The organism is Flavobacterium soyae (genome assembly GCF_021245985.1).
In the GTDB taxonomy this organism is placed as follows: domain Bacteria; phylum Bacteroidota; class Bacteroidia; order Flavobacteriales; family Flavobacteriaceae; genus Flavobacterium; species Flavobacterium soyae.
The window spans coordinates 57,672-115,342 of record NZ_JAJQXA010000013.1; the positions used below are offsets into that span (position 1 = coordinate 57,672).

Below are 57,671 nucleotides of genomic sequence, written 5' to 3' on the forward strand. Positions count from 1 at the left end.
TTAAAGTATCTCAAGTATTGGCCTTGGTTCCTGTTTAGTTTAATTTTATGTGTAGGCGCGGCGTTCATTTTTATCAAAATAGTTCCGCCAACTTACCAAACTTCGGCTTTGATCTTTATTGATAAAAAACAAGAAGATAAAACAAAAATTATAACTATCAGCACAGACCAAAAAAGTAATGAATATAATTTAGACGATGAAATCAGGCTTATTACGTCTAATGAGTTTTTGCTGGGTGTAGTTAAGAATTTGAATCTAAATGTGAGTTATTTTGAAAAAGTATATGCCATACAAAATAAATATATAAATGAAGTTCCCTTTATTTTAAAACTTACGGTTGCTAAAGATTCGCTGCCGCAGGTTTCGTATGAAATTAAAATAGATAAAGCAGGATTTATTATCACCAATCCAGATACAGAAAAAAGTTATAGAGTTAAAGGATATGAAGGAGACCAGGAAATAAAAGATCTTCCGTTTAAAATTAAATTAGCTTCAAAAGTAAAGAAAAACCCTTCCTATTATTTCGATAACGAATATAAAATAAGTCTTGAACCAACAGATATTGCATTAAAGAATTTAAAGTCATCTTTAATTGTTTTATCCGATGAAAAGTCAAAAGGAACAATAGAATTAAACCATATTGGTTCAAGTCCCGTACATTCAAGAAAAATATTAAATGAAATCATCGTTTTACTGGATAAAAGCATTGTAATCAACAAGCAAAAAACCTTTACCAATACGGTTGCTTATTTAAATCAAAGGATAAAAAGTTTCACTAAAGAAAAAGATTCCATAGAAAGTGTAAAAGAAAGATATCTGCAAAACAATGAAATAGGGGTAATGGACAATTATATTGCCGAAAAAACTGCCGACAGGAGCCAGAAAAATGAAAGTTCTTTACTCAACGAAAAACAAATTTCACTAGCCAATTATGCCATTAACGATATCAGGAAATCTGATGCTGCACAGGCTTTGGGAACAAATTATAATTTAGAATCAACGATAGTCAATCAAATGCTTTTAAATTATAATGCAAAACTTATGGATAGTGAACTGATCCTGCAGAGAGCACAAAAAAACAATCCGGCCTATATAACTTTAATGACCCAGTTAAAGGTTCAAAAACAAGAAATATTAAATAGTTTAGAAGGTTATTTAAACTTTTTAAACCAAACCAATATAGCCAACAAATCGCAGCAAAGCATCGCCGAATCAAAAGTTAAAAGCATTCCTACACAAGATAAAATATTGGGCAACATCAATAGTAATCTTAGTATGAAAGAAGAAACGTATGTGGCATTATTGCAAAAAAAGGAAGAAGCGGTTTTGAACGGAGCAATTTTAGAATCAAATTTAAAGACCTTAAATGCACCCGAAACAAATTATTCGGCAATTTTTCCTCAGCCCAAATCATTTATGATTGGAGCATTTTTATTTGGTTTACTGCTGCCTTTCGGAATAATATATGTTCGTTTATACCTTGATACCAAAATACATAACGAAGAAGATATTCAAAAAGTAATTAACAATATTCCTATTCTGGGACATATTCCTAAAATAAATACTAATGAAAAGTTAGAAAACACTGCTACTTCCCGCTCATTAATAGCAGAGGCAACACGTACCTTGGTTTCAAACATACGTTACCTGCTGCATAAAAAAAAGGAAGACAAAGGAAACATAATACTGTTTACCTCTTCTATTCAGGGAGAAGGAAAATCCTTTTGTGCTTTTCATAATGCTGTAACAATTAGTAACCTTAATAAAAAAGTATTATTAATTGGTGTTGATTTAAGAAATCCGCAATTGCATGAATATTTCAATATCAATAAAAACGTATCAGGTCTTACCAATTATCTGGCGAATAAAAATGATGACTGGAAAGAATTCCTGCAAAAAGATACTAATTATTCTAAAAACCTTGATATCCTGCTCGCAGGAGAAGTTCCTCCTAATCCCTCTCAATTAATAACCAATTCTAATTTTGAAGTATTGATTGAAGAAGCAAAGGATCTTTATGATTTTATAATATTAGATACTGCTCCGGTACAAATAGTATCAGACACACTCAATTTTAGCCATTTGGCTGATGTTACTGTATTTGTTGTAAAATATGATTATACAGATAAGAGTAATTTAGTTCATATAAATAATTTTATTAAAAAAGAACAATTAAAAAATGTTGGTATTCTTATCAATGCAGTGAATATGAAAACCGCATACGGATATGGTTACGGCCCCAACTATGGATATCACTATCAGGAAACAAAAATAAAGAGACCCTGGTACAAAAAAAGTCTTAGAATAAAAGAAGCTTAAGCTTATGTTTTTTCTTACTGCAAATTTACCTCAAACAATAAAAAGCACATTGCTGAAAACTAAATAATGTAAAATGCTGCAAAAAATAGTTCTGTTGATACTGCTTTTAGTTATTGGTATTGTTTTTTATTTTTCCTGGCTGCCTGATCCTGGTTTAAGAAGCGAAAGTTATTTGCCAAAATGGCTTTTGAATTGGAGTAATCATTATTACAACCTGCGTACCGCTGTTCCTTTTTTAGCCGTTGGTTTTCTGTTAGAAGCCTATGAGCAAAAAAGTTCAAATGAAATAAATCAAATCAAAAATTTAAATTTCATACAAAACATAGGTATAGCAGCAATAATTGTTTGTATAGCCGAAGGAGGGCAGTTTATAGTTCAAAAAAGAAATCCCGATTTAATGGATGTTTTTTACGGAATTATAGGAAGTTTAGCAGGAGGATTGTTTTACAATTTATTGAAAAAATTAAAAAATGCGAAACAGACATAAATTTACCTTCATAATTTGCTGTGCAATTGCAGATATGATCGCTATGATACTTGGTACTATAGTGTTTTTGAATTTTGCAGGCGAAGAGAAGATTGGCTGGAATGCCTTGTTTCTGGATAAAATGATCCCTATTACAATTTTAAGCTGGTTATTTTCTGTAACCTATTTTCAATTGTACAGAATAGATGTTCTTTTTAGCCTGGAATACTTTTTTCGTAACAGCTGGCGTGCTTTTTTTACACAAAGAATCCTATGGCACAGCTATATTTTTATTTTTCAGGATAACGTTCTTTACTTTTTTGGAAGCCGGGCCAATTTATTTCAATTGAGTTTTTTGCTGTTCTATTTTCTGCTGTCCAGAATCTTGTTTACACTGGTTATAGGAGAAATTAAAGGATGGGTTTTTAAACAATATACAGTTGCAATATGGGGATTTAATAAAACCAGTATCGAATTAGCGTCTCATTTAGAAAATAATTCCTTTTTTATTCAATTTGTGGGTATTATCAACGAAAATGCTACTGCAGATTATAAAAGCAATGAAGAATTTAGCGAAGCCCTGTCCGAAGCTATTCATAATGCATCAAAAGAGAATATTAATGAATTGTATATTGTATCTAAACCGGATTTTATTTCAGATTTGAATTATTTTTTTGAGCTTGGCGATAAATATTGTATGCGTTTAAAATTTGTTCCTGATTTTTCATCCATTTCAAAAAAGCATTTCAACTCCAGCCATTTAAATAATTTTCACGTTATTAAACCTCGTTTTGAGCCGTTACAAAATGCCTATAACCGATTAATTAAGAGAATATTCGATCTTGTTTTTAGTATAATGGTCATTGTTTTTATCATGTCGTGGCTCTATCCTTTGTTAGCCATTCTTATTAAAAGACAGAGCAAAGGGCCGGTTTTATTCAGGCAGCTGCGAACTGGTAAAAAAAATGAACCCTTTTGGTGTTATAAGTTTCGAAGTATGTATATAAATTCTGGCGACGAAAGCCAGCAGGCCAGAAAAGGAGATTCGCGGGTCACGCCAATTGGGAAATTTCTCCGAAGGACAAGTTTAGATGAAATGCCCCAGTTTTTTAATGTTTTGATGGGAAATATGAGTATAGTTGGGCCGCGCCCTCACATGATCAAGCACACAACAGATTACAATTGTCATATTAATAATTTTATGGTTCGTCATTTTGTCAAACCGGGAATTACAGGGCTGGCCCAGGTTTCAGGACTCAGGGGAGAAACTAAAAGAGTCGTCGACATGAAACGCCGCGTTACAACAGATATACATTATCTGCAGCGCTGGAGTTTAATTACTGATATTAAGATTTGCTTATTAACCGTTATTGTAACCTTGAAAGGGGATAAAAATGCTTTTTAAATTTAAAAAATAGAAATTATGGATATTACTAATTATTTTATTGGTGTACTCACCGGAGTTTCCGTGACAACCTTTTTTATTGGAAAAGAATGGTATAAATATTATACCAAATACACGATTCAGCAAAAACAACTAGATCGGGTTTTAAAATTGAATGATAAAATAAAAAAGTTAAAAAACTTAAGTACCGCAGAAACTCCAAAGCTTAACGCAGGTATTTAAGATTTTTTCTAATTTACAATTTAACTCAAACACTTACAGCTTAAAAAGAAACCAACAAGACTGCTGCCTTTTTATGAAATGAAACCGCAGCGTTGATTTTTTACTTCTTTACTAATATTTATGCCAAGAACCACCTACAAATAAACTGCACTCAAAAGTTTACACAATTTATAACCAAATTTGATAAAAAAATGAGCTCGATATTGTATTGGGCTCATTCCTTTTGGTTATCTCAATTCTTGTTGTCGTACTACCTTTAGACACTCTTTAATTTCTTGTTTTAAATATTTTAGGTCTTAAATTTCATGATATAAAATGGCTCTGATTTTATATTCCAAAAGAAATTTTCTATCACTGTATTATTAAATATAATTTATTTATAAGAAAAAATAAATGCTAATTCTTAAGAAATGATCAGAAAAAAAAGAGTTTTAGTTAGGGACAATAAAGGGATTTTTTTAAAGATGTTTAAAAGAAAATTTAAAAATGACTTCGAATTTTCTGAAGACTCTTTTTTATTGAAAAACGAGAATAAATCAAACCATTATGATTACTCCGTATTTGTCATCTACGAGTATTCGGAACTTGTAGAGTTTTTCAAATTAGAGAGCATAAAAGCAAATTTTATGGTTTGTTTATTTAGTAAACATCTTTACAATAGTATGTCGTTAATAGGCGAAATCAAAGGTTTATTTTTAATAGATGCCTCAAAAACCAAAATAGAAGTTTTACAGGATTTAAAGTTCAATTTTAAGAAATCTTCAAGCCTGATCCCAAAATTACCGGATAAGAAATTTGTAATATCCAATAGGATCGAAAAACAGCTTGAAATATTGCAAAGAGCACTATATTTTATGATGTAATTTATAAATCATTAAAAGTTAAAAACCATCCGCCGCCGCGGATGGTTTTTTTTTATGTCTATTTTATGTCTGGCATTGGAATAGTGATACATAAGTCCATTTATCTAAGAAGTCATTATATTTATACTAAATTTTGTGCGTTTATATTATTATCATCTTTTGAAAATTAAAGAATATGAAAAAATTGATAATCATTGCATTATTACTATTTGCCGGTAATTTACTGAATGCGCAAGTAGGTATAGGTACAATTACTCCAGGCAACACTTTAGAAATAAACAGCAGTACAACTGGAGAAAGCGGATTGAGGTTTACTCAATTAAATTCCAATTCAGCAGCTGTTTCAAATACGCCGGCAAAGGTGTTAGGGCTAAATACTGCAGGAGATGTTGTTTTTACCGCATTATACCCGCAGGTAGTGTCGGTAAATACAACTCTGGATGCCAACACTCCTGCGAATACAACGTTAACATTGGGGGAAATACAGTTTCGAACCGATAAAACGAGTCCTGGGATTACTGGGAATATACAGGTACGATCCAGTTCTGCCAGCACGCTTGCTGTTACAATTTTTGGACATGAGGAGTATAATACAGGTACAAATAATTACACCGCTGTAAGTGCAGTTCTCAATGATAATTTAGGAGCGTTCACTACTTTTTTTGCAGGTGGTTTGAATTTAAATGAGTTACTTGTTTATAGAATCGTAACTGTTGGTGGAGGAATCTACCGAATCACTTTGTTTAATAGAAATGATACCGACATATATTTAGTGGGAGAAAAATTAAAATAAATAACACCTGCAAAAAACTTATTGCAGGTGTCTATTAAATATTTTTGTCTAATAAATCTGTATTGATTATTTAGGACTAGTCATTATAAGCACAATTTCTAAGCATCCCCATTTGCTATTGCCGTAAGTGCTGAAATAGAAGGCAGAAGCAGATAAGCCGTTCCGCGGGTAACAACAAATTGAGGCAGAGGTCCATCAATAACGATGTTGTTTCCATCTTCCATAGGAATTGTAAAATTAGGATCAATATTGCCCGGTAAAGGCACAATACGATTAGCAACTAAAGGATCTTGCGGTGTATTTTCTGCAGGGTCAAAAACATCACTAAAATTATTCAGGTTAATCCAGTTGTAAAGTGTTTCAAACTGACTGCTTAAATCTCCACAAAGGAATAAACCAATCAATCCACGGTCGGCATCTGGGTCAATTGATAAAGGCGGGCCGTATGGCATTCCTCGTCTTATAATACGCGGTACAGTATCTGAACCAGCCACATCAACTCCTTCATCACGCGGATTTGATACTCTTGTATGTGCAGAAAACGGACATTTAAGCCCTTTCATATCATCTTTTAAATAGCCAAAATCGGTACTTTTAGAAGTACTATGTTCAGGTTTGTCTGGCGAAAGAACCAGCGGAGAACCATTTCTCCATCTTCCGCACATTTTTGCAGCAAGCCATTCTTCCGTATACTCTTTTGTGTTCATAATTTTCGGTGCGATTACTTCAGCCTGCTTCTCCAGAAAATTGTTAAATGCTTCAACATCCTGATAAAGAATCCTAAACGCATTATAACAGCCGTTTTTAGCAAACGCAGCTTCTGGGCCGGAAAGAGGACCCGGAATTGGATTTGGGAGCGTACTGTAACCTATCAAAAAGTTATTAAGATCCTGCTGGTCTTTCCCTGCAGGATTTTCATTCAAATCGGGTTCATCAATCGAATCCCGGTAGCTAAAATGAATATAATCTGACGGCACTAACAAATATTGCTCTAACCTCCCGCTTTCTGAATTTAATGGCTTTAGCTCCGTAACCATTCCATTACTTTTTAAAGCAGCATCATTTATAATGCCCACGATTTTTTCCTGCGCAGCTGGGTTCATTGCATAAGCATGCACAACACAATGTACATCATCATTATTGAACTTTTTATTCCACCATTCAGCAGGATCGCCTGCGCCATAATCTCCCAGTGACTGCTGTGCATTATTTACATCCCATGGGCCTTTTTTAAAAGTAGAAGGAAAGCTGGAGTTTGGAACATCAAGATCTGGTTTTACAATCCCAATTCCTATAGCACTAAGACCAATATTCAGCATGATTTCAGGCTTTAAGGCGCCCCAGTCTTCTGCACTTTGCAGATACGGAAGCAGATCCTTAAAAAATTCCCTGATATATTTCAAATTAGTACCCTCCTGATTGAATTTAAAAAGCATATGTACTGAACATGGATGCGTATATCCATTTATGATAAGCCCTTGTATATCATTTAATTCAGGTTTTGCAGGCTGAGGCGTTTGTGTATAATTCATAAGATTAAGTTTTTAATTAAAGAAAAAAACAGCCGGATCAAATGACACAGCTGTAATTGTTTATACTTTTTCTTATTTCTTATTTAGAAAATTTTGCTACAATTTGCTTTACTGATTGCGGGTAAGCATAATAAAGATCCTGAGACTGGCTAAGATTACGCTCATTAATAAAGTTCGAAAAGATAGTATACGTAATCTGGTCAGGATTAGTTGGAAAATCTGCGGGTTTATTAGCCCATAAACTAATAATTACAAGGAACGCAGCTTTAATTGTAGTCGAATTATTGAAAAATGCCTCTAAGTAAGAATTCATATTTCCGTCAAATTCTGTTATAACTAAAATTCCAGCTATACCTTTTCCGTTAGTATTGGGTACAAGAGCAATTCTGGCATAATGCACAATTGCCATTTTATCTAAAGCAGCCTTAGTAACGGCGCTATTAAAGCCTTGATAAGCGGCCTGAGCTGTTGCCTGAGCTTCATCAGTTTGATAAATAGGAACATACATAGTTAATGGATTCACAGTTTGCATAATAATTTTGTTTTTGGATTTTGCTTACTCTTTTATTCCGTTTTCAGCATCGCGGGGTATTAATTTAGGGTAATTGTTTAAAGCCGAAAGTACTGGAGATATAGACTGTATTGTTAAAAAATGACATAAAACGGTTATTATTAGTCATAAAGGAGATTTTATGCAGGATAAGATTTTTTATAAGAAAATAAAGTATTGGGTATTTAGGATGGGATGTTTTTTGAAGTTACAAACACAGGTATTTTTAAGTGTAATTGAAATGAATGTATTGTCTTATGTTTCAATGCTTTGTGTGCTGCACAGAAGTTTGGATTACCAGAAATACAAAAGTGTGCAGCATTTATGATTAAACCTGAAAATAGGAGGGTAAGTTGGTATAAAAAGATCATTTTTTATTAGCTGCAAAAAAAAATCAGGATTATTTCATTTAAAAGGAAATTCTACTTTAAGATTGATTTTAACTGCTATTTGTTAATATGTAATGTTTTGAAATAATGTATTTTAACTTTTTTTTATTAAATTTGATATTACAATTTCTAGCAATAGCGATTATGGAAAAATTAAAACGCCCGGTTTATCTTAAAGCCGGTACTGATGATTTTTTTAAAAAGTTACGCACAGAAGTGAACGAAACTGTTTTGCAAAATTCATCATTGTACCTTTTAAACGTTGTAAAGTCTTTAGGCCTTTTGTTTTTGTTTTTTTTATTTTATGGCTGTATTTTGTTTTTTGGAAACAGTACACCTTTTCTTTTCCTTTTTTATATTCTGTGTGGTTTTACCATGATTGTGCTTTTTATAAATGCTTTTCATGATGCAGCGCATGGGGCTTTGTTTAAAAAAGCAAAACACAACGAATGGTTCTTATATGTTTTAGAACTTTTTGGAAGCAATCACTGGCTCTGGATGCGCCGCCACATCAATCTGCATCATGCTTACCCAAACGTTCAGGATTGGGATATTGATATTAAACAAAGCGATATAATTCGGATTTTTCCAAACAGTCCGGTGCTTAAATATCATAAATACCAGCACATTTACATGTGGTTTATTTACCCGCTTTACAGCCTAAACTGGATTTACATTCGGGATTTTAAAGATTTTTTTGGGAACAAAAACAATTACGTAAAAAAGATTGTTGACACAATCCCGCAAAAGCAGGTATTTATATTATTTACTGCAAAAATTATAAACCTGTTTTACATCCTTTTTATCCCAATGATTTTGCTTAATCAGCCTTGGTATTTGGTTTTGGCAGGATGGTTAGCCATGCATTTATTCGGAAGTGTTTTGGGAGTTGTAGCACTTGTTTCTACCCATGTTGATGAAGATGCTAATTTTCCCGGAACAGACGAAGAAGGAAATCTATCTGCAACCTGGGCTTTACATCAAATGATTGTCACCAAAGATTTTAGTACAAATAGCAAGCTGGCCAATTTTTTATACGGAGGTTTTACACATCATGTGGCGCACCATCTTTTTCCGGGTGTTGGCCATACGTATTATCCTTACATTACGCCAATTATAATAAAATATGCAAAAGAATATGATCTTCCCTATACTTCATATCCTTTTTATCATGCTGTACGCTCTCATTTCAGGATGTTAAAAAACAAAGGTATTAAAGAAAATATTTTAATAACGGGAGAGATTTAAAGGTTAAATTATACTTGTTTTTTATCGTTATACCATACACAACTTCTTCAGGACAATCTTCTTTCTATCGGTCTAATTGGGCAGTGTTCCAAATTAGGTGTTTTTGAAAAATACAACCGTAAGATCAATAAAACTAAGCTGAAATTAATTTTAACAGGCAGTCTTTATGATTGTCTGCTGCATTGTTATGTTTATAAATTGCAAAAAAACCGATCTAATTTAACTTATTATCAGATTAGGTGGTAAAACGTTCTAAGATATGAGAAAAAAGACATAAAAAAAGAGGCTGAATTTTTTATGCAACATTAAGATTCTGTTATAGAGTAAATTAAGTGTAAATATATCTGCATATATTGATTAATTATGCTAACTTTATTCTTACAAAATCAATATTTTATTAAATGAGTCGTGATTTTTTATTGCAGCTTAGTTAAAGGAAGAACCATTACCTGTTTTGAGTTGTAGTACAGCATTCCATTTTTAATACTGTTTTTGCCATCGATGTGAGTTCGAAGAGCGGAATAAATATTATTGTAATAACGAATATGTCTGACATTATGAAAAAAGAAACCTATGCACAACAAACAAACCTGGAAGATATCCCATACTGCTATCCTTCGACCTGGCCTGCTGATGGGCCAATTGATTTAAATATTCATGATCTTCCGCACCATGAATCACTAATCGAATGGTGGTATCAAAATTGTCATCTTACTTCTAAGGATGGAAAGCGGCTGTCTTTATTTGCTTCTTTTTTCAGAGTGGCAGTAAAAGATGAGATAACAGGAGATCTTAATTATACGCATTCTGTAATCTGGTCTTTATCAGATAAAACGGAAGGAAAATATTATATGGATTCTCTTTTAGATCTGAGTACGCCGGCAGAAATATTAAAAGCTATTAAAAAGAACGATGAAAAGAATGCGGGAAACAAATCGATTCGCCGCGCTCTAAAAGAAGTGTATGAGAAAGGAAATATGCCCCTGCCGGACAGACTTCTTAAGCAGCCTGCAAATATTGGTGCCAAAAAACTTTCTCTTAAATACGATGAAAACTCCTTTAAAAAAAATAAAGAAGGCCATTATCATTTAAAGCTTGAGAATCCATTGAACGGAGTGGTTTGTAAACTTAATTTTATTCCATTAACAGAACCGGTACGGCATGGAAATAATGGATTTGTAAGCGGTATAACGAAAGAAGAAATGTTTTATTATTTTATTCCAAAGTGTGAGGTAAGCGGAAAAGTTCAGATAGGTAACACGGTTTATAAAGTAGAAGGGAACGGCTGGTATGACCATGAATTTAGCAGACCGGCTGATGAAACTTCAACATTTGAATTTAAGCATGAAATGGACTGGAACTGGATAGCGCTGCAGCTAGATAATGGATATCAGTTATCAGGTTACGATCTTTTTGATAACACAAAAAATGGTGAACATGCCGGAGGTGCTATAGTTATTATTGATCCGAATGGTAAAAGAACAAGCGTAGAGCATTACTCATTTTTACCTGAAAAGTATTGGACAAGTGCCCGAACTTTTATATCCTATCCTGTTTCCTGGAGATTAGAAATACCGCAGCTCACTATTTTTCTTTCTATTACCGCAGATTTTCCCGAACAGGAATTTATTACTATTCTCTCTGCGCCCGCATTTTGGGAAGGCTGTGTAAGTGCCGAAGGAAAATTTATGGATACAGAAGTTTCCGGTCAGGGTTATATTGAAAGAAACGGATTTAGTACCAAAACAAATATCGAAAGTTTCTTAAAAGCAGTAGGCGATACGACCCAAAAATCAGTAGAATCTTTACTGCCTTTAAACCCTAGCGATGAGCAGTTTCACAGGTTGGTTGATAGTCCGCTGGGTGTTACTTTTTTTAGTATGGAAGATAAAGAACAGTATGTTTCTTCGGTCATAAAACCCATCAGAGAGATTGTAGACAGGAGTAAAAAAGCCTGGAGGTCTTATGTATTTCTTGCATGTATAGATAGTGTAGGTGGAAACTCTCAGCCGTTTATCGACTGGCTGGCAATGCCGGAGCTGATACATACAGGATCCTTAATTGTAGATGATATTCAGGACAGATCTGACACCCGTAGAGGAGGCACGGCCCTGCATCTTATTTATGGAGAACCACTAGCTATAAATGCAGGTAATATTTGTTATTTTATTGGTGAATTGTTTACACGTTATCCTCATCTTACAGATCATATCAGGTTAAAAGTATATGAACTGTATTTTGAAATGATGCGTGCAGCACATGCAGGTCAGGCAATGGATATCAGCGGACTTCATTTTATGATGCCTGATGCAGTAAAAATTGGAGAAAGTTCGGTTCTTGAAAAAAGAATCTATACCATACATCGGTTAAAAACAGCAGCACCTGCCTGTACATTGGCTAAAATGGGAGGATTGATAGGAGGCGGGAAACCAGAGGAAATAGAGGCACTAAGCAATTTTTTAGAAGCAATTGGTGTTGCTTACCAAATAGTAGATGATGTGTTGAATCTGCAGGGGTATGAAAATAATCTTAAAGATAAAGGAGAAGATATTACTGCCGGAAAAATAACCATGCCAGTTGCAAAAGCGATGGGATTATTGCCTTTAAATCAACGCGAATACGTATGGAAAACTCTTCAAACCATGCCAACGGATACAGCGGTAATAGCATCGATAATTCATTTATTGCAAAATTGCGGAGCCATTGAAGCATGCCGTCAAGAAGCAGAAGAACTTGTCGAAGAAGCATGGAAAAAGCTTGATAAACTCCTGCCAGACTCATTTTTTAAAGTAAGATTGCGTGCCTTTGGCTGGTATGCATTAAAAAAGGAATAATTTTAAAAAATTACTTCAAAACCGGAATTTTCACAAAGCTGTCATTATACCATTTTATTTGCAAAGGCTCTTTTGCATCACGAATAGTTTCATCGCTTACTTCTTTTCCGGTTCCGTAATTTAACTGCGAAAACGGATTTTTATTTATAGTAACGGCAATCAATAAACGGCTTCCTTTACTTAGCTGCTTACTCACGAAATGAGTATTAGTAAAGGAGATCGTTTCAATTTTATTAGGTACTAAAAGCTGTCTTTTTTCAATGTTTTTTGCATAACTGGCACGGCCTATGTAATATGATAAATGAAAATATTCTCCATTTGGCGTAACTTCATAAAGCGTAACGCCCAGATCCATATCTTTTTTGTTTATGCTGCATTTGATTTCTCCTAAAAAGGACCCATTTACAATTAAAGCTTCTTTTAAGGGTTCGCTTATAAAAAAACAGCCGTCATTTACGTTAACATCTTTACGAATAATTGGGCTGGGATAATAATTATTATTACTGATTTGTCGGTCTTTAAAATCAACTTCCTGCGATAAGAATTCTTTTTTCTTAGGCTTTTGATAATCGGCCAGATAAAAATCTCCGGATTTATTTGCTGTTAAATAGAAAGTCAGGAAATCATTATGCATTTTTTCAAATGATGAAGCACTTTTCCATTCATTGGCACCCATAACTTCATAATTGATTTTATCTTTTAGAATTTCAGGTTTAGTACCGTTCTTCAAAATAAAATCAAACCATTGATAGGTAATTTTTTTAATGTCAATTAAAGCGTTTGAGTCGACTTTATAATCATTTAAAATGGCTTCGCCGCCAATTTGGGTTCCAAAATGTCCATAAGGTCCAATTACAAGATAAAAAGGTGTTTTCGGACTGTACTTTTGAAGTTCTTTTAAATAATATAAACCTGAGTTTTGAGAATCATTATAATAACCGTCAAAAGCTAAAACAGGAATATTTATCTGCGAAAAATCATTTTTATAAGGTGCCATTTTCTGCCAGTATTCATCAAATGACGGATGGCTTACCCATTTTTGAAACCATCTGTTAGGTTCGCCGTCAATGCTGTCCAGTTTTTTATAAGCCGCTCCAGATTCCCACCACCTAAATTTTAATCCTCTAAAACGAGGCCTGTTATTATTGGTAACTGTATCAAGATATTTGTTGTTTCCCACATAAAAAGCCCATTCATAATTTGGGTTTATAAAAACATTGTTTTCCATTGGCAGTCCCATTCCCGGTCTGTTTGCTACGTAAGGAACAATTGTTTTAAGTGCAGGATGCATCTTTTTGCAAGCCGCCCATTGCGTAAATCCATTATAACTTCCGCCATACATTCCAATGCTTCCGTTACACCATTTTTGTTTGCTGATCCAGTCTATAGCATCATAAACATCGCTGTTTTCATTTTCATACGGATCAATTTCGTTAGGGCTGAAACGTTTTCCCCGAGAGTAAACAATTACGCCTGTATAACCTTTATCAACAGATTCTTTTATGGTTTTAAGATCTCTGCCTTTGTCACGAACATAAATCGTATATTGAAGAATTACAGGTTTTGCATCGTTATCATTTTTTTTGCGGGCAACCATTGCAGATAATATTGCGCCGTCTCGTGCTGTAATCGAAACACTGTCCTGAATATCGTAATCACTCTCGTTACTTGCTAATTTTGCGGCTTTTGTCTGTTGTGCAGAAAGCTGGCAGACCAAAAAAAATAAACTCAGAAATAAAAACAATGCCTTATTATTCATCATTAGTAAGTTTTTTTAAGTTGAACGAATTTAATTAAAATTTATATATTTACTTCAATAATGACTCAAATTATAACTTCATGTTACAATATATCAAATCTTCGTTTTTTTTAATATGTTTTTGCTGGATGATTTCTGCGAAAGCACAAAATGAAGCTTATGCAGAACCTGTAGAGCATAAAATTGAGGACACAACTTTTGTAAACCTTAAAGAGTACAGCAAAGATTTCATTTATGATATGAAATATGCCACAGATGATAATTTCCTGAAGGCTAAAGTGTATGATTGTGCAGAATGTTTCCTGCGATTAAAAACGGTTAAAGCTTTAATCGAAGCCAATAAAGATTTTATTAAAAAAGGATATAAAATAAAACTGTACGATTGTTACAGACCTTTATCGATCCAGCAGAAGATGTGGACGATTGTATCGAATCCCGAATATGTTGCAGATCCAAAAAAAGGCTCCATCCACAATAGAGGAGGAGCCGTAGATATTTCGTTAGTTGATGCAAAAGGAAAAGAACTTGAAATGGGAACCGCTTTTGACTTTTTTGGCCCTGAAGCCGGTCACAACTACACTAAATTTTCTAAAGAAATTTTGGCAAACCGAAAATTCCTTAAAAAAATAATGATTCAAAACGGTTTCAATTCGTTTGATTCAGAATGGTGGCATTATAATTTAAAAACCGGATTAAAAGATTCTGTTTCTAATCAAAAGTGGCACTGCGAATAATTATTCAACACATTTGATATTCTGCATGAAATACGTGTTGGGCTGGTATGTTTTGCCATTAAGTTCAGACACTAATTCTCTTTTTACAATATAATCTTCAACGTCAGTCAGGTATTTAATTCGCATAATTAAAACAGGCGAAGTTTTCAGATCTTCATAATTGTCTTTCATAAACATGAAAATTCCAGTATTTACACGGTTGTCAAAACCTTTATCGTCGCGAATTAAAGTTCCGCAGTTTTCCTGATTGATATGAAGAAGAGTTACAATTTTTCCATTTTCTAATTGTAAATAAACCTTAGAGTTTTTATCAAAACAATTTGCTTTCAGGAAATCTTTACTTTTTTGAATAAGCTGTAAATTTAAAGTTGGTAAGCCGTCAGTCTGCGCAAGCGAAAAGAAAACATAACTAAAAGTTCCGCCAAAGTTTTTCTCGCTTATCAAATATTCGTTAGTTACTTTATAAGTTCCAATCGAGTCTGTTACATTTGTGCTGTATTCACAAGGTTTTTGGGCAAATGCTGTAAAGGTTAATAAAAAAAGAGTTAGAGTAATTAGTTGTTTCATTTTTAGTTTATTTTTCTGCAAATTAAAACTATTTTGCTTTCATTTTTATCAGTTGTAAAAAAACAATAAACATTTCCTCCATTTTTTATTTTCCATTTCTTTCGAATATTTTCTACAGTTTCCGGAAAGTTGCGGGTTGTAACGTTTGCCTGCTGATTTAACAGCTCCAATTTCATTTCATTTTTACTGTATGAAATTACTTTTTCGATTTCAAAACGCCGTCCCGGAAAATCAATTAAATCTTCTGAAGTATATAAATGAGAATGTTTATGCAGTTTATTGATTTGGAATGCTGTACTCACTTCATCAAAACCGCCCGATTTCATAATTGCCGAATTAGGTTCGTAAAGATATTTTTGAGGAAGGTTGTATGATGGTAATTGAGTTTCGTTACCTAAAACAAACTCAAAAGTTTCAATTTTATCTTTTAAGATATTGGCAGTTTTCAAAGTTATTTCACCCGAATTCTCTTTATGAATTTCAAAAAGCAATTCCTTAACCTCATTTTCGAGCGCGATAATATGAATGTTTTTTACAAATTTCAATTCAGATAAACCAGCAGAAATGTCTAATAAAGGCGCGGTTTTAATTAAAATTGAATCGGCCTTTTCAAAATAAAAATCTAAAGATTCGGGAACATTTGGCAGACAGTCTTTCAGCATAAAAACTTTGCCTTTTGCATCATTTCTTCTCGAAGGATCAATGTAAATCCAGTCCCATTTCTGGTTTAGATCCTTTAAAACATTTGCAGAATCATTGGCATAAAAATGGCAGTTTTCAACGCCTAATTGTTTGAAATTATGCTTTACAATTGCAGATAAATCTTCATTTATTTCGCAATGCATAATAGTTTTAAATTGTTTGGAAAAATAATAATCATCAACACCAAAACCTCCTGTAAGATCAATTAAACTTTCTCCGGAAATTAAAGAAGCTTTATAAGCCGCCGTTTTTTCAGAAGAAGTCTGCTCGACAGAAATTTTACCCGGATAAATAATGTTTTCTGCAGCAAACCAGACTGGTAATTTGTCTTTAGCTTTTGCCTTAGCTTCAATTTGGTTTAAAATTAAAATCCATTCAACCTCTGGAAAAGGATTTTTTTGAAGTGCTAATTTTGTTATGGATTCACTGCTATTCAGCGTTATAAAATCTTGAATATTTTTACTTAAAATAGAAGTGTTCAAAGTTAAATTCTTTCGGTTAAAACAGATATAATTTTGTTATCAGGAAAAAATTCTTTTAAAATTACTTTTATCATTGTAAAAAGCGGAACAGCGATAATCATTCCCACGATTCCAAAGGTAATGCCGCTAATTAAAGTAATAAGGAATATTTCCAGCGGATGCGAATTTACACTTTTTGATGAAATTATAGGCTGGCTGATATTATTATCAATTGCCTGAACCAGTAAAAATCCAATAACGACATAAATAGTAGTTGGTAAAATTTCAGACCTAAAGTCCTGTCCAATTAAGCTGATCATAGTTAAAAGCGCAGCTAAAGTCGTTCCAATAATAGGCCCGATATAGGGAATAATATTTAAGACAGCACATAAAAACGCAATTACAAAAGCATTTTCGTTTCCAAAAATCATCAAAACAATCAGATAAAGAATAAAGACAACCGTAAGTTGAAGTAAAAGCCCAATAAAATAACGGGTTAACATATGGTTTATCTTGGTAATAGAATTTAATATTTTGTCTTCATTTGAATCCGGAAGTAATTTTCTGGCAGTAGATTTAAAATCATCCTGATCTTTAATAAAGAAAAAAGTAATAAAAAATACCGAAACCAATCCCATTCCCATATCAGCCATAAAGTTCAAAATCGAATTGATGAAGCCTGTAAAATAACTAAAATTCAACATCGAAGTGACTTTTGAATCCCTAAGGACTTTATTTAAATCAAAATGCTGAATATTAAAGTACGTTTCAATGCTTTGTTCAGTTTCCATAAACTGGGACTGAAGCTGTTTGGTATCTAAAAGCGATAAATTGTTTGCCTGAGAAATGATTAACGGAACAAACAAAAGGATAAAACCAACCATTAATAAAATAAAAATAACGATAGCTGTTGTCGCAGCAAGCGAATCTTTGAATTTTAATTTATTTTTTAAAAACAAAACCAGCGGATTTGATATTAGACACAATATCAAAGAAATACATAAATAAACAATTACAGTTTGTATTTCGTATAGAAAGTATAAAACAATACCAATTATTAATATTGTAGCTAATGCCCGTAAGATTCCGTTAGAAATAATTTTTGACGTTATCATATTTTAATTTTAGACCATAAAAATAGGAAAAAGCTTTTAAAACTTTTGTATTTAACAAAAAAAAAGCGAGATGAAAACATCTCGCTTTTGTAAGTTATTTCTTTAAGTGCAATCAAAGGCTTAAGGCTGTCCAAAAGAAAATCTTGCACCTCCGCTTACGAAGATAGCAGCCATTCTGCTTTTTTGTCCGTTAGAGAACATGTACATTGCATTATCATCAGTATAATCCATGTAGTTCATTGTCATTTCTACTGGAGTACCAGAACAAGTACTATAGTGTGGATATGCAGGAACACCGTAATTTGGCTCGTTATGAGTTGGAGTATCAGAAACTAAATCGCTTCCGCAAGTTGCATCTCCCCAAATGTGACGTAAGTTCATCCAGTGACCAACTTCGTGAGTACCAGTTCTTCCTAAATTGTAAGGGGCATTTGCAGCTCCTGAAAGACCAAAATATTTAGAGTCGATTACAACTCCATCAGTTGCAGAAGCACCTCCTGGAAATTGTGCATATCCTAAAATTCCACCGCCAATAGTACAAGCCCATAGGTTTAGTTTAGTTGTTGGTGAAGTTGGAGCCAGACCACCTTTTGATGTTTTTTTCATTGCATCGGCTGTTCCCCAAGAAGTTTTAGTTGTAGATTTTCTAATAACCTGATCTAAAACAAATGTAATTCCAACGTTAGCTTTTACACCTGCAAAAAGTGCTGGTACGCTGTTAAAATCAGAGTTTTGCGCATTGAAATCTTTGTTTAGAACATCAATTTGAGATTGAATTTGCGCATTTGAGATATTCTCTGCACTTGTTCTGTACAAAACGTTTACCACAACAGGAATTTCAATTTTACCATTTACAAGTTTACCCGTAAGTAAAGTTTTGTTTGTAAAAGCTTCAATTTCGTTCATTCTAATAGCCAATGTAGGGTCAGCTTTTAATTGAGCTTCTAACACGTCCTGAGTTGCACAAGAACGAAGTGTTGTTTTTGCAGCCGCAGCTTCTGAACCGCTTGCGTCAGCAGATTGATCGTTTTGACAAGAAAACAGCACTAATGCTGTAAATGCAGTAATAATAATCTTTTTCATAATAATAGGGGGTTTTGTTATAAAATAATAGTTTTGGTTAACCAGCTCGCAATTTTATAACAAAAACACTTTGTGACCAAATTTTTATATTAATTTATTTACGTTTTTTTAACAATCCCTTATATAGTCTAGTTCCTACAAAAAAGTTAAAATTATTTTTATGATGTAAATTCTTATTTATTGATGTTTTGGGAGCAAAAAAACTATATTTAGATTTAAATTTAACCTTTAGGTAACTTGTTTGTTTGTGTTTTAACATTTTCCTTGCATTTTCTACTTTTTTAGAAAATATTAGCTTTTTATGTTAAAGACTGCAAAGAAGTAATTTCGTATAAGGCTATACTTGCTGCCTGCACAACATTCATGCTGGAATTTTTTCCAAACATATTTATGTGTACAATTTGATCACAAATTTTTAAAAGTTCATCAGAAATTCCATCAATTTCACTTCCTATCAAAAGTGCTGTTTTTTTATTCGGAATCACAACTTCTCTTAGAGGTTTGCTATTGCTTGTAATTTCTAAAGCAATAACTTCGAAATTGTTTTGCTGTAAATAGTCAATTAATTGAGCTGTTTCTTCGATAATTTGATGTGGTACATGAAGATGCGTACTGCGGGAAGTTTTGTTAATTTTCCTTGGCGTAAGCGGAATATCTTTCCCCAGAAAAATAATATTTTCGACACCAAAAGCTTCAGAAATTCTAAAAAGCGAACCAATATTCTGCTGAAAATAAATATGATCGCAAACCAAGGTTATTGGAAATATTTTTCTCTCAAATTGATTTTCTTCGTGAGTAAGCTGCACTTTTTAAAATTTAATTGGTAAAAATATAATTGATAATGTTTGCACCCATTTTTAAAGCTTTATCGCGAACATTTGCAGGATCATTATGAACTTCAGGATCTTCCCAGCCGTCGCCTAAATCGCATTCATAAGTATATAATAACACCAATTTGTTTTCTACGAAAATTCCAAACGCCTGCGGACGGGTTCCGTCGTGTTCGTGAATTTTAGGCAATCCGTTTGGGAAAGGAAAAGGTTTTTGAAAAATAGGATGATTTGCCGGAATTTCAACTAAATTATTATTAGGAAATATCTTTTTGATTTCTTTTCGAATGTATTGATCCATACCGTAATTATCATCGATATGAAGAAAACCTCCCCCGTATAAATAATTTCTAAGATTTGTAATATCAGAATCGCTGAAAACAACATTTCCGTGCCCGGTCATGTGCACAAACGGGTACGAAAGCAAATCAGGATTGCTTGGTTCAACTGTCGAAGGTTTTGCTTTTATTCTGGTATTGATAGTCGAATTGCAAAAACGAATTAAATTGGGCAACGATGTTGGGTTTGCATACCAATCGCCGCCGCCGCTGTATTTAAGCAAAGCAATTTCCTGAGAAAAGGATGAAATTGAAAAAAGTAATAATAAGTAAAATATTTTTTTCATAATAATTTTAAATTGCCTGTTATTCGGCTTTTTTGTCATCCTGAGGAACGAAGGATCTCACAAGAAACTCCGCACAGAAAGTCGTCAATCTGTGTCGATCAACTAGTGCGATCCTTCGTTCCTCAGGATGACAAGATTGTCTTTAATTAGGCACTTCATTAAAAAATACAACACTATGACAAGCCACAACTGCAGCAGTTTCTGTTCGCAAACGTGTATTTCCTAAAGTTACCGGCTGATATTTATTTTCAATGGCCAAAGCTATTTCTTTTTCAGAGAAATCCCCTTCGGGACCAATTAATAAAGTTACATTTTCATTTGGTTTTAAAGTTTCCTTCAAAGATTTTTTGTCGGTTTCTTCACAATGAGCAATAAATTGTAAACCCTGATTTTTTTGTTTCATGAATTCTTTAAACGAAATGGCATCATTCAGTTTAGGAAAATAAGTTTCATTAGATTGTTTCATTGCCGATAAAATAATCTTTTCAAAGCGTTCCAAATTAATTACTTTTCGTTCAGAACGATCACAGATTATTGGTGTAATTTCCTGAATTCCAATTTCTGTAGCTTTTTCTAAGAACCATTCAAAACGATCGTTCATTTTGGTTGGCGCAACGGCTAAATGCAGGCGAAATTTTGGCTCAGGAGATTTTTTTATAGAACGAACGCTCACAATACATTTGTTGTCTGAAGCCAATGTAATTTCAGTTTCAAACAATAAACCTAAACCATTTGTAACATGTAAAATATCCGAATCTTTCTTTCGTAAAACTTTTATAATATGTCGGCTTTCTTCTTTATCAAAAGAAAAACTTTCGGTTGTTTCGTCAATATCCGGATTGTAAAATAACTGCATAATTAAAATTGAATTCGTGCTTTAGAAACCACCGCAGAAGTTTCAAAGCGACTTGATAAATATTTTTGATAGCCTACAATTCCAATCATTGCCGCATTATCTGTAGTATATTCGAATTTCGGAATAAAAGTTTTCCAGCCATATTTGGCTTCGCTTTCCTTTAATGTAGTTCTGATTCCTGAATTTGCCGAAACTCCTCCGCCAATGGCAATTTGTTTAATTCCGGTTTCTTTGACAGCAAGTTTTAGTTTGTCCATCAAAATTTCGATAATCGTATGCTGAATAGAAGCACAAATATCATTTAGGTTTTCATCAACAAAATTTGGGTTCTCCAGTTTATTTTTCTGGATAAAATACAAAATAGCTGTTTTTAATCCCGAAAAACTAAAATCTAATCCCGGAACTTTTGGTTTTGTAAAAGTAAAGGCTTTCGGATTTCCTTCTTTCGCATATTTATCAATCAAAGGTCCGCCTGGATAGGGAAGCCCTAATATTTTTGCACTCTTATCAAAAGCTTCTCCAACAGCATCATCGGTTGTTTCGCCAATAATTTCCATATCAAAAAAGCTGTTTACTTTTACAATCTGAGTATGTCCTCCGCTGATGGTTAGAGCTAAAAAAGGAAACTCAGGTTTATCGTAGCCTTCTTCATCAATAAAATGGGCTAAAATATGGGCATGCATATGGTTTACAGCAATTAACGGAATATTTAATGCTAATGCTAATGATTTACTGAAAGAACTTCCTACTAACAATGACCCCATTAAGCCGGGACCTTGCGTAAAGGCAATGGCAGTTAGCTGTTCTTTTTGTACATTTGCTTTACGAAGTGCTGCGTCGATTACAGGAACTATATTTTGCTGATGGGCTCTTGAAGCTAGCTCAGGAACTACACCGCCATATTGATTGTGAATTAATTGATTGGCCACAACATTTGAGAGAACTTTATCGTTATGTAAAACTGCGGCGGCAGTATCATCGCATGAACTTTCGATGGCAAGAATAAAAACCTCTGAATTTTGCATATAAAGGCACGAATTTTGAATTATATTTGACAAATCAAATTTTGAATTGCTTTGATTTGAAGCAGAGCCCCAAAATTAAAGAATTTTTATCAAAACAGCCGACCTTTGTCTGTTCAAATTAAATTAAAACAAAATCTATAATAATACCAGATTATCAAAAGAGTTAAGAAAATAGTATCCAGAACCCTGATTGGCTTAATTTTACTTTTGCTGGTACTTGCTATCACTCTTTCTCTGCCTGTCGTGCAGACAAAAATTGCAAAATATCTTACCGAAACTTTAAATACTGATTTTAAAACCAACATTAGTGTTGATAAAGTTGCTATTAATATTTTTGGCGGCGTAAAGCTTAAAAAAGCCCTGGTTTTAGATCATCACAAAAAAACGATGATTTACTCTGATATTATTACGACTGATATTTTAAGCATAAAAAGACTTATTGACGGCGATTTACTTTTTGGAGACCTTCGTTTAACAGGTATGATTTTTAATCTAAAAACCTATAAAAACGAAGACGAAAACAATATTAATAAGTTTATTAAATTGTTTGAAACCAAAGAAGAAAAGAAAAAGACTACCAAACATTTTCTTTTTACTGCCAAAAATGCCTATATCACAAATGGAAATTTTTCGGTTGTGGATGAAAATAAAAGAAACCCGGAATTTTTAGATTTTAAGAAACTGAACGCTTATATCAGCGATTTTAAATTGTATGGGCCTGATGTAAATACTACAATTCACAGGTTTTCATTTTTAGATCACCGTGGTTTGTATGTTACTAATTTTGCTGGGAAATTCAGCTATACTAAAAAGCAGATTAAAGTCGAAAATTTAGCAATTAAAACCAAAAGATCGTGGATTTACGGAAAAGCGATTTTGAATTATAAAATCAAAGATTTTCTTGATTTTACTGATAAAGTGCAGTTTAATGTTGCATTAGATTCTTCTTCGATTGCTTCAAACGATATTCGTTATTTTTATGACGGCTTAGGAAAAAACCAGCATTTTAAAGTTAGGACCAAAATAAAAGGAACTTTAAACAACCTGAATCTAAACCGTCTTAGACTTACCGATGCAAACGGTTCGAAAATTTTTGGAACAATCAATTTTAGAAACCTTTTGGGATCAAAAGAACAAAAGTTTTTTATGGACGGAAAGTTCGATAAATTGATTTCAAGTTATGATAATCTTGTCGTTTTACTGCCGGGTGTTTTGGGTAAAAAACTTCCGAAAGAATTGAAAAGAATTGGGAAATTTAATATTGTGGGGAGAGCTAAAGTCTCGACAACAGCTTTGGAAACCGATTTTAAAATGGCAACTGATTTAGGAAACGGTAAAGTCGATCTTCATATGAATAATATGGATTTCATTGACAAGGCTTCTTATTCCGGAAATATCGTTCTGGATAATTTTAATATTGGAGCCTTACTAAACCGAAAAGATATTGGTAAAACAACTTTAAATGTTGATGTTGACGGTGTTGGTTTTTCCGAAAAATATTTGAACACTATTATAAAAGGAGATATTGCCAAGTTAGATTACAATAAATATACCTATAGTAATATTGTTGTAAATGGTAATTTCAAGCTTCCTTATTATAAAGGGCAGATCTCTGTAAATGACCCAAATTTGAGCATGATATTTGACGGTTTGGTTGATTTAAGCAAAAGAGAAAGCCGTTATGATTTTCATATCAATGTCGAAAACTCTGATTTGAGAAAACTGAAATTCATAAGCGATTCTATTTCGCATTTTAAAGGTGATGCCGTTGTTCAGCTGACAGGAAATTCGATCGAAAACCTTCAGGGTGATATTTTAATTAAAGATGCAGAATATCAAAATCCAAAATCAACTTATGTTTTTGATGAAGTAAAAGTTAGTTCAAATTTTGATGCTGACAGACTTCGTACCATAACTGTTAATTCATCAGATATTGTTGAAGGAAAAATTGTGGGGAAATTTCAGTTTGCGCAATTGGATAAATTGGTCATGAATTCTGTTGGAAGTCTCTATACCAATTATAAGCCTTTTAAAGTTAAAAAAGGACAGTTCCTGCGTTTTAATTTTCATGTATATAATAAGGTAGTCGAAATGCTGTATCCTGAAATGAAAATCGATTCGAGTACAGTAGTTCGCGGAAAAATAGATTCGGACTTGCAGGAATTTAAATTCGGATTCAGGTCAAAACAAATCAGCGCGGCCAAAAATACTTTTGATAACATCAGAATCAGCATTGACAATAAAAATCCGCTTTATAATGCTTTTATTGAGTTAGACAGTATAAAAACGCCGTATTATAAAATACGGGATTTTAATTTAATCAATGTAACATCAAAAGATACTTTGTTTGTACGTTCTGAGTTTAAAGGCGGTGACCAAGGACAGGATTATTTCAATCTCGATTTGTTTCATACTATTGATAAAAACAAAAATAATATAGTTGGGATCAAGAAATCTGAAATGAAGTTTAAAGACTATTTATGGTATTTAAACGAAGATGCGAAGAAAGATAATCAGATTGTTTTTGATCAGTATTTTAAAAACTTCACAATAAATAATATTGTATTGTCGCACGAAAATCAGAAAATTGATTTAAACGGTGTCATCAAAGGAAAAGACTATAAAGATGTCGTCCTCAATTTTGAAGATGTAGATATCAATAAGATAACACCTTTTAATTCGAAATTTGTTTTCAACGGAAACTTAAACGGAAACATAAATTATAAGCAGAATAAAGATGTTTTTCAGCCCACGGCAAGTATTGTAGTAGATCATCTTAATTTAAATAAAGTTGATTTAGGAACTTTAAATTTTGATATTTCGGGAGATCAGAGTTTTAAAAAGTTTACCATAAACTCTTCGATTGTAAATGGCTTTGCAGAGTCGTTTAAGGCAGACGGTACTTTTACTGTCGAAAATAAAGAGACATTCCTGGATTTAAACTTAAAGCTAGAAGGATTTAATCTGGCAACTTTAGGAACTGTCGGCGGTGATGTTTTGTCAAATGTAAGGGGGTCTATTTCTGGAAATGCAGCAGTTGTAGGGAATTTGAAGAAACCGGAAATCAACGGACGTTTATATGCTGAAAAAGCCGGAATGACAATTCCGTACCTCAATACAGATTATGTGTTAAGCGACAGAACGGTTATTGACTTAACCGATGAAAAATTCCTGTTTAGAAATAATCAGTTAACCGATACAAAATTTGGAACAAAAGGATTGTTGAACGGAACTATTGAACATCATAATTTTGGAGACTGGAAATTAGATTTAACCATAACTTCAAAACGATTATTGGCACTTGATACTAAAGACAGCGAAGATGCTGCCTATTTTGGAACGGCATTTATAAACGGAACGGCAAGCATAAAAGGTCCAACAGAAAGTTTATTTATTAAGGTTGATGCAAAATCTGAAAAGGGAACCGAAGTTAAAATTCCTATCAGCAACGTACAAAATTCAAGTGAAAGTAACTGGATTCATTTTGTGACGCCAAAAGAGAAATATAATTTATCTAAAGGGATTGTAGAAAAAACAAGAAATTATAACGGACTTGAATTAGAGTTTGATTTTGATATTACGCCAGATGCCGAGGTTGAAGTAATTCTGGATCGAAATTCCGGTCACGGTATGAAAGGAAAAGGATACGGATCGTTGTTGTTTAAAATCAATACGCTGGGTAAATTTAATATGTGGGGAGATTTCCAGGCATACGAAGGAACGTATAATTTTAAATATGGAGGTTTAATCGATAAAAAGTTTGCAGTTAAAAAAGGAGGTTCGATTATTTGGGAAGGAAACCCAATGAAAGCACAGCTGAATTTAGAGGCAGTTTACAAAACTTCAGCAAATCCTGCGGTATTATTAGACAATTCATCTTTCAATAAAAAAGTTCCAGTAGAAGTAGTAATTGGATTAAGAGGAGATTTAACAAGCCCGGACCCTAATTTTGATATTCAGTTTCCATCGGTAAGTAATGTTTTAAAATCTGAGATACAATATAAGTTAGACGATAAAGATGTTCGCCAGACACAAGCCTTGTATTTATTATCGACCGGTTCATTTATGAGTCAGGACGGATTTAATCAAAGCGATTTATCAGGAACATTTGCAGAAACGGCCGCAAGTTTATTGGGAGGGATTATAAAATCTGATAATGACCTTATTAATATAGATTTGAATTTTATATCGGCAGACAGAAGAATAGGGCAGGAAGCCGACGGGCAGTTTGTAGCCAATATTTCATCACAGATTAATGAACGAATTTCTATTAATGGTAAAGTAGGTGTTCCTGTTGGAGGGGTAAATGAATCTGCTATTGTTGGAGATATTGAAATTTTATACAGGGTAAATGAAGACGGATCTATGAACCTTCGTTTATTTAATAAAGAAAATGATATTAATTATATAGGACAAGGAATTGGTTATACGCAGGGAGTTGGTATTTCTTATGAAGTCGATTTTGATACTTTCAGCGAGCTGGTCAATAAACTATTTAAAAGCCATAAACTCGAAAGAGCTATAAAAAGCTCAGATGATTTTCAGGATTCTAATTTAAATCCAGATTTTATTAACTTCAATAACAATAAAAAAGAAGCTGAAAAAAATAAAAAGAAAGCTGAAAAAGAAAAAGAAGAGGAGAATAAGCCAAAGCCTCAAAGTAATAATGAAGGTTTAATTCCTGACAACGATTTCTAACACATTGTTAAAAAAGAATATAAAAAAACCATTCGCAGCAACGAATGGTTTTTTTATGCCTAACTTTAAGGCCTTTGTTATTTTTTGCTAAAGTATTGTTCTTAATATTTTTATAACACTTCATTCAGGTATTGTTATTTTTAAAGAATTAATTAAAAAATGGGGTATTTATTATTTTAAATGAAATTTTTGGTATCAAAAAACTTATTAACGAAAACGTTTGAATTTAACATATTTTACTAATTTATTATAAACATAACCTGAAAAGTGCTGAATGTTTGCTAAATTTACAACTTTAATACTTAAATAATGTCAAAAACAATAAAAAAAGTAGGTGTTCTTACCTCAGGAGGAGACTCACCAGGAATGAATGCCGCAATACGATCAGTTGTTCGAACATGTGCTTATCATAATATAGAATGCATAGGAATTTATAGAGGGTATCAAGGAATGATAGAAGGCGATTTTAAAGAAATGGGCCCTCGAAGCGTTAACAATATTGTAAATAAAGGAGGAACGATCTTAAAATCGGCTCGTTCTGTTGATTTTAGAACACCAGAAGGTAGAAAAAAAGCCCACGAAAACCTTTTAAAAGCCGGAATTGATGCTTTGGTAGTTATTGGCGGCGACGGAAGTTTTACCGGAGGATTGATTTTTAACTCAGAATATAATTTCCCTGTTATGGGAATTCCAGGTACAATTGATAATGATATTTATGGTACAAGTTTCACATTAGGTTATGACACTGCTTTAAATACTGTTGTTGACTGTATTGATAAAATTAGAGATACTGCAAGTTCACATAACCGTTTATTCTTTGTAGAGGTTATGGGTAGAGATGCAGGTCACATTGCACTTAACGCCGGAATTGGTGCAGGTGCAGAAGAAATTCTTATTCCTGAAGAAGATTTAGGTCTTGACAGACTGCTGGACTCTCTTCAGAAAAGTAAAGCTTCAGGAAAATCATCAAGTATAGTTGTTATCGCCGAAGGAGATAAAATTGGTAAAAACGTATTCGAATTAAAAGATTACGTTGAAGCTAATTTACCTGAATACGATGTAAGAGTATCTGTTTTAGGACACATGCAGCGTGGTGGTTCACCATCTTGTTTTGATCGTGTTTTAGCAAGTCGTCTTGGTGTAAAAGCAGTAGAATCTTTGATTGAAGGAAAATCTAACTATATGGTTGGACTTAAGGAAGATAAAGTTATTTTAACTCCGCTTGAGCAGGCAATTAAAGGTAAATCTGAAATTGATAGAGAATTATTGAGAGTGTCAGACATCATGTCGACATAATTATATAAGATAAAAGTTTAAAAGAGAAGAAGTTTATTGTGAGGAAATTAGACTTTGAATTAGTATAATAAAAACAAAAGCAAAAATTTAGTAAAATGTCAAAAGTAAAATTAGGAATAAACGGATTTGGACGTATTGGAAGAATCGTTTTTAGAGAGTCTTTCAATAGAGATAATGTAGAAGTTGTAGCAATCAACGATTTATTAGACGTAGATCACTTAGCTTACTTATTAAAATATGATTCAGTTCACGGTCGTTTCAACGGAACTGTAGAAGTAAAAGAAGGAAAACTTTATGTAAACGGAAGAAATATCCGTATCACTGCAGAAAGAAACCCTGCTGACTTAAAATGGAATGAAGTTGATGTTGATGTAGTAGCAGAATGTACTGGTATCTTCACAACTATCGAAACTGCAAGCGAGCACTTAAAAGGAGGAGCTAAAAAAGTTATTATTTCTGCTCCATCTGCAGATGCTCCAATGTTTGTAATGGGAGTTAACCACGAAACTGCAAAAGCTTCTGATTTAGTAGTTTCTAACGCTTCTTGTACTACAAACTGTTTAGCTCCATTAGCTAAAGTTATCCACGATAATTTTGAAATCGTTGAAGGTTTAATGACAACTGTTCACGCAACTACTTCAACTCAAATGACTGCTGACGGACCTTCTAGAAAAGACTGGAGAGGTGGACGTGCAGCTGCAATTAACATCATTCCTTCTTCAACAGGTGCTGCAAAAGCAGTTGGAAAAGTTATCCCTTCTTTGAATGGAAAATTAACTGGAATGTCTTTCCGTGTTCCTACTGCTGACGTTTCTGTAGTAGATTTAACTGTAAAAGTTGCTAAAGAAACTACTTACGAAGAAATTCTGGCGGTATTGAAAAAAGCTTCAGAAAACGAATTAAAAGGTATCTTAGGATATACTGAAGATGCTGTTGTTTCTCAGGACTTTATTTCTGATAAAAGAACTTCAATCGTTGATGCTACCGCAGGAATTGGTTTAAATTCAACTTTCTTCAAATTAGTATCTTGGTATGATAACGAGTATGGATACTCAAGCAAATTGATCGATTTATCTGTGCATATTGCAGGTTTAAAATAATATTCTATATTTTTACAAAATCCCGTTATCACCAAGTAACGGGATTTTCTTATTTTGTTACGTCTTTAATTAATGTGAAAAATACACTTATTGAGGAAAAACTAATCCAAAAAACAAAAAAAATGAAATTAATAGTTGATAGTGGATCTACTAAAGCCGATTGGATTGCAATTGATGATAATGGAAAAGTATTATTCACCACACAAACATTAGGATTAAATCCTGAAATTCTTGACGGACCGGAAATTATCGCAAGATTAAATGATCGTTTTGATATTTTACAAAATAAAAAAAATGCAACACATTTGTTCTTTTACGGGGCAGGTTGTGGAACAGACAGAATGAAAAAGGCTTTAAAGCAAATCTTTCAGGAGTATTTTACTAACGCTATTGTTGATGTTCAGGAAGATACTTATGCAGCTGTTTATGCTACAACTCCAAAAGGAGAAGAAGCAATCGTATCTATCTTAGGAACTGGCTCAAACTGCAGTTATTTTGATGGAAAAGTATTGCACCAAAAAGTTCAGTCATTAGGATATATCGTAATGGATGACTGCAGCGGAAACGTTTTTGGAAAAGAATTAATCAGAAAATACTATTTTAATAAAATGCCAAAGGAATTAGCGGTAGAGCTTGAAAAAGAATACGACGTTGACCCTGACTTTATTAAAAACAAATTATATAAAGAACCAAACCCAAATGCTTATTTAGCAACTTTTGCTAAGTTTTTAATTAAACATAAAGACACAGAATTCTGCAGAAAAATTATTTTCAAAGGAATGAAATCTTTCGTTAAAAACTATATCAAACAGTTTGATAACTGTAAAGAAGTTCCCGTGCATTTTGTTGGTTCTATAGCATTTTATCTTAAAGATGAATTACAGGAAACTTTTGATAAATACGAGCTTAAATTAGGAAATGTGTTAAGAAGACCAATCGATGGTTTAATTGCTTACCATGTCGCTAATCAATAATTAAATTTATGGAAATAGCTATAATAGCACACGATGGAAAGAAGGCAGATATGGTCCAGTTTTTAAATAAAAACAAAACACTTCTTCTTCAGGAAAATATTAAACTTATCGCAACAGGAACTACCGGAAGTAAAGCTGTAAATGCTGGTTTTAAAGTACGAAGAATGCTTTCCGGGCCTATGGGGGGTGATGCACAAATTGCTGCAAGGGTAGCCGAAGGGAAAACTCAAATGGTTTTCTTTTTTAAAGATCCGCTGGCGAGCCATGCCCATGAAGTCGATATTAATATGTTAATTCGTGTTTGTGATGTACATAATGTGCCTTTAGCAACAAATGAAGCTTCTGCACAATTATTGTTAAATGCAGTTGCATTGCAATTATAGAAAATCCTTTTTTTAATATAATGTATAAGACCGCTGCGTAATGTGCTGCGGTTTTTTTATTTTTTATATAGTGTATTTAAATTTAAAGCAAGAAAGTTGGTCTTTTTTGAATTTTTGTTTCTAAGTAGTTGGTTTACATTGTTTTAATGTGAGAATAATCTTTTTTTATGTAAATTTGGTAATAATTTTATTATAAATTCATGAAAAAAATCATTGAAATCGCGATTATTGCTCATGATAATAAAAAAGCCGATATGGTTCAGTTTTTAATTAAAAACCAAATCATTTTGCAGAGCGAGAGAGTAAAACTTGTTGCGACAGGGCCATTGGGAAGAAATGCAGAAAATTCAGGCTTAAAAGTGACTAAGTTACTGCCTTGTTCTATGGGTGGCGATGCCCAAATAGCTGCCAGAGTAGCGGAGAGTAAAATTAAGATGGTGCTCTTTTTTAAAGATCCCCTAGTAAATCACGCACATGAAGTTGATATCAATATGCTTGTTCGAATTTGTGATGTACATAATGTGCCGCTGGGTACAAATGAAGCAACGGCACAATTGTTATTAGATGCTATTGCACAGCAATTATAGAAATCTCAACATTTACATTTTTTGGCAGACATGCCACCTGAACTGTTTCACGAGCCGGAGCGGTTTTTTCGTTAAAATAAGAACCATAAATAGTGTTAATAGCACCAAAATTGTTCATATCCATGATGAAGATTGTAGCTTTCACAACATTTTCAAAAGTCATATCAGCAGCTTCTAAAATAGCAGCAATATTCTCCATTACCTGAGTAGTTTCATTACTGATAGTATCAGTTACAAGTTCTCCAGAAGCCGGATTTATAGCAATCTGGCCAGAAGCATAAAGTGTATTTCCAGATAGCACTGCCTGGTTATATGGGCCAATAGGAGCCGGAGCCTTTTCTGTAAAGATTATTTTTTTCATAATAAATTATTTTAAGTCGACGAATTATCGATTTGAAGTACTGCGTTTGTTCCATTTAATGTCACTCAGCATACCAGATTTAATTCCAATGAAGAAATTCCAGTTAGCATTTGCTCCCATCGGATTCCAGTTAAAAGCCATTCTCCAGCTTAACAAATCTCGCTCAAAACGGAATTGAGTAAAAGTAACCCCTTTTTGAACAAAATCAAAACCGGTAGAAACCCCGCCTTTCCATTTAGGAGTAATATCCATATTGGCAGAAATCATAATTGAGTTACCTGTAATTTTGCTTTCGCGATTTGTATTTGAATAAGTAAGCGAATACGCCATTGTCATATCCCAGGGAATTTTTGAACTAAAAAACTCGCTTACAGCATCTTCATCGCGTTCCGGTTCATTGGCAAACTGGCTGTTTCGGCTGTCGTTCAAGTCCGTGTTTGTTCCAAATAAATCGTCATTACGACCGCCATTCCGCTGGCTTTGTGTGTTTTTTTCTTTTCCGGTTCCCTTATTCGAGAAAGAATAGTTCATGGTAAGGTTTGCACTTGTCATCCTAAACAAACTTCCGCCATTATCAATATTATACTTGTTTATAACATTTCCTGCATTGTCTATAGCATAAGGATTTAAAACTGCCCCAAAATTGACATTCATTTTATTGTCAAAAAATTGTGTTCCCCCGCTTACTACAATTGGCTGCCAGGCTAAAGTTTTTTTTCCGTCTGCACTAAAATTATAACTTGTATTGAAGTTTAAATTGTTTAGCAGCATTATTTTCTTAGGTTCTGTCTTGGTGCTGTCCTTGTCCCTTACTTTGGCTTCAAAAGTGTTACTTAATGAAAACCCTACAATGTTTGAATTACTTTGACCGGGCGCGCCATAAATGCCATTTGCAAATCGCGAGTATTCATCGGTCGAAATTTTACCAGATGCATCAACCGTATAATGCTCATAATATTGGTCAAAACTTGGCGTATAAGAATACGTAAGGCTCGGTCTCATAACATGGCGGATAGACTGTATTCTTTTATCTTCTCCAAAATTAAATGTACCGTAAATAGTAGTTCCTAAATTAGTACTTAAATTATAAGTTCTGTAAGAGTCAAAACCATTTACAGTTTTATCTGCAACTTGTCCTTTGCTTTCGTCAAAACCTTTCTCAATAGTTTTTGTTACCCAGGTTTCCTGATAGTTTGTTGATGCCCCGGCACTAAAATATTTAAATATTTTGAAGTTCGTACTTATAGGAATAGAGTGCTGCATACCAATTTGTGCGTCTCTAAACATTTGAGGCTTAAAAAATAAGGAATCGTAGGTAACGAAATTATTTTTACCTGTTACATTGTATTGTAAGTTAATGTTTTTAATAAAACCTTTTTTAACCCCGTCTTTTCCAACAAATGGATAAATACGATCAATACTTCCCTGAAGGTTAGGAAGTGTCATAAGGATTTGCTCTGTCTGCGTATTTTGCTGATGCGTTGCAGACAGCGAAATACGAGAACCGGGAATGGTATTAAAAGTTTTGTTGTATGAAATCGAAGAACTTAATGTATTATTTAAATTAGACCCAACGTTTGCCTGATTAATAGATTGTTTAAAGTACTTACTGCTCCCCATGTTTACAGATGCACTAAAACTCGAATTAGGATTAGATTTTGAGTCTTTAGAGTGAGACCACTGAATGTTGTAAATATTTTGTTTTGAATAATCAGGATAACCTCTTTCGCTGCTAATTAAATTCTCAAATCGAATATTAACATTTCCTCTATATTTATATCGGGTCGCATAAGCAGATTCAAAACGCATGGCGTAACTGCCATTAGTATAATAATCTCCTAAAACAGTTAAGTCATAATTGTCGCTTAAAGCAAAATAATACCCCCCATTTTGTAAAGAGAAACCTCTCGTATTCGAATCGTTATAACTTGGAATAATAATACCTGAAACGCTTTTTTCCTGACTTAACGGAAAATAACCATAAGGTAATGCCAAAGGAGTAGGCACATCGGCAATAACCATTTGAGTTAAGCCGGTAACAATTTTTTTTCCGGGAACAAATTTTATTTTGCTGGTTCTAAAATAGTATTCTGGATTGTCTATATCCTGAGCCGTTGTTATACGCGCCTCTTTTAAGTAATAAACAGAGTCATTTTCTTTTTTGGTAACTGCAGCTTTAATATTTAATTCGCCTTGTTTTGTTCTTGAATTATAAATTAATGCTTTTTTTGTTTTAAAGTTAAAGCGGATAGAATCAGGCTGAACTTCACTCGAACCTTGTTTAAAATTTGGGAACTGAACTAAGACTCCGGCAGAATCTTTAATCCTTCCGGCGTATACTTCATCTTTTTCATAATTCAGAACAATTATACCAGATTTTAGTTCAACATCTTTATAGTATAATTCAGCTTCGTTGTATAAAGTAATCAGTTTTTTCTTTTGGTCGATTTTTGCGTAATCTTTTGCTTTATACCTAACTTTTCCGTCTAAAAAAGTCTTGGCAGGCCTGACAGTATCAAGTTTTATAGTGTCATTAGGAATAATTTGAGGCTTATCTGTTTGTTTTGCAGCTTGTAAAGGCTTTTTATTAGATTTTATCTCTTGCGAATATAAATTACCACATCCTATCGTTAGGAAAAATGATATTAAAACGATATTAAATAAGTTTGTCTGCAAAGGTTTAAATACTATTTTTGTAAAATTATGGCTTGTTTTTTGACATGTCAAACTTACATATAATTTTTTGGCAAAAATAATCAATTGTAAAAATTATAACAGCTGCGTTTTATTAAAATTAACTTTTAGATTTATGAATAGATTAAACAAAATTAAGGTAATCTTTACTTTTTTTCTAACAATAGCGTCATTCTGCGCATACAGTCAAGCAAATGTTTTTAAAGTAACACTTGATGCTGGTCATGGAGATCACGACTTTGGTGCAGTTTACAGCGGCCGGATTGAAAAAAATATTGCCTTAGCTATTGTTTTAAAAGTGGGGAAGATTTTAGAACTTAATCCTAATGTAAATGTAATTTATACTCGTAAAACAGACGTTTTTATTGATTTGGTTGAAAGAGCTAATATTGCAAACAGAGCAAATTCAAACATATTCGTTTCTATACACTGTAACGCCAATAAAAATACAGCTGCAGACGGTACAGAAACCTATGTAATGGGTTTAAGTAAAGTTGCATCAAATCTTGAAGCTGCAAAAAAAGAGAACTCGGTAATTACTTTAGAGAAAGACTATAAACGTAAATATGAAGGTTTCGATCCAAATTCACCAGAATCTATGATTGGGATGACCTTAATGCAGGAAGAATACCTTGATAATAGTATTTCGCTGGCAAGTAAAATTGAAGATAATTTTGAAAGACTTGGAAAAAAAATCAGACAAGGCGGTGTAAAACAAGCGCCATTTATGGTACTTCATAAAGCTTATATGCCAAGAGTATTAGTCGAAACCGGATTTGTTTCTAACCCGGCAGAAGGAAATATTTTAAATTCTGAAGAAGGTCAGGATGATATCGCAAAAGCAATTGCAGAAGCTATTTTGAGCTACAAAAGAGAATACTTTGGTTCAGGAACTCCGGAAGCAATAGAAGCTAAACCTGTAAAAGATACTTCGACCCCAAAGAAAACTAAAGTTGTAGAAACACCCGCAGCCCCAAAAGGAACATTCTTTAAGGTACAGCTTATTGCAAGTATCAAAAAAACACCATTAGAACCTAAAAACTTTAAAGGACTAAAAAATGTAACTATGATCTACGAAAACAATATTTATAAATATTTCTATCAGGAAACAGCCGATTATGAAGCTGCCAAAAAATATCTGGAAGAAGCTAAAAATAAAGGATATGGCGCTGCATATTTGATTGCAACTAAAGACGGAGAAAAAATCAGTATTCAGGATGCTGTTAAATAATCGTCACAAGTTCGAATATTTATACTAATTTTGTAACAAAACACTTAGAATTTTGAAACTAACAAGAGAAATTAAAACGGCTGTATTAGTCATAGCGTCTATTTTATTATTTATTTGGGGCTACAGTTTTTTAAAAGGAAAAGACCTTTTTACTAATTATAAAACATTATATGCTGAATATGATAATGTTGAAGAACTGGCACAATCAGCACCGGTTACCATAAACGGACTTGTAGTTGGTAAGGTAAATAAAATTACAATCAATGAAACAACAGGAAAATTATTAGTTGAACTTCAATTAAAAACAGATTTTCCTATTTCTAAAACAAGTAAAGCATCTTTATATTCTGCCAGTTTAATAGGAGGAAAGCAAATTGCCATCATTCCAAATTTAGCAGATAAAGAACCTGCAGAAGACGGGCAGACCCTTCCGTCTGAAGTTAAACTGGGATTAACAGAATCTTTAGGAGGCAAAATCGAACCAATTACTATAAAATTGGATAAAATGCTCTTAAATATTGATAATCTGGTTACCGGATTAAACAATGTTTTAGATAAAAAAACACAAGAAGATTTAAAGAAAACTTTAGCAGAACTGAGCCAGACAATGGAGCAGTTTCATAGAGCTTCAGGAAGTATCAATACTATTTTAGATACTAACAAAGGCCAGATAAACGGAGTTGTGACAAACTTTAATAAAATGTCAAGCAACTTTAATAAAATATCTGATTCTTTAAATAAAGCCGATCTTGGAAAAACAGTTCGTAATCTAAACCAGACATTAGCAAAAGTCGATGGTATTATGGCTAATTTAAATTCCGGAAAAGGATCAGCAGGTAAACTATTAAACGACGACGCACTTTATAACAACCTTGAAAAAACTTCAAAAGAACTTGAATTGTTATTACAAGATGTTCGTCTGTATCCAACGCGTTATGTAAATGTTTCTCTTTTTGGAAAAAAGAACAAACCTTATGTAGCACCTGCGGGAGAAACAAATTCAACTGATAAAAAATAATTGTAATGAGTTATTTAGATAATATTTTATTCGCCATACTTCTCGTCGTAGGTTTTGGTTTTTTTACAGCGAGCGTAAAAAAAATCATCCGCAACATTAATTTAGGAGTAGACGTAGATAGAAAAGATAATCCTAAAGCTCGTTGGAAAAACATGGCTTTGATTGCTCTTGGACAGTCAAAAATGGTGAGACGCCCTGTTGCCGGAATACTTCATATTTTTGTATATGTTGGTTTTATTATAATCAACATCGAATTACTCGAAATCATTATTGATGGGTTAGCAGGAACGCATAGAATTTTTGCACCTTATCTGGGTGTAGTTTATGATGTTTTAATTGCTTCATTCGAGATATTGGCAATACTTGTAATTTTTGCGGTTACAGTTTTCTGGCTTAGAAGAAATTTTATCAGATTGAAACGTTTTATACATTCTGATTTAAAAGGATTTCCTAAAAGCGATGCAAACTACATTTTGTATTTCGAGACCGTTTTAATGATCTTGTTTTTACTAATGAATGCTTCTGACTTGCATTTGCAAAATGTTCCGGGAGCAGTTTTTCATAAAGCAGGGGCTTTTCCGGTAAGTCAGTTTATTGCTCCAATTTTTAATGGTCTTTCAAACGAATTGGTAGTACTGTTGTTTGAAATATTTTGGTGGCTGCATATCGCTGGTATTTTGGTTTTTATGAACTATTTATACTTCTCAAAACATTTACATATACTATTAGCGTTCCCAAATACGTATTTTGCCAATTTAAAACCAGAAGGTCAGTTTGATAATTTAGAATCAGTAACAAAAGAAGTGAAGCTGATGATGGACCCAAATGCAGATCCTTTTGCTGCTGCTCCGGCTGATGAAAATGCAGTTCTGTCTAAATTTGGAGCAAGCGATGTTCAGGATTTAAACTGGGTACAGCTTTTAAACGCTTATACTTGTACAGAATGCGGCCGTTGTACGTCTTCATGTCCGGCAAACCAAACGGGTAAAAAATTGTCTCCGCGTAAAATTATGATGGACACAAGAGATCGTTTAACCGAAGTTGGAAAAAATATAGATGCCAATAAAGGTGTTTTTGTTCCGGATAATAAAACATTATTAAATGATTACATTACGCCAGAAGAATTATGGGCTTGTACGTCTTGTAATGCTTGTGTGGAAGAATGTCCTGTAAATATTAGTCCGTTGTCTATTATTATGGATATGCGTCGTTATTTAGTAATGGAACAGAGTGCTGCACCAATGTCACTGAATGCAATGATGACCAATATTGAAAATAATGGTGCGCCATGGCAGTACAGCCAGCAGGACCGATTGAATTGGAAAAACGAAAATTAAAAATATAGTTTAATCGGTTAATCGTCAATTCGTTTAATCGTTCTTAGGATACGATCAACTTGCCGATTAAACAATTAAACAAATCAACGATTAAACAAAAAGAGATGTCAGAAAGTTTAGTAGTGCCAACAATGGCAGAAATGCTAGCCCAGGGAACACAGCCAGAAGTTTTATTTTGGGTAGGTTGCGCAGGGAGTTTTGATGATAGAGCAAAAAAAATCACAAAGGCTTTTGTACGCATTTTAAATCGTACAAATGTTTCTTTTGCAGTATTAGGTACAGAAGAGAGTTGTACTGGTGATCCTGCAAAAAGAGCCGGAAATGAATTTTTGTTTCAAATGCAGGCCATGATGAATATCGAGGTTTTAAATGCTTATGAAGCAAAAAAAATCGTTACAGCTTGTCCGCATTGTTTTAATACCTTAAAAAATGAATATCCTGAATTAGGAGGAAACTATGAAGTCATTCATCATACAGAATTCCTGAAATCATTAATTGATGACGGAAGACTTACGGTTGAAGGCGGGCAGTTTAAAGGAAAGAAAATTACTTTCCATGATCCTTGTTATTTAGGAAGAGCCAATAAAGTATACGAAGCACCAAGAGATTTAATCCAAAAGTTAGACGTTGAATTAGTCGAAATGAAACGTTCTAAAGCAAATGGATTATGCTGTGGAGCAGGCGGCGCGCAGATGTTTAAAGATGCTGAACCAGGAAACAAAGAAGTAAACGTTCTGCGTACAGAAGATGCTTTAGAAGTTCAGCCGGATATTATCGCTGCCGGATGTCCTTTCTGCAACACGATGTTAACCGATGGAATTAAACATGCTCATAAAGAGGGTGAGGTAAAAGTAATGGACGTTGCCGAGTTAATTGCGAATGCGCAAGATCTTTAGTTTTTAAGGTTCAAAGAGGCAAAGGCGCAAAGGGACAAAGTTTTTCAACGTGAAACTTTAAACCTGAAACTTAAAAAAAATCTAAAATAAACAATCAACAATCTAAAATTAAAAAATGTATATACCTTTTGAAAATTTACCTGGTGAATCTAGAGTTTGGATTTACCAATCGAACAGAAAATTTTCTGAGGAAGAGTTTTCTGAAATCGAAACAGATTTAAAAGCTTTTGTAGAAGAATGGGCTGCACATGGAACAAGTCTTGAAGCTTCATTTTTGCTTAAATACAATCGCTTTATAATATTAGCCGTAAATCAGGATGTTCAGGCTGCTACAGGCTGTTCTATTGATAGTTCGGTAGAATTTATTCAAGGTTTGGAGAAAAAGTACAATGTCGATTTATTAGACAAAATGAATGTTACTTTTAAACTTGGAGAACATATTGCACACAAACCATTAATTGATTTCAAGAAAATGGTAAAAGATAAATCAGTTTCTGAGAATACAATTGTTTTCAATAATCTGGTAAACAATATCGAAGAATTCAATGAATCCTGGGAAGTCCCTGCTGCCGACAGCTGGCACAGCAGATTTTTCTAAGAGAAATTTATAATATATTTGAAAGGCATGAAATTTTAGATTTTATGCCTTTTTTGGTTTTAATTGTTTTTGATTGTTTCAGGTTTCAGGTTTTCGTCGAAGTCTGTCAATTCCGAGGAACGAGGAATCGTACTAGAGAATCGACAAAGATTGGTGATTTTGATTGCGAAGATGGATTAAAATCCATCCCTACAATATAATTTGTTCCTACGGAATGCTACATATAAAATTCCGAAAGAATGATTTATTTTGCAGTAACGGATTTTAATCCGTTGAAGGCAGAGTAACCCTAATATTGTCATTCCGAGGAACGAGGAATCGCACTAGAGAATCGACAAAGATTGACGACTTGCTTTGCGGAATTACTTGTGTGATTCCTCGTTCCTTGGAATTGACAAACTTTGTGGTTTATAAACTTTGACAAAGTTGGTTAAGTAAGTTCTTATAAAAAACAAAACCGTCTAATCTAGCCCTGATGGAAGTGGTATCCTTTTATGGCGGGGTTCGCCATAAAAGATATAGCGGACAGCGGGACTACTGGTCTTTTTGGAGATATTGTGCTGCTTCTAAAAATATTTATCAACCAGATTTAATCTAATTTTGTCGAAAATCTAACAATTTAAAAGCCTAATTAAACGTGATTTTTGAGTACTTTCGTAGAATTAAATTTAATACATGAAAATAGCAATAGTTTGTTATCCAACATTTGGCGGTAGTGGTGTAGTTGCTACAGAACTAGGTCTCGAATTAGCCAGACGCGGACACGAAATACATTTTATAACTTACAGTCAGCCAGTAAGATTAGCACTTTTAAATTCTAATGTTCATTATCACGAAGTAAACGTTCCTGAATATCCTTTATTCCATTATCAGCCGTATGAGTTGGCTTTGTCAAGCAAATTGGTTGATATGGTGAAATTATATAAAATAGAAGTACTGCATGTGCATTACGCTATTCCACACGCTTATGCGGGTTATATGGCGAAACAAATGCTGAAGAATGAAGGAATTAATCTTCCGATGATTACAACACTTCACGGAACTGATATAACGCTTGTTGGAAACCATCCGTTTTATAAACCTGCGGTAACTTTTAGTATCAATAAATCAGATTATGTGACTTCGGTTTCACAGAGTTTGAAAGATGATACGCTGAAATTGTTCAAAATCAAGAATAAAATTAAGGTAATCCCGAATTTTATTGAATTGGATAAAGTTAGAAAAGATCCGACCGAACCTTGCCACCGATATGTTATGGCAAAGGAAAATGAGCGGATCGTAACGCATATTAGTAACTTTAGAAAGGTAAAACGTATTCCGGATATTATCAAGATTTTCTATAATATCCAGAAAGTAATGCCGGCTAAATTAATGATGGTGGGCGATGGTCCTGAAAAAGAAAGAGCAGAGGTTTTATGTATGGAACTGGGAATTTACGACAAAGTAATTTTCTTTGGTAACAGTAATGAAATCGATAAGATTTTATGCATGACCGATTTGTTTTTACTTCCGTCAGAAACAGAAAGTTTTGGTTTGGCAGCCTTAGAAGCAATGGCTTGCGGAGTTCCTGTAATTTCAAGTAACTCGGGAGGTTTGCCGGAAGTTAATTTTGATGGCGTTTCAGGATATTTAAGCGATGTTGGAAATGTTGATGAAATGGCGGCAAATGCAATCAAAATTTTAAAAGATGATGAAACTTTGAATAAGTTTAAAATGAATGCATTAGAAGTGGCTAAGAATTTTGATATTAAAAACATTCTGCCTAAATATGAAGCTTTGTATCAAAGAGCAATTGACGATTATAAAGAATAGAAACATTAATTTTAAAAATTTGAACGTAATGAAAAAAGTAATTTCAGTTTTAGTAATTTTTGTTTTGATTTCCTGCGGAGCTAAGAAGACGACAAGTTCAACGGCTTTATATGAAGTTTTAACTGAACAGTCTGACGGCGGAGGAAATATTAAATTTTTCGAAATTTTGACAGAACCTAACGAGATCAAAATGCTTGAAAATGATCCGCTTTTGGCTGCTAAAATGAAGCAGACTGATATTGCCAATTCGAATTATGTTATCCTTAATATGGGTGAAAAAAGCACAGGAGGATATTCTATAGGGATTGAAAAAGTTGAAGAAACCGATAAGAACATTATCATTACGGTAAAAGAAAAAAGCCCTGCTCCAGATGCAATGGTAACACAGGTTATTACTTATCCTTATACGGTTGTAAAAATACATTCTAAAAAGGAGATTATTATTAAATAAATAGTTATTAGTTAGAGGCCAAATGTCAGGCTGAGCGAAGTCGAAGCTCTTTTTTGCTTTGTAAACCTTCGACTTCGCTCAGGGTGATTGTTTAATTATTTAGTAGAAATAAAAAAAAGGTAGATGTGAAATGTCAGGCTGAGTGTAGTCGAAGCCCTTTTTCACCTTGTAAGTTCTTCTCCCGAAGCCTTGGGATCGCTCAGGGTGACAATTGTAATAGTTAAATAATAAGAGTTAATTGTGAAATGTCAGGCTGAGCGAAGTCGAAGCCCTTTTTTGCCTTAAAGCCCTTCGACTACGCTCAGGGTGACAGTTGCTTAACTAAAACATAAAAAAAACCTGCCGTATTAAAACGACAGGTTACTTTTTACAATTTTTTTTATTTTTAATTAGAATCTGAATTTAACGCCTAGACCAACGTCAAATCCAAAATTGTCATCGTCATAGTATCCAGAACCAATTTCAGGTCTTGCATCTAATGATAATGTGATAGGTACTTCTTTAAATCTATATTCGATACCAATATCTCCGGCTGCAAAAACATAAGTCCCGCTGTCGTTATATCTAAAGTTATTGTTGTAATAATCGTGATCCCAGGCAGCAAGTCCTCCACCGACACCGGCATACCAGTTAAATCCTCCATCGATGTTCCAAACCCATTGGTAAAGAGCAACTCCTTTAATAGCGTCTACATCACTGCTGTTTCTCCAGCCTAAATCAAATTCAAGTCTGTTTTTTTGATTTAATCCTAATTGGTACGATACTTCACCTCCAAATCCGTTATTGTCTCCTAAACGCAATCCTAAAGCGTGTTTTGAAATTTCTTGTGATTGAGCCGTAAATGCTAATCCCAGGAGCATAATGGCAGATAATATAATCTTTTTCATAAAAATGGTTAATTAATTTTTTTTCAAATGTATAATCGTTCTCTATCTAAGAACGTATAACATTTTTAGAAATTGTTATATAATTCACATTTCTTATATGCAAATTATACAAACAAAAAATAGTCAGCCTTTGCAATTGCCTGTAAATACTAATGTAATTTACTTTTTAAGAATAATGTTAGACAGCATTTGAGAGGTTAAAATATCTTCCATTTCGAAAAGATTTTCTTCTTCTGTAAAGTTTGTATGAGTGTATGAGTATAGTTTCCAACGTTTTTTATGATACTCAAGAGCGGTGAGATTTTCGACCCAGTCGCCAGAATTTAAGTATAAAGTAGAACCGTGTTTATTTTCTTTAGTAAGGATTTTTGGTTCATGAATATGGCCGCAGATAACATAATCGTAGTTTTTTTCTATAGCCAGATCAGTTGCTGTAGTTTCAAAATCCGAAATAAATTTTACAGCCTTTTTTACGCTCGCTTTTATTTTTTTAGAAAAAGAGTAAGGTTCACGGCCTAATTTTGCCAGACACCAGTTAGCAAAACGATTCATTAAAATTAAATAATCATAACCTAATCCGCCCAGTTTTGCAATCCATTTAGAATGCTGCACAGATGCATCAAAAACGTCTCCATGAAAAATCCAGGCTTTTTTGTCGTCTAATTCCAAAACTAATTTATCGACCAAAGAAAAATTTCCCATATTCATGTCGCTGAATTTTCGAAGAATCTCGTCATGATTTCCGGTAATGTAATATACTTTTGTGCCTTTTGAAGCCATCCCGATAATGCGTTGGATCACTCTTAAATGCGCTTTAGGAAAATAAGATTTTCTAAACTGCCAGGCATCGATTATGTCGCCATTTAAAACTAAAGTTTTAGGTTTAATGGTTGATAGATAGTTGTTTAGTTCTTTAGCGTGACTTCCGTAAGTTCCCAAATGAACATCAGAAATAATGACCAGTTCGACATTTCGTTTTTTCAATTTTTCTCAATTTGAAGTTCCACAAATAAAAGAAAATCCCACAGAATTTATTTTATCAAAAGGTTACTAATTCGAAGGCTATTTTAATAAATTGTGATTTTTAAAGTGTTTAATCTTTAATTAATATTACCAATTTTTAATTTTTTAATTTAATTCATAAAACTTACATTTGCTCAAAACAAATAACAATGGCAGGAAATAGCTACGGCACCCTATATAAGGTTACAACATTTGGAGAATCTCATGGTGAAGCTCTGGGCGGAATTATAGACGGTTGTCCATCAGGAATACAACTTGATTTAGAAGCAATTGAGGTTGAAATGTCTCGAAGAAAACCGGGGCAGTCGGCTATCGTAACACAACGAAAAGAACCAGATGCGGTTCAGTTTTTATCTGGAATATTTGAAGGAAAAACTACCGGAACTCCAATTGGTTTTATTATTCCAAATACCAATCAAAAATCAGACGATTACTCGCATATAAAAAATAATTACAGGCCAAGCCATGCAGATTATGTATACGATCAAAAGTATGGTTTTCGTGACTATCGCGGCGGCGGAAGAAGTTCTGCCCGCGAAACAGCAAGCAGAGTAGTAGCTGGGGCTATTGCAAAACAAATGCTTCCTCAAATTAAAATTAATGCCTACGTATCTTCGGTAGGTCCAATTCATTTAGATACACCATATCAGGAATTAGATTTCTCAAAAATCGAAAGCAATCCAGTTCGCTGTCCGGATGAAAAATCGGCAGCCATTATGGAAGAATATATTCGTGATATCCGCAAGCAGGGTGATACTGTTGGAGGTGTAGTTTCATGTGTAATTCAAAATGTTCCGGTTGGTTTGGGAGAACCGGTTTTTGATAAGCTGCACGCTGAATTAGGAAAAGCAATGCTTTCTATTAATGCAGTAAAAGGTTTTGAGTACGGAAGCGGTTTCTCTGGTTCTGAAATGAAAGGAAGTGAACATAACGATTTATATAACCCTGACGGAACTACAAAAACAAATCTTTCAGGCGGAATCCAGGGCGGAATAAGCAACGGAATGGATATTTACTTTAGAGTTGCTTTTAAACCTGTTGCGACTATCATGCAGACTCAGGACTCATTAGATAATAAAGGAAATATTACACCAATGACCGGAAAAGGACGTCATGATCCGTGTGTGGTGCCTCGTGCAGTACCAATCGTTGAGGCGATGGCTGCGATTGTTTTGGCTGATTTTTATTTAATCAACAAAACATATTAATAAAAATAAGACAGTGAGGGTCTTATGTTTTAATAATCAAAAAGTAAATTAATGCAAGTTACAGAAACCAAAAAGAAATCATTTTTATCAGGATTAACCGGGCAGATTATAATTGCAATGGTACTTGGAGCAGCGCTGGGAATTATTATTCATAATTCAATTTCACAAGAGGCAGCAGTATCGTTTAGTAATAAAATAAAAATGCTGGCTACGATCTTTATCAGATTAGTGCAAATGATTATTGCTCCTTTAGTTTTTACCACTTTAGTAGTAGGAATTGCAAAATTAGGCGATATAAAAACCGTTGGGAGAATTGGAGGAAAAGCACTTGGCTGGTTTTTTACAGCTTCATTTATATCTTTATTAATTGGATTATTCTTTGTGAATATTTTAAAACCAGGAGTTGGTTTAAAATTAGATCACGTTGATATGGCTGCAGCTACTGAGGTTACAGCTAAAACTAAAATTTTATCTGTAGAAAATTTTGTTGAGCATATTGTTCCTAAAAGTATTTTTGAAGCAATGGCAACTAATGAAATTTTACAGATTGTGATATTTTCTATCTTTTTTGGATTAGCTGCTGCTTCATTAGGCAGTACTGTAAAACCAATTATAAACGCTTTTGATAAAGCTTCGCATATTGTTTTAAAAATGGTAAACTATGTAATGAACTTTGCTCCAATTGGTGTTTTTGGTGCTATTGCCGGAGTATTTGCCATTAGAGATGCAGAGGAATTAATTATTACCTATTTTAAATTTTTCGGATCATTTTTAGTAGGGATCAGTACCTTATGGGTTGTCTTGGTTGTTGTTGGTTATGTTTTCTTAAAAGGAAGAATGACTGAGTTATTAAAACGAATTATTGGGCCGTTAGCGATTGCTTTTGGAACAACAAGCAGTGAAGCAGTTTTTCCTAAATTAACAGAAGAACTAGAAGATTTTGGGGTAAAAGATAAAATTGTAGCGTTCATGCTGCCGTTAGGATACTCGTTTAACTTAGACGGAAGTATGATGTACATGACTTTTGCCAGTATATTTATCGCTCAGTTTTATGGCGTACACTTAGATTTAGGAACGCAAATGGCTATGCTTTTGGTTTTAATGTTAACCAGTAAAGGTATTGCAGGCGTGCCAAGAGCGAGTTTGGTAATTGTTGCAGCTACTTGCGGGATGTTTAAAATTCCTATTGAAGGTATTGCATTAATCCTGCCAATTGATCATTTCTGTGATATGTTTAGAAGTGCAACAAATGTTTTAGGAAATGCTTTAGCCACTTCGGTTGTTGGGCAATGGGAAAATGGCAAAGAAGAGGATTTGAATATAGCTGAAAAAAAATAATATATCCTTTAAAATATAAAACCGTAACAAGCCTTTGTTTGTTACGGTTTTTTAAATTTTTATACAGTTTGCGGCTGAACAAAAAAGAGCTGCCAATAAACTTATTTAGCAGCTACTTTTCCTTTTCTGTCAGCATCTTCTTCAGGTGCTGTTGTATCACCTCCTGTAATAGTTTTTTGCTGTGCTTTAGTCAATTTTTCTGTTTCTGCAAATTTTAAAAAGTTTTCTAACATAATTTTTTAATTTTAATGCTCCAATCTTCTAAAACACTTGGGGCTTGTGTCTTTTAATTTTGTTAAAAATAGTGTTATTTTTTATTATTGTAATATTTTTATTAAATATTTTATAATGAAGAGTACTTAGCAGGCAGAGATCTTATAATCTTTGAAAGAGTTTTTATTAAGAATATTAAAAAATGTTAGACTAATAAAATATTTAAATATCTTGTTTAGTATTCTATTTTTTTGGATGATACAATTAAAAAATGATTGTTAAATCTTTAGATTATTAAGGTAAATACTGCTATTGTGTATTATTATAATAATGTATATTTGAATAAACATATCCCAAGTTATGCTTCATTATAGATTTTGTTTTTTAATTTTTACTTTTTTAAACATATTTAGTCTTGAGTTACCAGCTCAAAACCATACTGTACCTCTCATAAAAGTTAAAAAATTAACGCAAGAAGCCTGTGACTATTTAGATGAAACTAATTACGAAAAATCCTTAAAAAAATCCGGAATTGCCCTGCAATATGCATTTGATATAAAAAACGACACTTTAATTTCGAGGAACTATAATATAATCGGAATTAATTTTCACGATTTGGGAGAAGTTAATAAGGCTGTGTTTTTTTATAAGAAAGCATTATTCTACGCAGAACGATCTAATATCGTTAGTTTAAGAATGATGATAACCAGTAATTTAGGTAATTTATATTTTTTTGAAAAAAAAATGTATAATGACGGAATTACTTATTATAAAGAATCATTAAAATTTGGCAGGCAGCAAAAATACCTGAAAGAAGTTGCTATAACCAACCTTAATATAGTTTGGTCGTATTTCAAAATAGGAAACTATAAAGAAGGACTGCCGTACTTACAGTATATTAATAAGCACCAAAATGATTTAAAAGGAAAATCGAATGATATTGCTTTAAATTTTTTAAATGGAATGTATTGGGCCAGTGAAAAAGAAAATGATAAAGCAACTACATATTTTCTAAAAGCGATTTCTTATAACAAGTCTAAAGATGATAAACCGGATTTGGCATATGCACATTTAGAGTATTCTAAATTTTTAAGTAAAATAGGAAAACATAAAGAAGCTTATGATAATCTGGTTATATATAATAAAATCACAGGTGAACTTTATAGTCAGGAAAAGCTAAAAAAAGCCTCTATAGCAGGTTTAAACTTAGAACTGGATGAATACAAAAGGCAGATAGAGAAAATCGAAAATGAAAAAACATCCCAGTTACAAAGCCTTAAAAAATCGAGGATTATTGTAATCCTGTTTATTTTGATTTCGTTTATACTGCTTTTCTTAATTGTTACATTAGTTAAGAATATCGGATTTAAGAAAAAACACAATTTGGAGCTTTTAAAAGCCAAAGAAATTGCAGAAGAAGCCTCTTTGCTCAAAACCCAGTTTATTTCTACTATAAGCCACGAATTGCGTACTCCGCTGTATGGTGTTGTAGGGATCACAAATATGCTTTTAGAAGAACATAAAGAATTATCTCAAAGTGAACATCTAAGTGCGTTAAAATTTTCGGCCAGATATTTATTATCCCTTGTAAATGACATTCTGCAAATCAATAAAATTGAAGAGAATAAAGTCGTTCTGGAGAGTTTAACATTTAATATTTCAGATGAGATAACTGTGATCAAAAATTCACTTTCGTTTTTATCTCAAAAAAATAACAATAAAATTAATGTTGAAATTGATACAGCAATCCCTGAATATTTAATTGGGGATAAACTTCGTCTTGCACAAATTTTAATGAATCTGGTTAGTAACGCCTTAAAATTTACTAAAGACGGAGAAGTTGAAATTAGGGTTAAACTGGACAGAATAGAAGGGAAGTTTTATTATTTAAATTTTCTGATAAAAGATAATGGTGTTGGGATTGCTGCTGTAGATCAAAATAAAATATTCGAAAAATTTGTTCAGGTTGGCAGAAAAGAAGAAGACTATCAGGGAACAGGATTAGGTTTAAGTATTGTAAAACGATTATTAGGGCTTTTTGGAAGCTCAATCACTCTGGAAAGCGACCTTGGTGCTGGAACTTCTTTTTCATTTGCCATCCCTTTTGAACACGATCCACTCAAAACAAAGAAGATTATTGAAAATATCGAAGTCGATTTAACTTCAAGTGATATATACAAAATTCTTATTGTCGAAGATAACCTGATTAATCAATTGGTGACCAAGAAAATCATTGAAAAAAATAATTTTGTATGTAAAGTAGTTGATGATGGTTTTGGAGCTCTTTCAATATTAGAAAAAGAACAGTTTGATCTTATTTTAATGGATATTAATATGCCGTTAATGAACGGGTTTGAAACAACAAAAAGAATTCGTCAGCTAGGCATAAAAACTCCAATAGTAGCTTTGACTGCTTTTGATAAAGATGAAATCACAGATGAAGCAATTTCATCAGGGATGAATGACATTATCGTGAAACCTTTTGAGCCGGTTAAGCTGTTTAAGATTTTAAATTACCTCATAAGTGAAGCAAGAAACGCTGGTTAATACCAGCGTTTTTTATTTTGTTTTGAAGCACTAGATTTTCTCGATTTGTGAGCACCGCCGCTTCGGTTTGAATTTTTAGGTTTTTCGCCGGCTTCAGGACTTCCTGCATGCCATGGGTAAGGATGGTCTGTAATAATTTTTACATCGACTTTTATTAATTTCTTAATATCCTTCCAGTAAGGTTCTTCGTCTTTACCGCAAAATGAAATGGCAATTCCGCCATTTCCTGCACGCCCTGTACGGCCAATTCGATGTACGTACGTTTCCGGAATATTAGGTAAATCAAAGTTGATTACATACGGTAATTGATCAATATCAATTCCTCTCGCCGCAATATCTGTAGCAACAAGAACGCCAACTTCTTTATTTTTAAAAGCATCTAAAACACGCTGTCTCGCATTTTGCGATTTGTCTCCGTGAATAGCTTCTGCCGGAATATCTTTTTTGCGCAGTGCTTTTACAACATTATCAGCGCCATGTTTTGTTCTTGAAAAAACCAGCACATTTGATAAATTTTCATTTTTAATCAAATGATATAAAAGGTTTCTTTTTTCTGTTTTGTCGACAAAATAAATGCGCTGTTCAACGTTTTCAGCAGTTGATGAAACCGGAGAAACTTCAACTTTTTCCGGATCCTGCAAAAACATTTCTGCCAATTCGCGAATCGCAATAGGCATTGTAGCAGAAAAAAGTAAAGTTTGTCTGTTTTTAGGAGTAAGTTTTACGATCTTTTTTACATCGTTTATAAACCCCATATCCAGCATTTGATCGGCCTCATCCAGAACTAAAGTGTGTAAATGATTTAAATCAAGAAAACCTTGTTTTTGTAAATCTAATAATCGGCCCGGAGTAGCAACTAAAACATCAACACCATTTTTTAAAGCATCGACCTGCGGATTTTGAGAAACACCGCCAAAAATCGTTAATTGCGTTAAATTGGTATATTTAGAATACGTGTCAAAACTCTGCCCAATCTGCACCGCTAGCTCACGGGTAGGAGTTACAATAAGGGCACGGATTTGTTTGGCTTTTTTTGATGAACCCACAATTCGGTGCAGTTGATGTATAATTGGAATAGCAAATGCGGCAGTTTTTCCCGTACCCGTTTGTGCACAGCCAATTAAATCCCGTCCGGCTAAAACAATCGGAATCGATTTTTCCTGAATTGGAGTGGGATTTAGGTAGCCTTCTTCAAATACGGCTTTTTGTATACTTTTTGAAAGTGATAAATCTTCGAATAACATATCTTATTAATTAAGAACTTTAGTTTTAAGTACTAAATTCTGTGCAAAGATAGGTTTATTCGGTCAATCGTTTATTTGAATCTTCTATTATTTGGGAAATATGTGGCTGCAGACCATTTGCTCTTCAATTAATTTTATCTTTTTCGTTATTTGCTTTTATAAAATCTGTAACCAGATAGCCAATTAATTTTCCAATTAAATTATTGTTTGGAGAATCGGCAAGATCTGGCGCACCTTCACAAATATGCAAATATGCAGCATTTCTATGCTGTGCAAAAAACGAAATAAACTGCCTTAATTCTTCTACCGAAAAACCGCTTATTGTCATAGCGCTGCTGGCAATATTTGGAATTGCGTCTAAATCAATTTCAATTCCAAATGAATCTGTCTTGATAAATTCAAGAGCCAGGGCCATTTCTCTGTCGAAATCTTTTTCTTTGCGAATATTTACGCTGTCATACGTATTGTAGCGTACACGATCTTCGAGTTTTTTAATGATATCTAAAACGCTTTTTGAAGTATAATTTTCGTGAAGCCCAAAAATGAAGTATTTTTTAAGGAAACCTTCTTCATAAGCGTAAGAAAAACCATTTCCGCTGTGACGTCCTTCCAAAATCCTAAAATCAGAATGAGCATCAAAATTAATGGCATTGATTGGTTTTCCTTTGGCTAAAGCCGAACCTTTAATATTTCCGTAAGCATTATTATGACCGCCGCCAATAATAATTGGAATTTTTCCGGCTTTAATTATCGTAAATATGATATGCGAAACTTCTTTATCGATTTTTTCTACTAATTGACTTAGTTTAGAACGATCGTCGATATCATTAAAATCTAATTTTTCGACATCGCGCATTTCTTCGGTAACATCTAAGTGGCCCAGAACTATAATCTGGCTTCCTTTAGAAAATCTGTTATGCTGAATATTTGCAATGCTTTTAATAGCACTTTTCCAGGCAGATGCCGCGCCGGGTCTTCCATAATTCGCCCGCACACCAATATCTTCGGGAATTCCTAACAACACATACTTCGCTTCCGATTCTTGCAAAAATTTGATTTTATCCGCTCCCTTAGGAAGTACAATCATTTTTTCTCCGAATTTTATTTCACCACTACGATGATTTGTGACTTTTGCCAAATCATTGACAGTAAAAGGAACTAATTTCTCCATGAAAAAAATTTATTTTCCAAAAATAATATAATTGTGACAACTTACGTTATTAACTATATTAATTCTTAAATTTGTTATTAAAGAAAATTATTCAATATGGAAAACCCAACGAACAACAACAATTCAAGTCTAAAAGCGGTAATAGCGGTTTTAGCAGTCCTACTAATTGGTAGCTTAGTGTATATTTTTAAACTTTCTTCTGATACTGAAGTGGTTAAAACAGAATTGACAACCTCAATGACAGAAAAAGAATCTGTTATGAAAGATTTACAGGAATTAAAAGCAACTTATGATGCTGCAATTGCTGAAAACACGTCAATGTCTGATGAATTAATTCAGGAAAGAGATAAAGTTGTCGCTTTAATGGCAGATTTAAATAAATCTAAAGGCGACGTTTCTAAATACAGATCTCAAGTTCAGGCAATGCAGGGCAAAATGAAAACTCTTGTTGCTGAGAATGACGAATTGAAAAAACAAAATGGTGTTTTAACGGTTCAGAGAGATAGTACAATTACAGTTTTAGGCGAATCTAAAAAATATAACGAAGTACTTATAGGTCAAAATGAGGAGCTTGCAAAAACAGTTGAAAGAGGTTCTAAATTATCAATTACGAACACTAAGACTGCAGCTTACAAATTAAGAAGCTCAGGAAAACAAGTTGAAACAGACAAAGCAAGCCGTGCTGATGTTTTAAAAATAAGTTTTACAATTGCTGAAAACCAAATTGCAAAATCTGGAGATAAAACATATTATGTTCAGGTTATCGATGCAAAAAACAACGTTTTAGGCGAGAAAAAAACAGAAAGTTTTGGTGACAACTCTTTAACATACAGCTTTAAAACTACTGTAAAGTATGAAAACAAAACTGTAAATGTTACAGAAGATTTACCTGGAAAAGATTTTGCTAAAGGAACATACTTTATCAATGTTTTTGATAATGATGAATTAGTTTCTAAAACTAGTTTCAGCTTGAGATAAATTCTCATCGTCGCTTAAGTAATAATACCACTAAAATATTAAAGGTCTGTGATTTTTCTTCACAGGCCTTTTTTTATGGATTCAATTACAGCTATTTCTTAGCCATATGTTTCCTGTGGTTGAAACCACGAGCTATATTTGAAATGTTATATAAATACAGATGCTTGACATAGGCAGCGGTTTCAACCGTTGCGGATACGCGGTGTTTGATAATACGTTTCCCGTGGTTGAAACCACTGGCTGTATTTGAAATGTTATATAAATGCCAGATGATTGACGTAAGCAGCGGTTTTAACCGTTGCGAATCTTTTTAGTGCATCATATAATTTCACCTTCAATAATAACATCTTCAATCAAATTGCTTCCAAAAGCATAAGGAATTTGATAGTAAGATGAAATTGGTTTGGTTACAATTAAACTGGCTTTTTTACCTTTTGTAATACTTCCGTGTGTATCAGAAAGCCCCATTGCGTAAGCGCCGTTTATTGTTGCGGCATTTATAGCTTCTTCCGGGGTCATTTTCATTTTTATGCATGCAGTTGCTACAACAAAATTCATATTTCCGGATGGAGTAGAACCAGGGTTAAAATCTGTTGCTAATGCCAAAGGCAAACCTGCTTTAATCATTTCGCGTGCCGGTGTATACGGAATGCTTAAAAAATAAGAACAAGATGGTAATGCAACCGGCATCGTTTCTGTATTCTTTAAAGCTTCAATATCTTCTGAGTTCATTATTTCAAGATGATCGACAGAAAGTGCATTAAATTTAATGCCAGCCTGAATTCCGCCAATAGAATTAAACTGATTCACGTGAATTTTTGGTTTTAAGCCGAATTCAATTCCGGCCTGCATAATTTTTTCTGTCTCTTCGACAGAGAAATAACCGCTTTCGCAGAAAACATCTACATAATCTGCTAACTTATTTTGAGCTATTTCAGGAAGCATTTTAGTTATAATTTCATCAATATAACCTGCTTTGTTTTCTTTATAATGTGTTGGAAAAGCATGCGCGCCAAGAAAAGTTGCTTTTATGGAAATTGGATAATTTTGAGCAAGTTTCTTAATTACACGAAGCATTTTTAATTCACCTTCAACAGTTAATCCGTAACCGGATTTTATTTCTACAGCACCCGTTCCTAAGCGCATAACTTCTTCAAGTCGAAGTTTTGACTGTTCGTAGATTTCTTCTTCAGAAGTTTCGTTTAATTTTTTAGCCGAATTTAAAATACCGCCGCCGCGATTAGCGATTTCTTCATAAGTAAATCCATTAATGCGGTCTACAAATTCCTGTTCGCGGTTTCCTGCGTATACAATGTGCGTATGGCTGTCACACCAAGTTGGAAGAACGACGCGACCAGCAGCATTAATAACTTTATCAACTTCGATTTCGGGTAAATTTTCCATCGAACCAAAATCAGCAATTAAATTGTCTTTTATAATTAAGAAAGCATTTTTAATAGTAGGAAGTACTGCCATTTCAGTTCCCGAAACTTTAGGAACAGAAGTTTCACGGACCTGGAGCAGTTCTTTTATGTTTTTTATTAATGTGATCATTGATTAGGATTATTATAAAACACAAATTTCACGAATTTTCACTAATGAATTGTGAAAACTCGTGAAATTTGTATCGTATTATTGGAATTTGGAATTTAAAAATTTGAATATTGTCTCACTATTATTCTGAAACTGTGATTTCAAACATTTTTTCCCAGTATTTACCTGTTACAAAAATTGTTTTAGTTTGAGGATTGTAAGCAATTCCATTTAAAACTTCTGCTTTTGGAGCTTTAATAAATTTGCGTAAATCAGCAAGGTTTAATATTCCTTCAACTGCGCCAGATGTTGGGTTTACAACCGCAATTGCGTCTTTCTGCCAAACATTTACATAGAATTTCCCATCGATTAGTTCTAATTCATTGATTGCTTTAATTTTTGAAGAACCAGAATACACATTGATATAATCGATTAGTTTTTGAGTATTTGGATCCATTTTCCAGATTTTTTCTGTTCCGTCAGAGTGATAAATGTATTTATCATCATGTGTCATTCCCCAGCCTTCAATATCTTTATCGTATTTAAAAGTCTTTTCTAATTTTAAAGTTTTTGCATCGTAGATAAAACCTGTTTTTTCCTGCCAGCTTAATTGGTAAATTTTCCCATTAATAAAAGTAATACCTTCTCCAAAATATTCTTTAGGAAGATCAACCTGCTTAATTACTTTTCCGGTTTTATAATCAACAGATCTAAAGTATGAATCTTCCTTTTGCCCCGTACTTTCAAATAAAACGCCATCATGAAATTCTAAACCTTCAGTAAAAGCTTCTGGGTCGTGTGGAAAAGTATTTACTATTTTGTATTTTAACGCCTTAGGCTGAACGTCTGATACAACTTCAATTCTTTTTGTTGCGTCCGATGAATCACTTCCAAAATAAGCAGTAGCTTTTAAGTATTGATAACCTAATTTTTGATCTTTTAGTTCAAATTTAAATTTCTCAGTTCCTTTTTTACTTCCCACTCTTTTGTCGTTAACAAAGTAAACAATGCTGTCGATTTCTTTCGAATTTAGATTTAAAATTCCGATAGAAACCGCTTCTTTTGGCAGAAAATGCGCTGGAAAAGCAGAATCATCGATAGTAAATAAAGAATTTTCACCTTTTTTTGTGCCGTTACATCCAATTAATGTAATTCCTAATAAAATGACAGTTAGGAAGTTATATTTTTTCATAGTTTAAAATTTGAATAAGCCAATATACAACGATATTTTTATAGCAGCAAAGCTCTTGCAAAAATATAAAAAGATTGTATATTTGCACCGGCAAGTCCTACACGACCAGCTCCTGCAGACTCCCCCAGGATGGGAACATAGCAAGGGTACGTGGTTGAGCGGTGCGATGTAGGTCGCTTGCCACTTTTTATTTTTTAGAATTTGTATAAAAGCAGTCTTCCTTCGGGAGGATTTTTTTATTTTTGGGCCTGAGCGAAGTTAGAAGTTAAGTGTTAGAGGTTAAAAGTTCCGGCACAAAACTCATAACTTAATAACTAAAAACTTATAACTTAAATAATGAGTAAAGTCGTTTTAATTACCGGAGGATCTTCAGGGATCGGAAAATCAATTGGAGAATTCCTGCATGCAAAAGGTTTTGTTGTTTACGGAACGAGCAGAAATCCTGAGAAAGTGTCGAATTCAGTTTTTCCTTTGGTGGCTTTAGATGTTCGAAATGCTGATTCAATTAAAACTGCCGTAAATAAAGTTATTGAAACTTCCGGAAGATTAGATATTGTAATTAATAATGCAGGAGTTGGAATTACTGGGCCTTTAGAAGAAATTCCGATAGAAGAAATCAAAAACAATTTTGAAACAAATTTCTTTGGTCCAATCGAGGTGATGAAAGCTGTTTTGCCGCAAATGCGCAAGCAAAAATCAGGTCTTATTATTAATATAACATCGATTGCGGCTTATATGGGACTGCCTTACAGAAGTGTTTATTCAGCATCAAAAGGAGCATTAGAATTAATTACCGAAGCTTTAAGAATGGAAGTAAAGCAATTTGGAATTGAAATTACAAACGTTGCCCCAGGCGATTTTGCGACAAATATTGCATCTGGACGTTATCATGCACCAGTTTTAAAAGATTCTGCTTATGAAAAGGCCTATGGCAATACGCTTGCAGCAATGAATGAACATGTTGATGCGGGAAGTAATCCGAATGAAATGGCAGAAGCGGTCTTTAAAATCATACAAAAAGACAAACCAAAAGTGCATTACAAAGTTGGTGTATTTATGCAAAAATTTTCAATTGTTTTAAAACGCGCACTTCCGGATAAAGTATATGAGAAAATACTTATGAATTATTATAAACTATAAATAAATGTGAAAAATACATTTATTTGTAACATATAATTTCAAAATGGTTTTGATTTTGAAAAGGTTATTAATATTGATTTTGTAATTTTGCAGCTAGATTTGCGTGAGTGACAGAGTTTTTTATGGAAAAGAAATAAAGATAAAGTACATTCGTCGTGGCGGACACGCTCAAAAAATAAATCAACCAATTTTAATTAAATAGATTATGAAATTTTTTATTGACACAGCTAACCTGGCACAAATTAAAGAAGCACAAGCTTTAGGTGTTTTAGATGGAGTAACAACTAATCCGTCATTAATGGCTAAAGAAGGAATTACCGGAAAAAATAACATTTTAAAGCATTATGTTGACATTTGCAATCTTGTTGAAGGGGATGTAAGTGCTGAAGTAAATGCTCTTGATTATGACGGAATGATTAAGGAAGGTGAGGAATTAGCTGAATTACATGACCAAATCGTTGTAAAACTGCCTATGACTAAAGAAGGAGTTATGGCTGCAAAATATTTTTCTGATAAAGGAATTAAAACTAATGTAACTCTTGTTTTCTCTGTAGGGCAAGCTCTTTTGGCAGCTAAAGCCGGAGCTACTTATGTTTCTCCGTTTGTGGGTCGTTTAGATGATATTTCGACTGACGGATTAAACTTAATTCAGGAAATTAGAGAAGTTTACGATAATTACGGTTACGAAACTCAAATTTTAGCAGCTTCTGTACGTCACACAATGCATATTGTAAACTGTGCTAAAATTGGTGCTGATGTTATGACAGGACCACTTTCTGCAATTTACGGATTGTTGAAACACCCTTTAACTGATATTGGTCTGGCTCAATTCGTAGCTGATTTCGAAAAAGGAAATAAGTAATCCTTAGATAGTTATAAAATTAAAATTGCCTTTTTTCTAACGAGAAAAGGCGATTTTTTTTACTTTTATAGGAAACTTAAATTTTTGATTATGAAAGTAATATTGATAGTTTTATCTTTTTTTGCCGTTATTTCAATAAATGCGCAGACAGCTGAAATATTGAAGAGTGTAAATGATGCCGGCGATGTAGCGACATTTGAATTAGATTGTTCTGCAGCATTTCAGTCTTTGGCAAAAGGGCTTCGGTATAATATTACGAGGCATGAGTTTAAAGGTCCTGAAATGAAAAATACGTATAGACTGCTTCTTGTTATGGACGGATTTTATTCTAAAACCTTAAATAAAGAAATGACAATTTCTGCAGTTTTAAGTGATGGAACCGCTATTGAGGCAAAGAAAATTATCGAAGATGATGGTTTTTTTGATGGAGCCTGTACTTTAAAAATTAAAGACCCGCAAGCTCTTGCAGCAGAGAATATTGACAAAGTTATTGTTCATGCTGATAAAGATGTTGTTTATCA

At 33.4% G+C, this 57,671-nt stretch carries 49 protein-coding genes and 1 other RNA gene (2 of these 50 cut by a window edge); 30 read left to right on the forward strand and 20 right to left on the reverse strand.

Annotated elements, in window-relative coordinates:
* The 6 genes from LUU93_RS16380 to LUU93_RS16405 form a co-directional block, all read left to right on the forward strand.
* Window positions 1-2,319: the 3' portion of a polysaccharide biosynthesis tyrosine autokinase gene (locus LUU93_RS16380; protein ID WP_232682251.1), read on the forward strand. Its footprint begins 21 nt before the window's first position; only the last 2,319 of its 2,340 coding nucleotides appear in the window; its start codon lies beyond the left edge, outside the window; its stop codon occupies window positions 2,317-2,319.
* A 73-nt stretch (window positions 2,320-2,392) separates the two neighbouring features.
* Window positions 2,393-2,806 (forward strand): VanZ family protein, encoded by a 414-nt coding sequence (locus LUU93_RS16385; RefSeq protein WP_232682252.1) that lies wholly within the window; start codon window positions 2,393-2,395, stop codon window positions 2,804-2,806.
* Window positions 2,790-4,190 carry an exopolysaccharide biosynthesis polyprenyl glycosylphosphotransferase gene (locus LUU93_RS16390; RefSeq protein WP_232682253.1) on the forward strand — a complete coding sequence of 467 codons (1,401 nt, stop codon included), beginning with the start codon at window positions 2,790-2,792 and terminating at the stop codon, window positions 4,188-4,190. Before LUU93_RS16385 ends, LUU93_RS16390 begins: the two co-directional genes overlap by 17 nt.
* 18 nt (window positions 4,191-4,208) lie before the next feature.
* On the forward strand, window positions 4,209-4,412 hold the full coding sequence (locus LUU93_RS16395; protein WP_232682254.1) for a hypothetical protein: 204 nt from the start codon (window positions 4,209-4,211) through the stop codon (window positions 4,410-4,412).
* A gap of 410 nt (window positions 4,413-4,822) precedes the next feature.
* The gene (locus tag LUU93_RS16400) at window positions 4,823-5,275 is read left to right on the forward strand and encodes a hypothetical protein (RefSeq protein WP_232682255.1); all 453 of its coding nucleotides are present in this window, start codon (window positions 4,823-4,825) and stop codon (window positions 5,273-5,275) included.
* Between the two features lie 175 nt (window positions 5,276-5,450).
* Entirely contained in the window at window positions 5,451-6,068 is a 618-nt protein-coding gene (locus LUU93_RS16405; RefSeq protein WP_232682256.1) for a hypothetical protein, read from the forward strand.
* A gap of 98 nt (window positions 6,069-6,166) precedes the next feature.
* On the opposite strand, the gene LUU93_RS16410 is transcribed toward LUU93_RS16405, so the two are convergent.
* The gene (locus LUU93_RS16410) at window positions 6,167-7,600 is read right to left on the reverse strand and encodes a Dyp-type peroxidase (protein ID WP_232682257.1); all 1,434 of its coding nucleotides are present in this window, start codon (window positions 7,598-7,600) and stop codon (window positions 6,167-6,169) included.
* Window positions 7,601-7,679: 79 nt separating this feature from the next.
* Window positions 7,680-8,132: a hypothetical protein gene (locus LUU93_RS16415; protein WP_232682258.1), complete on the reverse strand. Its 453-nt coding sequence runs from the start codon at window positions 8,130-8,132 to the stop codon at window positions 7,680-7,682.
* A gap of 551 nt (window positions 8,133-8,683) precedes the next feature.
* Here LUU93_RS16415 and LUU93_RS16420 point away from each other — a divergent pair.
* Entirely contained in the window at window positions 8,684-9,787 is a 1,104-nt protein-coding gene (locus tag LUU93_RS16420; protein WP_232682259.1) for a fatty acid desaturase family protein, read from the forward strand.
* A gap of 557 nt (window positions 9,788-10,344) precedes the next feature.
* Window positions 10,345-12,621: a lipocalin-like domain-containing protein gene (locus tag LUU93_RS16425; protein WP_232682260.1), complete on the forward strand. Its 2,277-nt coding sequence runs from the start codon at window positions 10,345-10,347 to the stop codon at window positions 12,619-12,621.
* A gap of 10 nt (window positions 12,622-12,631) precedes the next feature.
* Here LUU93_RS16425 and LUU93_RS16430 read toward each other — a convergent pair whose 3' ends face one another.
* On the reverse strand, window positions 12,632-14,383 hold the full coding sequence (locus LUU93_RS16430) for a CocE/NonD family hydrolase (RefSeq protein ID WP_232682261.1): 1,752 nt from the start codon (window positions 14,381-14,383) through the stop codon (window positions 12,632-12,634).
* A 125-nt stretch (window positions 14,384-14,508) separates the two neighbouring features.
* Here LUU93_RS16430 and LUU93_RS16435 point away from each other — a divergent pair, with 125 nt between their 5' ends.
* Entirely contained in the window at window positions 14,509-15,114 is a 606-nt protein-coding gene (locus LUU93_RS16435; RefSeq protein ID WP_232682262.1) for a M15 family metallopeptidase, read from the forward strand.
* Here the strand turns inward: LUU93_RS16435 and LUU93_RS16440 are convergent, their stop codons facing one another.
* The 8 genes from LUU93_RS16440 to tsaD all read right to left on the reverse strand — a co-directional run bounded on the left by LUU93_RS16440 (window position 15,115) and on the right by tsaD (window position 22,378).
* Window positions 15,115-15,681 (reverse strand): hypothetical protein, encoded by a 567-nt coding sequence (locus LUU93_RS16440; protein WP_232682263.1) that lies wholly within the window; start codon window positions 15,679-15,681, stop codon window positions 15,115-15,117.
* 2 nt (window positions 15,682-15,683) lie between these two features.
* Window positions 15,684-16,865: a THUMP-like domain-containing protein gene (locus LUU93_RS16445; protein ID WP_232682264.1), complete on the reverse strand. Its 1,182-nt coding sequence runs from the start codon at window positions 16,863-16,865 to the stop codon at window positions 15,684-15,686.
* Between the two features lie 2 nt (window positions 16,866-16,867).
* Window positions 16,868-17,959 carry an AI-2E family transporter gene (locus LUU93_RS16450; RefSeq protein WP_232682265.1) on the reverse strand — a complete coding sequence of 364 codons (1,092 nt, stop codon included), beginning with the start codon at window positions 17,957-17,959 and terminating at the stop codon, window positions 16,868-16,870.
* A 120-nt stretch (window positions 17,960-18,079) separates the two neighbouring features.
* Window positions 18,080-19,042 (reverse strand): zinc metalloprotease, encoded by a 963-nt coding sequence (locus tag LUU93_RS16455; protein WP_232682266.1) that lies wholly within the window; start codon window positions 19,040-19,042, stop codon window positions 18,080-18,082.
* A 299-nt stretch (window positions 19,043-19,341) separates the two neighbouring features.
* On the reverse strand, window positions 19,342-19,848 hold the full coding sequence (locus tag LUU93_RS16460; RefSeq protein WP_232682267.1) for a TrmH family RNA methyltransferase: 507 nt from the start codon (window positions 19,846-19,848) through the stop codon (window positions 19,342-19,344).
* Window positions 19,849-19,858: 10 nt separating this feature from the next.
* Entirely contained in the window at window positions 19,859-20,497 is a 639-nt protein-coding gene (locus LUU93_RS16465; RefSeq protein ID WP_232682268.1) for a DUF4159 domain-containing protein, read from the reverse strand.
* Window positions 20,498-20,639: 142 nt separating this feature from the next.
* Entirely contained in the window at window positions 20,640-21,353 is a 714-nt protein-coding gene (locus LUU93_RS16470) for a 16S rRNA (uracil(1498)-N(3))-methyltransferase (protein ID WP_232682269.1), read from the reverse strand.
* A gap of 2 nt (window positions 21,354-21,355) precedes the next feature.
* Window positions 21,356-22,378: a tRNA (adenosine(37)-N6)-threonylcarbamoyltransferase complex transferase subunit TsaD gene (gene tsaD, locus LUU93_RS16475; protein ID WP_232682270.1), complete on the reverse strand. Its 1,023-nt coding sequence runs from the start codon at window positions 22,376-22,378 to the stop codon at window positions 21,356-21,358.
* Window positions 22,379-22,585: 207 nt separating this feature from the next.
* On the opposite strand from tsaD, the gene LUU93_RS16480 reads away from it, so the two are divergent.
* The 6 genes from LUU93_RS16480 to LUU93_RS16505 all read left to right on the forward strand — a co-directional run bounded on the left by LUU93_RS16480 (window position 22,586) and on the right by LUU93_RS16505 (window position 31,416).
* Window positions 22,586-27,076: a translocation/assembly module TamB domain-containing protein gene (locus tag LUU93_RS16480; RefSeq protein WP_232682271.1), complete on the forward strand. Its 4,491-nt coding sequence runs from the start codon at window positions 22,586-22,588 to the stop codon at window positions 27,074-27,076.
* A gap of 309 nt (window positions 27,077-27,385) precedes the next feature.
* Window positions 27,386-28,372, forward strand: coding sequence for a 6-phosphofructokinase (pfkA, locus tag LUU93_RS16485; RefSeq protein WP_053470187.1), 987 nt, complete (start codon window positions 27,386-27,388; stop codon window positions 28,370-28,372).
* 95 nt (window positions 28,373-28,467) lie between these two features.
* Entirely contained in the window at window positions 28,468-29,472 is a 1,005-nt protein-coding gene (gap, locus tag LUU93_RS16490) for a type I glyceraldehyde-3-phosphate dehydrogenase (protein ID WP_073416488.1), read from the forward strand.
* Between the two features lie 122 nt (window positions 29,473-29,594).
* Window positions 29,595-30,446 carry an N-acetylglucosamine kinase gene (locus tag LUU93_RS16495; protein WP_232682272.1) on the forward strand — a complete coding sequence of 284 codons (852 nt, stop codon included), beginning with the start codon at window positions 29,595-29,597 and terminating at the stop codon, window positions 30,444-30,446.
* Between the two features lie 8 nt (window positions 30,447-30,454).
* Window positions 30,455-30,829, forward strand: coding sequence for a methylglyoxal synthase (locus LUU93_RS16500; protein WP_232682273.1), 375 nt, complete (start codon window positions 30,455-30,457; stop codon window positions 30,827-30,829).
* Window positions 30,830-31,041: 212 nt separating this feature from the next.
* Window positions 31,042-31,416 carry a methylglyoxal synthase gene (locus LUU93_RS16505; protein ID WP_232682315.1) on the forward strand — a complete coding sequence of 125 codons (375 nt, stop codon included), beginning with the start codon at window positions 31,042-31,044 and terminating at the stop codon, window positions 31,414-31,416.
* Here the strand turns inward: LUU93_RS16505 and LUU93_RS16510 are convergent.
* Together LUU93_RS16510 and LUU93_RS16515 are read right to left on the reverse strand one after the other, a co-directional pair.
* Complete coding sequence (locus LUU93_RS16510) at window positions 31,397-31,777, reverse strand: Rid family detoxifying hydrolase (protein ID WP_232682274.1); 381 nt, start codon at window positions 31,775-31,777, stop codon at window positions 31,397-31,399. The genes LUU93_RS16505 and LUU93_RS16510 overlap by 20 nt on opposite strands.
* Before the next feature lie 24 nt (window positions 31,778-31,801).
* The gene (locus tag LUU93_RS16515) at window positions 31,802-34,504 is read right to left on the reverse strand and encodes a putative LPS assembly protein LptD (RefSeq protein WP_438821639.1); all 2,703 of its coding nucleotides are present in this window, start codon (window positions 34,502-34,504) and stop codon (window positions 31,802-31,804) included.
* 82 nt (window positions 34,505-34,586) lie between these two features.
* Here LUU93_RS16515 and LUU93_RS16520 point away from each other — a divergent pair, with 82 nt between their 5' ends.
* The 7 genes from LUU93_RS16520 (at window position 34,587) to LUU93_RS16550 (ending at window position 41,814) form a co-directional block, all read left to right on the forward strand.
* Complete coding sequence (locus LUU93_RS16520; protein ID WP_232682276.1) at window positions 34,587-35,702, forward strand: N-acetylmuramoyl-L-alanine amidase family protein; 1,116 nt, start codon at window positions 34,587-34,589, stop codon at window positions 35,700-35,702.
* A 52-nt stretch (window positions 35,703-35,754) separates the two neighbouring features.
* Window positions 35,755-36,720, forward strand: a complete 966-nt coding sequence (locus LUU93_RS16525) for an MlaD family protein (RefSeq protein WP_232682277.1) — start codon at window positions 35,755-35,757, stop codon at window positions 36,718-36,720.
* A gap of 5 nt (window positions 36,721-36,725) precedes the next feature.
* Window positions 36,726-38,057, forward strand: a complete 1,332-nt coding sequence (locus LUU93_RS16530; protein ID WP_232682278.1) for a 4Fe-4S dicluster domain-containing protein — start codon at window positions 36,726-36,728, stop codon at window positions 38,055-38,057.
* A gap of 104 nt (window positions 38,058-38,161) precedes the next feature.
* Window positions 38,162-38,953 (forward strand): (Fe-S)-binding protein, encoded by a 792-nt coding sequence (locus LUU93_RS16535; RefSeq protein WP_053470181.1) that lies wholly within the window; start codon window positions 38,162-38,164, stop codon window positions 38,951-38,953.
* Between the two features lie 115 nt (window positions 38,954-39,068).
* Window positions 39,069-39,551, forward strand: a complete 483-nt coding sequence (locus tag LUU93_RS16540) for a hypothetical protein (protein ID WP_031455874.1) — start codon at window positions 39,069-39,071, stop codon at window positions 39,549-39,551.
* 675 nt (window positions 39,552-40,226) lie between these two features.
* Complete coding sequence (bshA, locus tag LUU93_RS16545) at window positions 40,227-41,363, forward strand: N-acetyl-alpha-D-glucosaminyl L-malate synthase BshA (protein ID WP_232682279.1); 1,137 nt, start codon at window positions 40,227-40,229, stop codon at window positions 41,361-41,363.
* A 28-nt stretch (window positions 41,364-41,391) separates the two neighbouring features.
* Complete coding sequence (locus LUU93_RS16550; protein WP_232682280.1) at window positions 41,392-41,814, forward strand: protease complex subunit PrcB family protein; 423 nt, start codon at window positions 41,392-41,394, stop codon at window positions 41,812-41,814.
* Window positions 41,815-42,203: 389 nt separating this feature from the next.
* Here LUU93_RS16550 and LUU93_RS16555 read toward each other — a convergent pair whose 3' ends face one another.
* Complete coding sequence (locus LUU93_RS16555; RefSeq protein ID WP_232682281.1) at window positions 42,204-42,701, reverse strand: hypothetical protein; 498 nt, start codon at window positions 42,699-42,701, stop codon at window positions 42,204-42,206.
* Between the two features lie 159 nt (window positions 42,702-42,860).
* Window positions 42,861-43,685, reverse strand: coding sequence for a UDP-2,3-diacylglucosamine diphosphatase (locus tag LUU93_RS16560; RefSeq protein ID WP_232682282.1), 825 nt, complete (start codon window positions 43,683-43,685; stop codon window positions 42,861-42,863).
* Window positions 43,686-43,873: 188 nt separating this feature from the next.
* On the opposite strand from LUU93_RS16560, the gene aroC reads away from it, so the two are divergent.
* On the forward strand, window positions 43,874-44,932 hold the full coding sequence (gene aroC, locus LUU93_RS16565) for a chorismate synthase (protein WP_232682283.1): 1,059 nt from the start codon (window positions 43,874-43,876) through the stop codon (window positions 44,930-44,932).
* Between the two features lie 51 nt (window positions 44,933-44,983).
* Complete coding sequence (locus LUU93_RS16570) at window positions 44,984-46,270, forward strand: dicarboxylate/amino acid:cation symporter (protein ID WP_232682284.1); 1,287 nt, start codon at window positions 44,984-44,986, stop codon at window positions 46,268-46,270.
* A 101-nt stretch (window positions 46,271-46,371) separates the two neighbouring features.
* Here LUU93_RS16570 and LUU93_RS21725 read toward each other — a convergent pair whose 3' ends face one another.
* On the reverse strand, window positions 46,372-46,503 hold the full coding sequence (locus LUU93_RS21725; RefSeq protein WP_255669505.1) for a hypothetical protein: 132 nt from the start codon (window positions 46,501-46,503) through the stop codon (window positions 46,372-46,374).
* A gap of 340 nt (window positions 46,504-46,843) precedes the next feature.
* Between LUU93_RS21725 and LUU93_RS16575 the strand changes: the two genes are divergently transcribed.
* Window positions 46,844-49,030, forward strand: a complete 2,187-nt coding sequence (locus tag LUU93_RS16575) for a response regulator (RefSeq protein WP_232682285.1) — start codon at window positions 46,844-46,846, stop codon at window positions 49,028-49,030.
* Here LUU93_RS16575 and LUU93_RS16580 read toward each other — a convergent pair.
* Together LUU93_RS16580 and LUU93_RS16585 are read right to left on the reverse strand one after the other, a co-directional pair.
* Window positions 49,027-50,274, reverse strand: a complete 1,248-nt coding sequence (locus LUU93_RS16580) for a DEAD/DEAH box helicase (protein ID WP_232682286.1) — start codon at window positions 50,272-50,274, stop codon at window positions 49,027-49,029. The genes LUU93_RS16575 and LUU93_RS16580 overlap by 4 nt on opposite strands.
* A gap of 124 nt (window positions 50,275-50,398) precedes the next feature.
* On the reverse strand, window positions 50,399-51,445 hold the full coding sequence (locus tag LUU93_RS16585) for a formimidoylglutamase (RefSeq protein WP_232682287.1): 1,047 nt from the start codon (window positions 51,443-51,445) through the stop codon (window positions 50,399-50,401).
* 96 nt (window positions 51,446-51,541) lie between these two features.
* On the opposite strand from LUU93_RS16585, the gene LUU93_RS16590 reads away from it, so the two are divergent.
* The gene (locus LUU93_RS16590; RefSeq protein ID WP_232682288.1) at window positions 51,542-52,423 is read left to right on the forward strand and encodes a DUF8428 domain-containing protein; all 882 of its coding nucleotides are present in this window, start codon (window positions 51,542-51,544) and stop codon (window positions 52,421-52,423) included.
* 318 nt (window positions 52,424-52,741) lie between these two features.
* Here the strand turns inward: LUU93_RS16590 and hutI are convergent, their stop codons facing one another.
* Together hutI and LUU93_RS16600 are read right to left on the reverse strand one after the other, a co-directional pair.
* Window positions 52,742-53,977, reverse strand: coding sequence for an imidazolonepropionase (hutI, locus tag LUU93_RS16595; protein WP_232682289.1), 1,236 nt, complete (start codon window positions 53,975-53,977; stop codon window positions 52,742-52,744).
* A gap of 121 nt (window positions 53,978-54,098) precedes the next feature.
* A complete protein-coding gene (locus LUU93_RS16600) occupies window positions 54,099-55,148 on the reverse strand; it encodes a glutaminyl-peptide cyclotransferase (RefSeq protein WP_232682290.1) in 1,050 nt (349 codons plus the stop codon).
* Window positions 55,149-55,236: 88 nt separating this feature from the next.
* Here LUU93_RS16600 and ffs point away from each other — a divergent pair.
* The 4 genes from ffs to LUU93_RS16620 all read left to right on the forward strand — a co-directional run.
* Window positions 55,237-55,334: signal recognition particle sRNA small type (gene ffs / locus LUU93_RS16605), an RNA gene on the forward strand.
* A gap of 150 nt (window positions 55,335-55,484) precedes the next feature.
* Window positions 55,485-56,288: an SDR family oxidoreductase gene (locus LUU93_RS16610; protein ID WP_232682291.1), complete on the forward strand. Its 804-nt coding sequence runs from the start codon at window positions 55,485-55,487 to the stop codon at window positions 56,286-56,288.
* A 205-nt stretch (window positions 56,289-56,493) separates the two neighbouring features.
* Complete coding sequence (gene fsa, locus LUU93_RS16615) at window positions 56,494-57,150, forward strand: fructose-6-phosphate aldolase (protein WP_071638751.1); 657 nt, start codon at window positions 56,494-56,496, stop codon at window positions 57,148-57,150.
* A gap of 90 nt (window positions 57,151-57,240) precedes the next feature.
* Window positions 57,241-57,671: the 5' portion of a hypothetical protein gene (locus tag LUU93_RS16620; RefSeq protein WP_232682292.1), read on the forward strand. Its footprint extends 64 nt past the window's final position; the window shows 431 of its 495 coding nt (coding positions 1-431); it begins with the start codon at window positions 57,241-57,243; the stop codon falls past the right edge of the window.

Coding starts and splice junctions, on each gene's coding strand:
- LUU93_RS21725 (WP_255669505.1), bottom strand. CDS start 46,503: ATGTTAGAAAACTTTTTAAAATTTGCAGAAACAGAAAAATTGACTAAA.
- LUU93_RS16570 (WP_232682284.1), top strand. CDS start 44,984: ATGCAAGTTACAGAAACCAAAAAGAAATCATTTTTATCAGGATTAACC.
- LUU93_RS16455 (WP_232682266.1), bottom strand. CDS start 19,042: ATGAAAAAGATTATTATTACTGCATTTACAGCATTAGTGCTGTTTTCT.
- LUU93_RS16465 (WP_232682268.1), bottom strand. CDS start 20,497: ATGAAAAAAATATTTTACTTATTATTACTTTTTTCAATTTCATCCTTT.
- LUU93_RS16415 (WP_232682258.1), bottom strand. CDS start 8,132: ATGCAAACTGTGAATCCATTAACTATGTATGTTCCTATTTATCAAACT.
- LUU93_RS16435 (WP_232682262.1), top strand. CDS start 14,509: ATGATTTCTGCGAAAGCACAAAATGAAGCTTATGCAGAACCTGTAGAG.
- LUU93_RS16580 (WP_232682286.1), bottom strand. CDS start 50,274: ATGTTATTCGAAGATTTATCACTTTCAAAAAGTATACAAAAAGCCGTA.
- gap (WP_073416488.1), top strand. CDS start 28,468: ATGTCAAAAGTAAAATTAGGAATAAACGGATTTGGACGTATTGGAAGA.
- LUU93_RS16425 (WP_232682260.1), top strand. CDS start 10,345: ATGAAAAAAGAAACCTATGCACAACAAACAAACCTGGAAGATATCCCA.
- LUU93_RS16450 (WP_232682265.1), bottom strand. CDS start 17,959: ATGATAACGTCAAAAATTATTTCTAACGGAATCTTACGGGCATTAGCT.
- LUU93_RS16440 (WP_232682263.1), bottom strand. CDS start 15,681: ATGAAACAACTAATTACTCTAACTCTTTTTTTATTAACCTTTACAGCA.
- LUU93_RS16390 (WP_232682253.1), top strand. CDS start 2,790: ATGCGAAACAGACATAAATTTACCTTCATAATTTGCTGTGCAATTGCA.
- LUU93_RS16430 (WP_232682261.1), bottom strand. CDS start 14,383: ATGATGAATAATAAGGCATTGTTTTTATTTCTGAGTTTATTTTTTTTG.
- LUU93_RS16540 (WP_031455874.1), top strand. CDS start 39,069: ATGTATATACCTTTTGAAAATTTACCTGGTGAATCTAGAGTTTGGATT.
- LUU93_RS16385 (WP_232682252.1), top strand. CDS start 2,393: ATGCTGCAAAAAATAGTTCTGTTGATACTGCTTTTAGTTATTGGTATT.
- fsa (WP_071638751.1), top strand. CDS start 56,494: ATGAAATTTTTTATTGACACAGCTAACCTGGCACAAATTAAAGAAGCA.
- hutI (WP_232682289.1), bottom strand. CDS start 53,977: ATGATCACATTAATAAAAAACATAAAAGAACTGCTCCAGGTCCGTGAA.
- LUU93_RS16585 (WP_232682287.1), bottom strand. CDS start 51,445: ATGGAGAAATTAGTTCCTTTTACTGTCAATGATTTGGCAAAAGTCACA.
- pfkA (WP_053470187.1), top strand. CDS start 27,386: ATGTCAAAAACAATAAAAAAAGTAGGTGTTCTTACCTCAGGAGGAGAC.
- LUU93_RS16520 (WP_232682276.1), top strand. CDS start 34,587: ATGAATAGATTAAACAAAATTAAGGTAATCTTTACTTTTTTTCTAACA.
- LUU93_RS16575 (WP_232682285.1), top strand. CDS start 46,844: ATGCTTCATTATAGATTTTGTTTTTTAATTTTTACTTTTTTAAACATA.
- LUU93_RS16400 (WP_232682255.1), top strand. CDS start 4,823: ATGATCAGAAAAAAAAGAGTTTTAGTTAGGGACAATAAAGGGATTTTT.
- LUU93_RS16530 (WP_232682278.1), top strand. CDS start 36,726: ATGAGTTATTTAGATAATATTTTATTCGCCATACTTCTCGTCGTAGGT.
- LUU93_RS16495 (WP_232682272.1), top strand. CDS start 29,595: ATGAAATTAATAGTTGATAGTGGATCTACTAAAGCCGATTGGATTGCA.
- LUU93_RS16405 (WP_232682256.1), top strand. CDS start 5,451: ATGAAAAAATTGATAATCATTGCATTATTACTATTTGCCGGTAATTTA.
- LUU93_RS16550 (WP_232682280.1), top strand. CDS start 41,392: ATGAAAAAAGTAATTTCAGTTTTAGTAATTTTTGTTTTGATTTCCTGC.
- LUU93_RS16420 (WP_232682259.1), top strand. CDS start 8,684: ATGGAAAAATTAAAACGCCCGGTTTATCTTAAAGCCGGTACTGATGAT.
- LUU93_RS16610 (WP_232682291.1), top strand. CDS start 55,485: ATGAGTAAAGTCGTTTTAATTACCGGAGGATCTTCAGGGATCGGAAAA.
- bshA (WP_232682279.1), top strand. CDS start 40,227: ATGAAAATAGCAATAGTTTGTTATCCAACATTTGGCGGTAGTGGTGTA.
- LUU93_RS16395 (WP_232682254.1), top strand. CDS start 4,209: ATGGATATTACTAATTATTTTATTGGTGTACTCACCGGAGTTTCCGTG.
- LUU93_RS16600 (WP_232682290.1), bottom strand. CDS start 55,148: ATGAAAAAATATAACTTCCTAACTGTCATTTTATTAGGAATTACATTA.
- LUU93_RS16535 (WP_053470181.1), top strand. CDS start 38,162: ATGTCAGAAAGTTTAGTAGTGCCAACAATGGCAGAAATGCTAGCCCAG.
- LUU93_RS16500 (WP_232682273.1), top strand. CDS start 30,455: ATGGAAATAGCTATAATAGCACACGATGGAAAGAAGGCAGATATGGTC.
- LUU93_RS16590 (WP_232682288.1), top strand. CDS start 51,542: ATGGAAAACCCAACGAACAACAACAATTCAAGTCTAAAAGCGGTAATA.
- LUU93_RS16510 (WP_232682274.1), bottom strand. CDS start 31,777: ATGAAAAAAATAATCTTTACAGAAAAGGCTCCGGCTCCTATTGGCCCA.
- LUU93_RS16470 (WP_232682269.1), bottom strand. CDS start 21,353: ATGCAGTTATTTTACAATCCGGATATTGACGAAACAACCGAAAGTTTT.
- tsaD (WP_232682270.1), bottom strand. CDS start 22,378: ATGCAAAATTCAGAGGTTTTTATTCTTGCCATCGAAAGTTCATGCGAT.
- LUU93_RS16555 (WP_232682281.1), bottom strand. CDS start 42,701: ATGAAAAAGATTATATTATCTGCCATTATGCTCCTGGGATTAGCATTT.
- aroC (WP_232682283.1), top strand. CDS start 43,874: ATGGCAGGAAATAGCTACGGCACCCTATATAAGGTTACAACATTTGGA.
- LUU93_RS16410 (WP_232682257.1), bottom strand. CDS start 7,600: ATGAATTATACACAAACGCCTCAGCCTGCAAAACCTGAATTAAATGAT.